The organism is Phenylobacterium sp. (assembly GCF_041919955.1).
Classification (GTDB): domain Bacteria; phylum Pseudomonadota; class Alphaproteobacteria; order Caulobacterales; family Caulobacteraceae; genus Phenylobacterium.
On sequence record NZ_JAYRSU010000022.1, the window covers coordinates 1 to 54,357 of the forward strand.

Consider the following 54,357-nt stretch of genomic DNA (forward strand, 5'->3'; position numbering starts at 1 on the left):
TCGCGCCGCCGGTCTTCGCCAGCGTCAGGGTGATCGCAGCCGTCAGCGTCGTCTTGCCATGGTCAACGTGACCAATCGTGCCGATGTTGCAGTGCGGCTTAGTGCGTTCGAACTTTTCCTTGGCCATCGGGATCCTGCCGGCGTTGAATTCAAAGAGTTGGAGCGGGTAGCGGGAATCGAACCCGCATCCTCAGCTTGGAAGGCTGCTGCACTACCATTGTGCTATACCCGCCGCTGAAGGATGCGCGGGGTCGCGCCAGTCTCCTCAATAGTTCAGCTCTGGCGCGTGGTGGGGGAAGTAGGACTCGAACCTACGAAGCGATACCGCAGCGGATTTACAGTCCGCCCCCTTTGCCACTCGGGACATTCCCCCAGCGCGCTCAGAGCCAGATCAGATGCCTGGACAAGGGGTCTGCGCCTGAGCGAAGAACCCGTCCGGCCCCCGATTTGGAGCGCGTCTTATAATGTCCTCCCCTCGCGAACGCAACGCGCACTCGAAAGGTTCGAGAAAACAGGGTCAAAGGCCCTTCAACCGCAAGCCAGACAACGCTTCGGACGATTGGCTGTGGGGCTGGCACGCGGTTGCGGCCGCACTCGACAATCGCAAAAGAGGCGCCGCCATACGCCTTCTGGCCACCCCGGATCGGGCCAGGGAGCTCGAATCGAGATTCGGCCGTCCCAAGGCGCTGGAGGTGGTCGAGGGCGCCGCGATCAGCCAGATCCTGCCCCAGGGCGCCGTGCACCAGGGCCTGGCCCTCCGCATCCCGCCGCTCGCCTCCGTCGCGCTCGAGGACTTCGAGGCGCGGCGAGGCGCTGTGCTGCTGATGCTCGATCAGGTGACCGATCCTCAAAACGTCGGGGCGATCCTGCGCTCGGCGGCGGCGTTCGGCGCGGCCGGCGTCATCCTGCAGGACCGCCATGCGCCCAAGCTGGTCGGCGCGCTGGCCAAGGCCGCCGTCGGGGCGGTGGACAAGATCCCGACCGCGCACGTGGTCAATCTTTCCCGCGCGTTGGAGAGCCTCGCCGACCTGGGCTGGCGCGCCGTCGGCCTCGACGGCCATACCGAGACCTATCTCGACCAGGCCCTGGACGGCGGACCGACCGTGCTCGTCCTCGGGTCCGAGGGCGAGGGCCTGCGCCGCCTGGTCGCCGAGCATTGCGACGAACTGGCCAAGATCCCGATGCCCGGCGGCTTCGAAAGCCTCAACGTCTCGGCCGCCGCCGCCGTCGCCCTCTATGAAGCGAGCCGCCCCCGAAGCTGACCGGCTGCGCGAATCTCTTCTCTCCCGCGCCTAACCCGTTGCGGCGACGCGCCGGCTGTCGCATTCAGGATTGGATGATCGAAACCCTCGTAGCGCCCGGCGCCCTCGCCGCCCTTTTCTCGGTCCTGATGATCGACCTGGTCCTCGCCGGCGACAACGCCGTGGCGGTGGGCCTGGCGGCGGCCGGCCTGCCCCCAGACCAGCGGCGGAAGGCGATTCTCTACGGTCTCATCGCCGCCGTCACCCTGCGGATCGCCTTCGCCCTGATCACGGCGCAGCTGCTGGGAATCGTCGGCCTGCTGTTCGCCGGCGGACTGCTGCTGCTCTGGGTCTGCTGGAAGATGTGGCGCGAGCTGCGCGAGCAAGCCGCGCAAGACGAGGAAGTCGCGGGGGCGGTGATGGACGCCGACCCGTCCACCGAGCCCTCGCCCGAAGCCGTCGCCAAGCAGCCGAAGACCTTCCGCGCGGCCTTCATCCAGATCTTCATCGCCGACCTGTCGATGTCGCTCGACAACGTCCTGGCCGTCGCCGGGGCGGCGCGCCAGCATCCGGCGATCATGGTTTTCGGCCTGCTGCTCTCCATCGCCCTGATGGGGATCGCGGCCAGCTTCATCGCCCGGCTGCTGCATCGTTATCGCTGGATCGGCTATGTCGGCCTGGCCATCGTCCTCTACGTCGCCCTGCACATGATGTGGGAGGGGCACCAGGACATCGTCCGCGACCTGGGCAAGGCGCCGGCCTACAACGCCGCCGTCCCCGATTTCATGGACATCAAGCCCAAGGCGCCGGCCCCTGCGCACTAGGTGCGGCGGCGCGCCGCATTTTCGTGGACGGTGAAATCGGCGATTCGCCCCGGCGCTCGGCGCCAGCGCCGCGAAATTAACCAACCTGCGGCGTCGTATGGGTCCTGATAGGGGTGAAGTGTCAAATCTTCACCATATCTCTCCCCCCACACGCGAACGTTGTTGCGTGAACCCTGGCCAGATCGTTAAAGAGCCATTATCCAAATGGACGTCTTGAGATCGGTCGCCCCCGGCTGTCGGTCGATGGGACCAGGAAACTGGGGTTTTACATGAATAAGCTACTGCTCGGAGCTGCTCTCGCTGCGTCCATGCTGGCCGCCGCGCCGGCCGCGAACGCCGCGATCAACGTCGTCCTGCCGCCGGCCGCCGCCGATGGCAGCATCACTGCTGAATTCGGCCAAAGCGGCATCGCTTTCGGCGCTTTCAACCACACCTTCAACTTCACCTTCCCGTCGGCTGGCACCGCCAGCACCGGCGTGACCTCGATCAAGGTGAGCGGCAAGCCGTCCACCAACATCGACTTCACCTCGGTGACCCTGAACGGCAAGGCCTTCGCCATCACCAACGGCGTGTTCGACCTCGCCACCCTGGACGACTGGGCCGTTCCGGCCGGCGTCCAGACCCTGGTCGTCCAAGGCACCAGCGGCGGCAACGGCTCGTACACCGTCGACCTGGCCTTCGCTCCGGTCCCGGAACCGGCGACCTGGGCGATGATGATCATCGGCTTCGGCGCTGCCGGCTCGATGGTTCGCGCCCGTCGCAAGCTCGTCCCGACCGTGGCCTAAGCCACAGCGGACAAGCTGAAAGATCGACGCCGCCGGCTCTCGCCGGCGGCGTTTTTCTTTGCCTGTCGATCAGCGAACGACGACGGCGAACGGCCGACGCCTAGACCGCTTCGGAGATTCGGCGCGTCGCCAGCGCGATCGCCGAGTCGTCGCGCCGATAGAACGTCCACTGCTTGATCCGCTTGGACGTCACCAGCCTGGCCTGCACCAGGATGCGCATGTGCTCGCTCAGCGTCGGCTGGGTGACGCCCAGCTTGTCGGCCAGGAACACCGCGCAGACCCCGTCCTCCACCAGGTCGCCGTCGACCTGCGGCGGGAAGTGCGCCACCGGGTCCTTCAGCCATTCCAGAATCAGCAGCCGGCGCTCGTTGGCCATGGCGCGCAGAAGATCGGCGAGGTCCATATTGGGACTTTGCCAATCAACTAAGTTATGTCAAGTCTGCCGCCCTTCCCCTGGAACGGCGGCCCGATGATGAGCACGACTCCCTTCGTCACCCTCGACGTCTTCACCGACACCCGCTTCGGCGGCAATCCGCTGGCGGTGTTCACCGACGCGCGCGGCCTGACCGACGCCCAGATGCAGTCGCTGGCCGCCGAGATGAACCTGTCGGAGACCACCTTCGTCCTGCCGCCGCAGGACAGCGCCAACACCGCCCGCGTGCGCATCTTCAACCGCACCGCCGAGATGCCTTTCGCCGGGCATCCGTCGGTCGGGACCGGCTGGGTGCTGTCGCAGATGGGTCGCGGAGAGGTCCTGCGCCTGGAGGTTCCCGCCGGCATCGTCGAGGTCCGCATCGAGAACGGCGGCGGCGTGATCGCCGCGCCTCAGCCGCTGACGGTCGGCGAGGCCCTGCCCGTCGAGACGATCGCCGCCTGCGCCGGGTTGACGCCGGCCGACATCGTCGTCTCCGCGCACCGGCCCGTCGAGGCGACCGTCGGGGTGAAGTTCGTCTTCGCCGAGGTGACGCCGGACGCGCTCGGACGCGCCGCCCCCGACCTCGCCGCCTTCCGCCAGGCCGCGCACGATCACCCCGAACACGGCGACCGCCTCTCGCTGCACCTCTACGCGCACGACGGCGCAGGCGCCCTGCGCGCCCGGATGTTCGCCCCCAACTCCGGCACTGTGGAGGATCCCGCCACTGGCAGCGCCAATGCGACCCTAGCGGCCCTGCTGCTGTCGCTGTCCGACAAGGACGAGGCCGCCTGGACCGTGACGCAGGGGGTCGAGATGGGCCGCCCCTCCCGCCTTCGCGTCGCCGCGCGGCGAACCGCCGAGGGCGTCCGCGCCACCGTCGGCGGAGGCTGCGTGCCTGTCCTCAGCGGTCAAGCGCAGCTGGCATGAGCGATCGCAAGCCGCTGGACGCCTTCGCGACCCTCGTCATGGTCGCGCTGTGTCTATGCTGGGGCTTCCAGCAGATCTCGGTGAAGCTGATCGCCGCCGACATCACGCCCGTGATGCAGATGGGCCTGCGCTCGGCGATCGCCGCGCTCGTGCTCGGGGCCTTCACTCTGCGACGCGAGGGCCCCGCCGCGTTCGCGGACGGCTCGCTCGGTGCGGGCCTCCTGGTCGGCGCCCTGTTCGCCGCCGAGTTTCTGTGCATCGCGCTGGGCCTGGTGCTGACCAGCGCCTCGCACATGGTGGTGTTCCTCTACAGCGCCCCGATCTTCGCGGCCCTTGGCCTGCACCTCGTGCGGCCGGACGAGCGCCTGCGCCCGCTGCAATGGGCCGGCGTGCTGCTGGCCTTCGGCGGCATCGCCGTCTCGTTCCTGGCGGGTGGCGGGTCGGTGACCCGCGCCATGCTGGCGGGTGACGCACTGGGCCTGCTGGCGGGCCTTGCCTGGGGCCTGACCACTGTGGCGATCCGAGGCTCCAGGCTCGCCGACGCCCCTGCCGTGCGCACGCTCTTTTATCAGGTCGCTTTCGCGGGCGTGGCCCTCATCGCCTATGCGGCCGCGCGCGGGCAGACCGCCGTCCACTTCACACCGACGGTGGTGGGCCATCTGGCCTTCCAGATCGTGGTGATCACCCTGATCAGCTACGTGATCTGGTTCTGGCTGCTGCGGACCTACCTGGCCTCGCGCCTGTCGATCCTGTCGTTCCTGACCCCGCTGTTCGGGGTCGGCTTCGGCGTCGCGGTCCTGCATGAGCGGCTCGAGCCGTCGTTCGTCGCCGGCGCCCTGCTGGTGCTGGGCGGTATCGTCCTGGTCAGCGGATCGGACCTGTTCAGGCGGCGCTCGGCCGCCTGAACTCGGTCATCAGGCCGTTTCCGGCCCGCCGAAACGCGCCAGCCATTCGGCGACCTGCTCGTTCTCGACCTTCTTGAACAGCACCTCGGGCGCGGCGACCTTGCGGCCGGCCGGCAGGATGTCGAGCACCGCCGGTCCCTCGCCCGTCGGCCAGACCCCGGGGAAGCCCTCGCCCACCGCGAGCGCGATCTTCTCGGCCGCGAACGGGATGAAGGGTTCAGACACCTTGGCGAACAGGCCGACCAGGTTCAGCCCTGTGCGCACCACCACCGCCGCGCGCTCGGCGTCGGTCTTGATCGCCGTCCAGGGCGCCGCTTCGGTAAGATACTGGTTGCCCAGCACCCAAAGCTGCCGAAGGGCCGTGGTCGACTTGCGGAATTCCCGCGCCTCCATCAGCTCGGTCAGCTCGGCCAGCTTGGCGCTCACGTCGGCGTAGAGCCTCGCCTCCAGTTCGCCTGGCTCGCCGCCGGCCGGGACCACGCCCTCGAAGCGGCTCTCGGTGAACTTCAGGATTCGATTGACGAAATTGCCCAGCACATCGGCCAGATCGGCGTTCACCTGCGCCTGAAACTGCTCCCAGGTGAAGGTCGAATCCGAGGTCTCCGGCGTGTTGGCCGTCACCCACCAGCGCCAATAGTCGGCCGGCAGCAGTTCCAGCGCATGATCCATGAAGACCCCGCGCTTCTGCGAGGTGGAGAACTTGCCGCCGTAATAGTCGAGCCAATTGAAGCCCTTGAGCTGGTCGACCAGCTTCCAGGGCGCATTGGTCGCCGGCGTCCAGGTCCCGTCCGTCAGCTTCTCGTTTATCCCGATCAGGGTGCAGGGGAAGCCGACCGTATGGAACGGCACATTGTCCTTGCCCATGAACTCGACATAGGTCACGTCGGCCGCCTCGGGCCCACGCCACCAGCGTTCCCACTCAGCATCGGCGGCCGGACCGCGGCCGTCCTCGGCCGCGCGGGCGTCGGCCCATTCCCAGGTCGCGCCGATATATTCGATGGGCGCATCGAACCAGACGTAGAACACCTTGCCGGCCAAGCCCTCGATGTCGGGCAGTTGGCCTTCGGGGTTGGGCCCCCATTCGAAGGCGTTGACCGGCACGCCCCATTCCAAGTCGCGGGTGACGCCGCGGTCCTGCAACCCTTCGTCCAGCCACTTCAGGGCGATGGAAGTGACCAGCAGCGGCCACTGGCCCTTCTTGCTGTCGATCCAGGCCCGCAGACGGTCGGCGAACAGGCTCTGGCGCAGGAAGAGATGCTTGGAATCCCGGATCTCGATGTCTTCCGAGCCGGAAATCGCCGAGCGCGGATTGATCAGGTCGGCCGGGTCCAGAACCCGGGTGCAGTTCTCGCACTGATCGCCGCGCGCGGCGTTGTAGCCGCAGTGCGGGCAGGTGCCGATGACGTAGCGGTCAGGCAGGAAGCGCTTGTCAGCGTTGGAGTAGACCTGCTGGGTGACGCGCTCCTCGATGAAGCCGCTTTCCCAGAGTTGCTGGGCGAATCGCTGCGTCAGCCGGTGATTTTGCGGCGACGACGAGCGGCCGAAGTGATCCCACGAAAGGCCGAACCTGCGGCCAAGGTCGTGCTGCACCTCGTGCTGCTGGGCGCAGAAGGTGGCCGGATCCTGTCCCGCCTCGGCGGCCGCCAGCTCGGTTGGCGTACCGTGTTCATCGGTGGCGCAGATGTAGAGCGTCTCGACGCCTCGCGAGCGCTGGAAGCGGGCGTAGACGTCGGCCGGCAGCATGGAGCCCGCGAGCGTCCCCAGGTGCTTGATCCCGTTGATGTAGGGCAAGGCCGAGGTGATGAGGATGCGGGACATGGTGTCTCTCGAAATGAGGAGGAGCGCGCGCTTATAGGGCGCCCATATGGTTCGCCAAAGCGCAAGGACCAACCCCGGCGCTGAAAACCCTCGCCTTTTCGATGGCCAAGCTTCAGAGTGCGCCCAGGGGAAGCGGCGCTTCGTCAATGAAAACAACAGGCTGCTTCCGAGACAAAGGGAGAGACGCATGTTGAAGGGCGTAAACTGGATCGCCGTCGCTATCGCCTTTGTGGCGCTCGAGGCGCTGGGCTTTGTCTGGTACGGCCCGCTGTTCGGCGCGAAATGGATGGCGGAGATGGGAAGTCCGCAAGATCCCAAAAGCCCTCAGGTCGCGCTCGGCCTGGGCGCGGTGATCACCGTGGTCATCGTCCTGGGCCTGTCCTGGCTCCTGCGCCGACTTGGCGCCGCCTCGCTCCGGACCTGCGTCATGGGCGCTCTCGCGGCCTGGTTCTTCTTCAACTTCACGACCATGGCCATCGACTACCTCTACGTCGGGCACACGGGCGCCTTCGTGGCGATCAACATGGGCTACCAGCTCGTCTCGTACCTGATCGCCGGCGCCGTGCTCGGCCTTATGCCGCCTAAGGCAGCGGTCCCATGAAGACGAACAGGGCCCCGGCTGCGATCAGGCCGAAGCCCACCATGTGATTGAGCGTGAAGCGCTCGCCGAGAAAGGTGATCGAGAAGACCGCGAACACGGCGAGCGTTATCACCTCCTGCATGGTCTTGAGCTCGGCCGGCGAATAGGCCGCCCGTCCGATCCGGTTGGCCGGCACGGCCAGGCAGTATTCGAAGAATGCGATGCCCCAGCTGACCAGCACGATCAGCCATAGCGGCCGATGCTCGACCTTCAGATGGCCGTACCAGGCGAAGGTCATGAAGATGTTCGAGGCGATCAGCATGAAGATCGGGGCGATCGTCGCCACGTTGAAGGACAAGCGGGCTCTCCTTGCGCATTAGCGCTTAAAATCTGACGCCTTGGCCCTATAAGCTGCCAGCGTAGCGAGCGGGAGACTGGAATGCTGAACAGGGCGCTGGGGACGGTGGCGGCGGTCGCCTTGAGCATGACGCTGGCGGCCTGTGGTCAGGGCGGCGCGGCCAAGGAACAGACGCTGAAGATCTACAACTGGTCGGACTATATCGATCCGGCGATCCTGGCCGACTTCACTAAGGAAACCGGCATCAAGGTGCAGTACGACACCTTTGATTCCAACGAGGTGCTCGAGACCAAGGTCCTACAGGGGGCGACTGGCTACGACATCGTCGCACCCTCGAACCACAACGTTCCGCGCTACATCGCCGCCGGCGCCATCGCCGCGCTGGACAAGGCCAAGCTGCCGAACAACAAGAACCTGTGGCCCGAGGTCATGGCTCACATGGAGCCCTTCGATCCCGGCCAGAAGTACACCGTGCCCTATATGTGGGGCACCATCGGCATCGGTTATAACGCCAAGGAAGTAGCCAAGCGCCTGCCCGGCGTGAAGATCGATTCCTGGAAGGTGGTCTTCGACCCCGCCAACCTGGCAAAGCTCAAGGACTGCGGCGTCTACTATCTCGACGCGTCTGAGGACATGTACGCCGTGGCCCTGAACTATCTGGGCAAGGATCCGAACTCCAAGAATATCGCCGACTACCAGGCCGCCACCGACATGATGGTCAAGGCCCGGCCCTACGTCGCCAAGTTCCACTCCTCGGCCTATGTCGAGGGTCTCGCCAACGGCGACATCTGCGTGGCGGTCGGCTATTCGGGCGATGTGCTCCAGGCCAAGACCCGCGCCGTCGAGGCCAAGAACGGCGTCGATGTGGCCTACGTCATTCCACAGGAAGGCACCCAGGTCTGGTTCGACGTCTTTGCGATTCCCGCTGACGCCCCGAACCCCGGCGCGGCCTACAAGTTCCTCGACTACATGCTGCGGCCCGAGGTGATCGCCAAGGCGTCCAACTTCACCCAGTACGCCAACGCCAATATCGCGGCGACGCCCCTGGTCGAACCGGCGGTGCGCAACGATCCGAACGTCTATCCGACGCCGGAAGTGTTCAAGCGCCTCTTCGTCACCACCACCAAGGACCAGGCGCTGCTTCGCGAGGTGACCCGCATGTGGACCAAGGTGCAGACGGGGCAATGACCGAGCGCTCCCGCCCGCGCCTGAACATCGGTGCGGTTCGTTCGACCTTCGCGCCCTGGTCCGATCCGTCGGCCCAGCCGCTGGTGCGGTTCGACAAGGTGGTGAAGCGCTTCGACGGCGAAACCGCCGTCGCCGGCGTCTGCCTGGACATCTATCCCGGCGAGTTCTTCGCGCTGCTGGGCCCGTCCGGCTGCGGCAAGACCACGCTCATGCGGATGCTGGCCGGCTTCGAGGCTCCGGACGAAGGGCGCGTGCTGCTGGCCGGCCATGACCTGGCGGGCAAGCCGCCGCACGAGCGGCCCGTGAACATGATGTTCCAGTCCTACGCGCTGTTCCCGCATCTGACGGTCGAGAAGAACATCGCCTTCGGCCTGAAGCAGCAGGGCATGGACAAGGCTGCGATTGCGCGGCGCGTCGAGGAAATGCTGACCCTGGTCCGCCTCGAGGGCCTGGCCCGCCGCAAGCCCCACCAGCTCTCGGGCGGCCAGCGCCAGCGCGTGGCCCTGGCCCGCGCCATCGCCCCGTCGCCGAAGATGCTGCTGCTCGATGAGCCCCTCGCCGCGCTCGACAAGAAGCTGCGGGAAGAGACGCAGTGGGAGCTGATGGCCCTGCAGCAGCAGCTGGGCATGACCTTCCTGATCGTCACCCACGACCAGGAAGAGGCCATGGTCACCGCCGACCGCATCGCCGTCATGCGCGCCGGCCAGATCGTGCAGATCGGCCGCCCCGCCGACGTCTACGAAGCGCCCAACTCGCGCTACGTCGCCGACTTCATCGGCGACGTGAACATCTTCGAGGGCAAGGCCCAGCATGCCGACGGGTCGACCGTCCGCATGGCCAGCCCCGACGCGCCCCAAGGCTTCGATGTGATCGAGGACGATATTATCGAGATCGGCGCCACCGCCTGGCTGGCCGTGCGGCCCGAGAAGATCCAGGTGCACCTCGACGAGCCGCCGCCCGGCCCCAACCGCATGGCCGGCAAGGTCGCCGACATCGGCTACCTCGGCGACTGGACCACCTATCTGGTCGAGCTTGAGAGCGGCCGCACCATCCGCGCCGCCCGCGCCAACGCCGCCCGATTCGTGGACCGGCCCGTCGACTGGGACGACAAGGTCTGGCTGACCTTCGCCCGCGACGCCGGCGTGGTGCTGACCCAGTGAGCGGCCGGCGCGACCGCTCAGGGCTGGCCGCCCTGGCGCCGTTCCTGTGGCTCGGCGTCTTTTTCCTGTTCCCGTTCCTCCTGGTGGCCAAGCTGTCGCTGTCGGACACGGCCCTGGCGATCCCGCCCTATACGCCGCGGATCGACTGGTCCCAGGGCTGGACCGGCGTCGAGGCGTTTCTGCGGGGCCTCGACTTCGAGACCTATGCGCGCCTGCCGACCGACCGGCTCTATGTCGTCGCCTATCTGTCGAGCCTCAAGTTCGCCGCGGTCGCAACCCTGATCCTGCTGCTGCTCGGCTATCCGCTGGCCTACGCGATGTCGCGCTGTACGCCGGCGGTGCGACAGGCGCTGCTGATGGCGGTGATCCTGCCCTTCTGGACCAGCTTTCTGATCCGCGTCTACGCCTTGATCGGCATCCTCAAGCCTGAGGGCCTGCTCAACGTCGCCCTGAACGCCTTGGGCCTGCCCAGCGTCGCCCTGCTCAACACCGACACCGCCGTCTATATCGGTCTGGTCTATGCCTACCTGCCCTTCATGGTCCTGCCGCTCTACGCCGTACTGGAGCGCCAGCAGCACGACCTTTTGGAGGCCGCCGCCGACCTGGGCTGCACGCCGCTTCAGGCGTTCTGGCGCGTCACCTTCCCGATCTCTCTGCCGGGCGTGGCGGCGGGCTCCCTGCTCTGCTTCATCCCCATGGTCGGCGAGTTCGTCATTCCTGACCTGCTCGGCGGCTCGGGCACCCTGATGCTGGGCAAGACCATCTGGACGGAGTTCTTCGCCAACCGCGACTGGCCGGCGGCATCGGCCGTGGCCATCGTCCTGCTGTTCACCCTGGTCATCCCGATCGTCTTCTATCAGCGCCAGCAGGCCAAGCTGATGGAGGCCGGGCGATGAAGCGCGGCCTGACCGGATTCAACATCGCGGCTCTGGTGGTCGGGTTCGGATTTCTCTACCTGCCGATCGTTCTGCTGGTCATCTATTCGTTCAACGCCAGTCGTCTGGTCACGGTCTGGGGCGGCTTCTCGACCCGCTGGTACGGCTCGCTATTCCGCAACGAGCAGCTTCTGGACGCGATCTGGGTGACATTCCGGGTCGGCCTGATCTCGGCCACCATCGCCACGATCCTCGGAACCCTCGCCGCAGTCGCCCTGGTCCGCGCCGGCCGGTTCAAGGGGAGGACGGTCTTCTCCGGCATGATCTTCGCGCCGTTGGTGATGCCCGAGGTGATCCTCGGCCTCTCGCTGCTGCTGCTGTTCGTCTCCATCGGCCTGCCGCGCGGCTTCTGGACCGTGACCGTCAGCCACGCGACGGTGACCATGTGCTACGCGGCCGTCGTCATCCAGGCGCGGCTGGCCGCCTTCGACCGCCAGTTGGAGGAAGCGGCCCAGGATCTCGGCTGCCCACCGATCAGGGCCTTCTTCCTGGTCACCCTGCCCAATATCGCCCCCGCCGTGGCGGCGGCATGGATGCTGGCCTTCACGCTCTCGCTGGACGATCTGGTCATCGCCAGCTTCACCTCCGGCCCAGGAGCCACCACCCTGCCGATGCGCATCTACAGCCAGGTCCGACTGGGGGTGAGCCCGGAGATCAACGCCGTCTCGACCCTGCTGATCGGCCTGGTCGCAACGGGTGTCATCGCCGCCTACCTGCTCCAGATGCGCCGGCGGAAAATCGAAGACTAGAGAGGCGCCGTGCGGTCGAACCAGGGCCGCGCCTTTTCGATCTGCCCGGCAAGACGATAGAGCAGCGCCTCCTCTCCCATCCGGCCGACGAACTGGACGCCGATCGGCAGACCGCCGCGTGCGCTCCAGGCCAGCGGCAGGGTCATGGCCGGTTGCCCGGTGTTGTTGAAAGCCTGGGTGTTGGGCATGAAGGCGAACAGGCGCTGGACGTACTCGGCCGGGTTCTCGGTCAAATGTCCCACCGGGATCGCCGGGCTGCCCAGGGTCGAGAGCAGCAGCACGTCGTAGCGCTGGAAGAGGCCCGCCACCGCGCGTCCGTAGGCATGTATCGCAGCCAGGCCCCGCACGTAGGCCGAACCCGAGACCTGCTTGCCGCGCTGGCACATGAGCCAGGTCAGCAGTTCTACATCGCCCTCAGACACCGGGCGGCCGCGCCGCTCGCCCTCGGCGTCGAGCGTGGCGGCGATGCTGGCGGCGATCACGTCGCCCGCGCCCTGCTGCATGGCGGCCAGATCCCCGGGCACGTTTACCTCCTCGACCATGTGCCCCATGCCCTCGCACAGCCGCGCCGCGTCCAGCACCGCCCCGGCGCATTCCGGATCGAGGGCGTCGGACGCCAGGGCTGCGGTGGTAAAGCCGATGGAGAGCTTGCCGGGATCGCGGCCGACCTCATCGGCGAAGGGACGCTCGGGCCTGGCCAGGAAGTAGGGATCGCCGGGCTGAGGCTCACACACCACGTCGAGCAGCACCGCGCTATCGCGCACTGAACGCGTCACGGCATGCTGGATCGAGGCCCCGCCCCACCCCTCGCCGGTCGGCGCAAATGACACCCGCCCTCTTGAAGGCTTCATGCCGAACAGCCCGCAGGCCGAGGCCGGCGTGCGGATCGAGCCGCCGCCGTCGCTGGCGTGGGCTGCGGGCACGATGCCGGCCGCCACCGCCGCCGCAGCCCCGCCTGACGAGCCGCCCGGCGTGCGCCCCACGTCCCACGGGTTGCGGCAGACGCCCAGCAGCGCCGGCTCGGTCACCGGCATCAACCCGAACTCCGGCGTATTGGTCTTGCCGAAGATAACCAGCCCCGCCTCCTTATAGGCGGTGGTGATCGCGCTGTCGGACGTCGCCAGGGTGTCCTTGAACACCGCCGAGCCGGCGGTGGTCGGCGATCCGGCCAATTGCGCGCCGAGGTCCTTGAGCAGGAATGGTACGCCGGCAAGCGGCCCGCTCCAGATCGGCCGCTTGACGTCCTGGCGGCCCCATTCGGTCAGGTCCATGGTGACCGCATTGATCTTTGGATTAACCGCCGCCATTCGCGCCACCGCTGTCTCCAGCAGTTCGGCGGCGCTGACCTCGCCGTTCGCGACCAGCCCGGCCAGGCCCACAGCGTCATACTTGCGGTAGTCCTCGAAGTTCATCGGCGTTCCTCCTGATCAGCGTTCACCTGATCACAGCAGGGCCGCCCTTCCAACCGTGAGGCTCAGTCCTCGGCGATCAAGCTGTGCTTTCGGGTGTCGCGCATCCGCAGATAGGTGATCAGTGAGACGCCGATCATCGCCGTGACGTACCAGTAGAAGCCGCTCTCCATGCCCTGCTGCTTGAACCATAGGGCCACGTACTCCGCCGTGCCGCCGAAGATGGTGTTGGCTAGGGCGTAGGGCAGCGCCACGCCCAACGCTCGAATGTGGGCGGGAAAGAGCTCGGCCTTCACCACCGCGTTTATCGAGGTGTAGCCCGTCACGATGATCAGGGCGCCCAGCACGATGGCGAAGGCCGCGAACGGGTCCGATGTCTTGGCCAGCGTGGTGAAGATGATCCAGGTGAAGGCCACGCCCAGCACCCCGAAGCCGACCATCAGGGGCTTGCGCCCGACGCGGTCCGACAGCGCGCCCGCCGCGGGCTGGATCAGCATGTAGACGAACAGCGCCGCGGCGCTGATCGCCGTCGCCGTCTCGCGGCTGAAGCCAGAGGTGTTGACCAGGAACTTCTGCATGTAGGTCGAGTAGGCGTAGAAGGCGAGCGTGCCGCCGGCCGTTAGCGCAATGACCACCAGCGCCTGGCGCGGATAGTGCCGGAACAGGGCCAGGCCGCTGGAGCGCGGCGCGCCTTCGGCTTGCGCGTTCTTGAACGACTCGGTCTCGGCCAAGCCCCGGCGCAGATAGAAGACCACCACGGCCAGCGCTCCGCCGATCAGGAACGGGATGCGCCAGCCCCAGGCTTCCAGGTCTGGCTCGGGCAGGATCGCCTGCAGGATCAGCAGCACCAGCAGCGCCAGCAACTGGCCCGAGATCAGCGTCACGTACTGGAAGCTGGAGAAGAAGCCGCGCCGCTCGCGCCCGGCCATCTCGCTCAGATAGGTGGCGCTGGCCCCATACTCCCCGCCGACGCTGAGCCCCTGCATCAGCCGCGCCAGCACCAGGAGCGCCGGGGCCGCCCAGCCAATCTGATCGTAACCCGGCGAAAGGGCGATCAGCAGCGAGCCGCCGCACATCAGCGACACTGACAGGGTCAGGCCCGCTTTGCGCCCCTTCCGGTCGGAGTAGATCCCCATGATCCAGGCGCCGATGGGCCGCATGAGGAAGCCCACCGCGAACACAGCCGCAGCGTTCAGCAGCTGGGCCGTGCGGTCGCCCTGCGGGAAGAAGATCGGCGCGAAATAGAGCGTGAAGGCCGAATAGACGTACCAGTCGTACCACTCGACCAGATTGCCGGTCGAACCGCCGATGATCGAACGCAGTCGATGACTTACGGCGCTGTCGGCCATGCCGGATCCCTCCCTGACTCGGTCGGCAGACTAGGATTTCCAGGCTGCTGCGTCATGAAAAGAAGGAGCCAAAACGGCGGCCGCCCGGAGCTGCCGACACAGCTGCAAATCCCGCCTCAAGCATTAAGAAAAATTCTAATTTCCCCTAATAATTCATCACTTTAGACGCCATCGGTTGTATCTCGTTGCAACTGCATTTAGCCCCCGATACCTCCGTTATCGAAACGCTAACCAACATGCGGATCGCCGGAGATCCGCCTATGGAGGGGTCAATGACTAACCTGTTTAAAATCGCTCTCAGTGGAGCCGCCGCCGTCGCGCTACTGACCGGTGCGGGCTCCGCTTCGGCTGCGAGCCTGCTAGTGGGCGGCTATACGCTGGAAGAAGGTTCGTTCGGCACCGGCCTCGGCGTCCACTCGATCGGAACGCAGAGCGGCAACACCATCTATGGTGAAGTGAACAACGACGGTTCGTCCGTGGAGTTCAGCAGCAACGGCCTGCTCAGCCTGACCGGCAACGGTGAGGCCACGGTCACCAACAGCACGACGATCAACGACCTGACCGTGACCTTCGAGAAATCGTGGGACAACATCACGTTCTATCTGCAGGCCGAAAAGGGCAAGAACGCCCAGGATTCGCAATTTACCCTGCTGGTGAATGGCGCGGCGCTCTTCACCGGCCCGGCTTGCTCGTTCTGCGTGGCGACGGGCGGCGGCAGCAAGTTCACCATCTCGGGACAAGGCATCAACAGCCTGGCCTTCACCTTCAATCCGGGCATCGACACCGCCAAGCAGTTCCGGGTCGAGGGTCTCAGCTCCGCCGTTCCCGAGCCGGCCACCTGGGCGATGATGATCGGCGGCTTCGGCCTGGCGGGCGTCGCGCTCCGTCGCCGTCGGATGATCGCCGCCGTCGCCTAGACCCACCAAGCGCAGCGACGAGAAAGAGGGCCGTGCGGATCCGAGCCGCACGGCCCTCGCCTTATCCGCCGCGTGAATGGCTTGGCAGCGAGCCTGCGTCGTGGCATCCGTCGCTCCGAGCGGCGCATGCGCCGCCGCGCCGGCTTAGCTCAGTTGGTAGAGCAGCGGTTTTGTAAACCGAAGGTCACGGGTTCAAGTCCTGTAGCCGGCACCACGTCCCCGCCCTCTTCGCAACGGCCCCGCTGAGGCGTATGGACGGGCGCATGGACGCCAAGCCGATTACGGTTTTCATCGACGCCGACGCCTGTCCCGTCAAGGACGAGGTCTATAAGGTGGCCCAGCGCTACGGCCTCAAGACCTTCGTGGTGTCCAACGCCTTCATGCAAATACCGGTCTCGCCGCTGATCGCGCGGATGATCGTCGATGCCGGTCCCGACGCAGCCGACGATTGGATCGCCGAGCAGGTCGCACCCGGCGATGTTGTCGTGACCAACGACATTCCCTTGGCCGAACGGGTGCTGAACGGCGGCGGCCATCCCATCTCGGCCCACGGCAAGCCCTTCACGCCCGACTCGATCGGCTCCGCACTCGCTCAGCGCGCGCTGATGGAGCACATTCGCTCGACCGGCGAGATCACCGGCGGGCCGCGCCCGTTCGATCGCAACGACCGCTCCCGCTTCCTCCAGGCTCTCGACGAGACGATCCAGAAGGAACGACGTCGCCGCGCCCTGCAACCACGTCTATGACCAGCCTGTTCGCCAGCAACGAGGGGATCTCGACCATGCGCAACGCCACCCTGATGACCGTCTTGGGGGCCTGCGCCCTCCTCGCCGCCTGCGGCAAGGGCGGCGAGACCGGGAAGACCGCCGAGGCGCCGGTCGCCGCGCCCTCCAGCGACGCCGCACTGCCGGAACCTACGGCGGAAGAGAAGAAGGCGCTGCTGGCCAGCCTGCCGGCCCCCTACAACACCGGCGATCTCGAAAACGGCAAGGCCAAGTTCGCCATGTGCCGGTCCTGCCACACGATCGTCCAGGGCGGCGCGAACCTGACCGGCCCCAACCTCTACGGCATCTTCGGCCGCAAGGCCGGCTCGGTCGCCGACTACAAGTATTCCGACGCCGTGAAGGCCGCCGGCTTCACCTGGGACGCCGAGCATCTCGACAAGTGGCTGGCGCAACCGCGCGACTTCCTGCCCGGCACCAAGATGACCTTCGCAGGCCTGAAGGCCGAAAAGGATCGGGTAGACCTGATCGCCTTTCTCAAGGTCGAAACCGGCTACAAGGCTCCGTAGGACGCTAACTCTCCAAACAGTCAACCTTGACGAGAATTGGCTTCGGCCGCAGGATCATGCGGTCGAGGCTGCGCTTGCATCTGTCAGCCGAGATCCTGCGCCGGCCCGTGCGACACCCCCTTGTCGCCGACGGCGCCACCCCGACAACTCGCCTCCCCCTCGGGGGAGGCTTTTTCGTTGTCGTCAGCGGCCTATTATTCGGCGGCGTTGGCGGCGCGCGCCTGCTCGGCTTCCTCGAACGCCTCGATGCGGCGCGCCGTGGCCTGGGGCGATTTTGTGAAGCGCGCCAGCATGTTGTAGAAGACCGGCACGATGAACAGCGTCAGCAGGGTCGAGAAGATCGCCCCGAAGAAGATGACCACGCCGATGGTCTTGCGGCTTTCGCCGCCGGCCCCGCCCCACATGATCAGCGGCACCGCGCCGGCCGCCGCGGCGATCGAGGTCATGATGATCGGGCGCAACCGCAGCGAGGCGCTTTCGATCACCGCCTCGCGCACCGACAGCCCCTCGTCCCGCAACTGATTGGCGAATTCGACGATCAGGATGCCGTTCTTGGCCGCAATCCCGATGAGGATGATCAGACCGATCTGGCTATAGGTGTTCACGGTCGAGCCTGCCACCAGCAGGCCGAACAGGCCGCCCAGCGCGGCCACCGGCACGGTCAGCATGATCACCGCCGGGTGGATCCAGCTCTCGAACTGCGCGGCCAGCACCAGGAACACCAGCAGCAAGGCCATGGCGAAGGCCAGACCCACCGCGCTGCCCGCTTCCAGATAGTCGCGGGCCATGCCGCCCCACTTGATCTGCGGACCGGGCGGCAGCTTGGCCACCTCCGCCTCGAAGAACTTCACCGCCTCGCCGATCGGATAGCCGGGGTTCAGCTGCGCCGATAGCGTCACCGAACGCAGCCGGTCGACGCGCGAGCGGTCGGGCGTGTCGCCCCGCACCTCGGTCGTGGTCACGGTCGAGAGCGGCACCAGTTGGCCGGAATTGGCTCTCACATAGAGGTTGCCGATATCCTGCTCGGTCTGGCGCTTGTCGCGGTCGGTCTGCAGGAGGACGTCGTACTCCTGGCCGTTCTTGATGTAGGTCGTCACCCGCCGGGTGCCGAAGTTGCTCTCCAGAGCCCGGCCGACCGCCTGAGCCGAAACGCCCAGGGTCGCGGCCTTATCGCGGTCGATGCTGACCAGCACCCGCGGGCTCGTCGGTTCGTAATCCAGGCGCGCGCGCGCCAGGCCCGGATTGGCTTCCGCCGCCGCCAGCAGCGGCTTGATCCACTGGGCGATCTGCCCGTAGTCGTCGCCGACCGCGATCACGTCCACGCCGCCGCCCCCGCCTCCGCCGCCGCCCCGCGAGAAGGCCGGCCGCACCGAGGCGATCGCGCGCACCGAGGTGATCGACGACAGCTCGCGGTTCAGTTGGGCCGCCAGCTCGTTGGAGGTGACGCCGGTGTCCGGCGCCACGTTGGCGTTGCCGAAGCCGCCGTTGAACTGCGTATTGCCAAAGCGCGGGACGCCGACGATGTAACGGGTGATCAGGCCGTCCTTGCGCAGCTCCTGCAGCCGCGCCTCGACCTGATTGGCCGCCTTCATCGTGTAGTCGAAGCCCGCGCCCTCCGGCCCGATCATGCTGAGATCGATGCGGCCGCGATCCTCGTCGGGCACCAGTTCACGCGGCAGCGCTGCGAACAGCCCGCCGGCGCCGAGCGCCAGCACCGCCACCATCACGCCGGTGGCGATGGTGGCGCTGCGCTTGCCCAGCAGAGCGTCCAGCGAGGCGTGATAAGACGACTTGAGCTTGTCCATGGCCGCGTCCACGTGGCGGGCGATGAAGCCCTCCCCGTGCGCGGGCCGCAGCAGCTTGGAGGCCAGCATAGGCGACAGGCTGAGCGCCAGCAGGGCCGAGAACGCCACCGCGGCGGCCACGGCCACGGCCAGCTCGACGAACAGCCGGCCGATATAGCCCGGCAGGAACATCAGCGGCGCGAAGACCGAGATCAGGACGATGGTGGTGGCGACCACCGCGAAGAACACCTGCCGCGCGCCGCGCTGGGCCGCGACGATCGGCGGCTCGCCATCGTCGATCCGCCGCTGGATGTTCTCGACCACCACGATGGCGTCGTCGACGACCAGACCGATGGCCAGCACGAGAGCCAGCAGGGTCAGCAGGTTCAGCGAAAACCCGAGCGGCGCCAGCACGATGAAGGTCGACAGAATACAGATCGGGGCGACGATCGACGGGATGAGCGCCGCCCGCCATGTCCCCAGGAACAGGAAGTTCACCAGCGCCACCAGCGCCAGCGAGATCCCCATGGTGATCCAGACTTCCTCGATCGCGTGCTTGGTGAAGACGGTGTAGTCGACCGCCACCTCCAGCGACGTGCCCTTCGGCAGCGCCTTGTTCAGCTCAGGCAGCACATCGTGGACGCCCTGGGATATCTCCAGATCGTTGGCCTGCGACTGGCGGGTGATGCCGATGCCGACCTGGTCGCGGCCGTTGGAGCGGAAGGATCGACGGCGCTCGTCGGGCCCCTCCTCGACGCGGGCGATGTCGCCCAGGCGGGTCACATAGGGCTGTGTGGCGTTGCCGGTTGCGACCGCGGCCGCCCCGCCCGACGGAACGACCGGCAGGTTCGCGAATTCGGCGGGGGTCGAGTAACCGCGCCCGACCCGGATCGTGAAGTCCTTGTCCGGCGCTTCGAGCGAGCCGGCCGGCAGTTCCAGGTTCTGGCTGTTCAGCGCGTTCTCGACGTCGTCCACGGTGACGCCGCGCGCGGCCATCTTGTCCGGGTCGAGCCAGATGCGCATCGAATAGAGCTGGCTGCCGGCGACATACACCTGCGCCACGCCCGGGATCGTCGAGATCCGCTCCACAAGGTAGCGGTCGGCGTAGTCCGACAGCTGCAGCCGGTTCAGCGTCGATGACGAGAACGAGATGAACATGATGGCCGAACCGTCGGCCGTCGCCTTGGCGATCTGCGGCGGGTCGGCCTGCAGCGGCAGGTTCGCGGCCACGCGGCTGACCGCGTCGCGCACGTCGTTGGCGGCATCGTCCAGGTTACGATCCAGCCGGAACGAGATGTTGATGTTCGAGCGCCCATCGCGAGACGAGGAATTGACCCGGTCGATTCCCTGGATGCCGGAGATCTGCCGCTCGATGACCTCGGTGATGCGTTCCTCGACCACCTCGGCCGACGCCCCGCGATAGGTCGTGGAGATCGACACCACGGGCGGATCGACGCTGGGCAGTTCGCGCACGGTCAGGGAGGCGAACGCCGCCAGGCCGACCACGCAGAGAATGATCGCCGCGACCGCGGCGAAGACGGGCCGACGGACCGAAAGGTCGGACAGCATCATGCGCCGGGCCGCGCGGCGCGCGCTCCCGGCTGCGGCCCGGCCATGGCTTCACGCGAGCCAGGGGTGATCGGCTTCACCGGCTGGCCCGGCTGGATCTTGTTCAGGCCGTCGGCGACGATCTGCTCGCCGGCGCGCAGGCCGTCCTTGATCTCGACCATGCCATCCTGGCGCGCCCCGGTCAGCACCGGGCGCTGTTCGGCGATGGTGTTATCGCCCTGCTTCGTCAGGACGAAAACGAAGTTCGAAGCGCCCTGGACCGAGACGGCCGCCTCGGGGGCCGCCACCACCGGGCGCTGGCCGCGGGCGATGCCGACCCGCAGCATCATGCCCGGCTTCAGGCGACGGTCGGGATTGGGGAATTCAGCGCGCGCGGTGATCGCACGGGTCTTCTCGTCGATGCGGGTGTCCAGTTTCTGGATGCGCCCGGTGATCTTCTCGCCCGGATAGGCGTCGATGCTCGCGACGATGGGCTGGCCCTCGCGGACCGAGGCCAGGTAACGGTCCGGCACCTCGAAATCCACGCGGATGGCGCTGACATCGTCCAGGGTGACGATCGGCGCGCCGGGATTGATCAGAGCGCCCGGCGCAATGTCGGTCAGACCGACGACTCCGGCGAACGGGGCGCGGATGGTGCGGTCGCCTTCACGGGCCCGCGCGGCGTCCACGTCCGCCTTGGCCGCCAGATAGGTCGCCTCGCGCTGGTCCAGCGCCGATTTGGACGCAAAACCCTGCGCGGCGAGCTGCTTCCAGCGATCGTAGTCGCGCTGGGCCTGCACCAGCTTGGCCTGCGCCTGCACCAGCGCGGCGTTCTGCTCGGTCGCCTTCAGCTCGACCAGCACCGCCCCCTTGGGCACGTATTGCCCGTCGCTGAAGCGCACCTTGTCCACCAGCTGCGTGGCCGCCGCGCTCAGGATCACCGACTGGCGTCCCTTGGCCAAGCCGATCACGTCGATGGTGTCGGTGAAGATCTTCTGCTGCGCGCCCACCAGGACCACCGGGGTCGGGCCGCCCATGCCGCCGCGGCCGCCGCCGCCGCCCGGACGGCCGCCACCGGGGCCGCCCTGGGCCATCGCGGCTCCTCCGCCGCCCGGGCCGCCGGGCCCCTGCTTCTTGCCAAGGGTCAGCTTCCAGGCGCCTGCGGCCACCATCAGGCCCAGAATTACAAGGGCGCCCACGAGGAAGAAGTGGCGGCGTATCAAACTGCAGGAACTCCTGGCCGCATCGAAGTCGAGGCGGGATGGTCGTGAATCGAGACGCGTCTTATGGCGACGACTTAGGCGCCGTCCAGTGACAGAACGATGGCTTAGCGTGTCCGCTTTGAAATAGAGGCGCTTACAGACGCCCCGAGATATTCCTTGGGCAGCGAAAATACGTGCGCAACGGTAATCGCAAAGAAAACGGGCGCCGCTAATCCGGCGCCCGCCTTGTCCGTTCCTCTAACTGAGCTGGCTAAGCGTCATATCCCGGCAGGGCGCGGTCCAGTTGGCGCAGTGCGCCGGGCCAGGCCAGTTGCCCGCCCAGGCCGCGCGCGACCTGCATCTTGACCTCGTCCTGCGCCTCCTGCGGGGCGAACAGGACATTGTCGCGTCCGACGCTCAGGGCCATGACCTGCTGCTTACAGGCTCGCTCCAGATAGAACATGTTGATCCAGCACTCGGCCGCTGTGGCGCCGACCGCCAGGGTGCCGTGGTTGCGCAACAGCATCATCTTCTTGTCGCCGATGTCGGCGACCAGCCGCTCGCGCTCGTCCAGGTTCAGGGCGATGCCCTCGTAGTCGTGATAGGCCAGCATGGTTCGCACGATCAGCGCGTGCTGCGACAGCGGCAGCAGACCTTCCTTCTGCGCGGACACCGCCACGCCCTGATCCGAATGCAGGTGCATGACGAAATGAGCGTCGTCGCGCGCGGCGTGGATCGCCGAGTGGATTGTGAAGCCCGCCGGATTGATGAAGTACGGGGTCTCCTGGAGGATGTTGCCGTCCAGGTCGATCTTGACCAGCGACGAGGCCGTCATCTCGCCGAAGTACATGCCGTAGGGATTGATCAGGAACTGGTGTTCGGGGCCCGGCAGACGGGCGGAGATGTGGGTGTAGATGGCGTCGTCCCAGCCATGGAGCGCCACCAGCCGGTACAATGCGGCCAGATCGACCCGCGCCTGCCATTCCTCGGCGCTGACCTTGCCCTTTAGCGAGGCGACCCCCGCGAGCGAACCATCGGCCATGACGGCCTCCCTCTCATTGTTCGATCTTTATGATCGTTGTTCACCAGGGTCGCGCCGGGGACCGCGAGCGTCAAGCGGCGCCCGCTCTACTGTGAACGCTTGGCCGCCGCCTCCTGTCGGGCTCGCTTCAGCGCCTCGGGGTCGAGTTCCTCCGCCGCCGGTTGAGGCGCGGCGCGCTCCGTCTCGGCTTGGCGGTCGGCTGCGGCGCGCTCGTCGTCCGCGGCGGGGGGCTTCTGGGTCGACATGCTCGCCTCCTCGTTGGTCGGGGGATCAAGTCGCCAGCGCGTGGCGATGTTCCGCCTCAGGCGGTGGTCTTCACCCGCGCCACCGCATCGAGCCACCGCGCATAGGCCGCCTCGCGTTCGTGCAGGTTCAGGGCCGGCTCCAGCCGCTCGGTGGTCGGCCGGGCGGCGATGGCGGCCTCGAGGTCCGGATAAACGCCGGCTCCCAGCCCCGCGAACAACGCAGCCCCCAGAGCCGTCGTCTCCAGGTAACTCGCCCGGCCCACCGCCACGCCGGTCAGGTCGGCCAAGCGCTGGCTGAACCAGGCGCTGCGCGACATGCCGCCGTCGATGCGTAGCTCCACGTCGCGGCCGAAGGCGCCCGGCGCATCGGCGCGCATCGCTTCGATCAGGTCGCGCGTCTGCAGGGCGCAGGCGTCGAACGCCGCTTGGGCGATCTCGGCCAGGCCGGTGTCGCGGGTCATGCCGAACAGGGCGCCGCGGGCGCCCGCGTCCCACCACGGCGCACCCAGGCCGGTGAAGGCGGGCACCAGCACCACCCCGTGATCCTCACGCGCGCTCTGGGCCAGCTTTTCGACCCCGGCTCCGCCGCCGGGCACGCCGAGTCCCTCGTTCACCCACTGCAGCGCGGCGCCGGCGATGAAGATCGAGCCTTCAAGCGCATAGGTCGCGCGGCCGTTCAGCCGCGCAGCGACCGTGGTCAGCAGCCGCGAGCGCGACGGCGCCAGGTGCTCGCCGGTGTTGACCAGCATGAAGCAGCCGGTGCCGTAGGTGGCTTTCATCTCGCCGGCCCGCACGCAGCCCTGCCCCATAAGCGCGGCCTGCTGATCGCCGGCGACCCCGCGGATCGGTGTCGAGGCTCCCAGCACGTTCGTCCGCCCATAGTCATCGGCGCAGTCGAGCACCCGGGGCAGCAGCGACGCTGGAATGTCCAGCATTTCAAGCATTTCCGAAGACCAGTTCTGGGTCTTCAGGTCGAACAACATGGTGCGCGACGCGTTGGTCGCATCGGTCGCGTGCACCGCGCCGCCGGTCAGTTTCCAGATCACCCAGGCGTCCATGGTCCCGGCAAGCAGTTCGCCTGCCTGGGCCCGGCTTCGCGCGCCTTCGACCTCGCCCAGCATCCAGGCGATCTTCGTGCCGGAAAAATAGGGATCGAGCAGCAGACCGGTAATGCTGGTCACCAGCGGCTCCTTGCCCGCCGCTCGCAGCCGCTCGCAGGTCGGGGCGGTCCGGCGGTCCTGCCAGACGATGGCGCGGTGGATCGGCTTGCCGGTAACCTTGTCCCAGATCACCACCGTCTCGCGCTGGTTGGTGATGCCGATGGCGGCGACCTCCTCCGCCTGGCGACCGGCCTTGGCGATCGCCTCGCGCAGCACCGCGACGCTGGCCTCGTAGATTTCCTCTGCGTCGTGCTCGACCCAGCCGTCGGCCGGATAGAACTGCTCCAGCGGCCGGCTGGCCTCGGCCAGGGGCGCGCCCTTGGCGTCGAATAGAATCGCCCGGGTCGAGGTGGTGCCCTGGTCGAGCGCCAGGATCAGAGGTTCAGCCATCTTCCGCCCCCTTAAATCTCAAGGGCCGCGCGAGTCGCAGCGGCATGGTTCGCCGGTTGTAACCATGTTTTCATGCGCTCGGAGCAGATTCGCCGCGAACCTTGGGAAACGCGCTTGAGCCTGGCCGCCAAGACCGACGATCTCCTGAACCTGGCGCGCAGCCGTGCGCCGGCGGATCGCGAGCGGCTGCTGCTCTCAATCGTCGACCTGTGCGACGCCGGCGACGCTGCGGCGGGCCTGATGACGTCCCAGCCCATCCAGGCCCTGCTCAATTCGATCTTCATGAGCCTTGTGGTCGAGGCCGAGCGCGACATCCGCCGCCGTCTCTCCGAAAAACTCTCCTCTGCGCAATGGGCGCCTGCAGCCCTCATCAACGTCCTGGCGCTCGACGACATCGAGATCGCCCGCCCCGTGATCGCCGGCAGCCCGGTGCTCAAGGACCATGACCTCGTGCGCCTGCTGGTCGAGGCTACGATCGAGCACCAGATCGAGGTGGCGCGCCGCCCGAACATCGGCCCGCCCGTGGTGGCCGCCATCCTCCAGCAGAGCGAACCGGCGGTGCTGACAGCCCTGGCGGGCAATGTCAGCGCCGCGCTCAGCGAGCACGACATGCAGCGGCTCGTAAAAGCCGCCGAACGCACCGCGGCCCTGCGCTCTCCTCTCTCGCGCCACCCTGCCCTTTCCGACGACCTGGCGCGCCGGCTCTATCTTTGGGTCGGCCAGGCCCTGCGCCAGTCGCTGGTCGCCCGCTTCCGCCTAGACCCGACCGAACTCGACGCCGCGCTCGCCGCCTCGGTGCGCGAGGCCCACGCGGGCGCCTCGCTCGAGGAAGACGATCCCGTCCTCGCCCGCGACGGCGAGCGCGAGGAGATGGAGCGTCGCCTGATCGCCAAGCTCAACGGCGCCGGCCAGCTGCGCGCGGGCTACCTGATGCGCGCGCTCAAGGAGGGTCGCCTGACGCTGTTCCTCGCCGGCCTGGCGACGCTCGGCCGGTTCGAAGAGACCCAGGTCCGCCGCGCCGTCGATTCCGACCGTCCCGAACTCCTGGCCCTGGCCTGCGCCGCCGTGGGCATCGACCGCAGCGCCTTTCCGACCATCCTGACCAAGGTGCGCGAACTGAACGGCGGCAAGCCGGGCGGCGGGTCCGAGGGCGCGCGCCGCGCCAGCGGCGCCTTCGGCCCGTTCGAGCCCCATATCGCCGGCGCCGCCTTCCGGCAGACCGTGAACCCCGGTTGACGGATCGCCCGTTTCCCTGACTTCTGCGGGGAATGTTCAAGCCTGAGCCATTCGTGACCCGCCTGGCCTTCGCGGCCAGCGACCGCCCCGAGGCGCAAGAGGCCAAGGAGGCCCTGATCGCGCGCTACGGCCAGGCCTCCGACGAGGACGCCCAGGTGATCGTGGCCCTCGGTGGCGACGGCTTCATGCTGGAAACCCTGCACGAGAACCTGAAGAGCGGCCGGCCGATCTACGGCATGAACCGCGGCTCGGTCGGCTTCCTGATGAACGAGTACAGCGAAGAGGCCCTGCTGGACCGGATCAATGCCGCCGAGCGGGCGGTCATCCATCCGCTGTCCATGAAGGCGATGGACGCGGCAGGCGTCCAGCACAGCGCCTTGGCGATCAACGAGGTCTCGCTGCTGCGTCAGACGCGCCAGACCGCCAAGTTGCGCATTTCCATCGATGGCAAGGTTCGGCTGGGCGAGCTCTCCTGCGACGGCGCGCTTGTCGCCACCCCGGCCGGCTCGACCGCCTACAACCTCTCGGCCCACGGCCCGATCATCCCCCTCGACGCCAAGGTGCTGGCCCTGACGCCGATCAGCGCCTTCCGGCCCCGCCGCTGGCGCGGAGCGCTGCTGGCCCACACAGCCAAGGTCACCTTTGAAATCCTGGAGGCCGACAAGCGGCCGGTCAGCGCCGTGGCCGACAACTTCGAAGTCCGCGACGTGATCGAGGTGCAGATCGCCGAAAACCGCGACGTGGCCCTTCACATGCTTTTCGACGCGGGCCGCAGCCTTGAGGAAAGAGTTCTCGCGGAACAATTTTCCGTTTGATTACAGCTGGTTCTAAGCATCATCCGTTGTTAACGCATGGCTTTTAAGGTTTCCGGGCAGTCCTAGGAGGCGCGTTGTGAGCCAGCAGAATCCGGTCATCCAGCCCCCCAATCTTCGTCTGAAGGTCGGCGGTCGGTTCGGCGCTATCGATCCCGCGGCCATCGCCAAGGCCGAGGCGGCGCTGAAGAGCCTGTCCGGCAACTTCGCCCAGTGGCTTTCCGACGAAGTCGTCAAACTCGACGCCGCGCGCCAGCGCGTGCGCGACGAAGGCGTGACCGCCGAAACCATGGAGACTCTCTACCTGCGCGCTCACGACCTCAAGGGCCTGGGCGCGACCTACGAGTTCCCGCTGATCACGCGCATCGGCGCTTCCCTGTGCCGGCTGATCGATGACAAGGAAAAGCGTCTGTCGGTCTCGCTGCCGTTGGTCGACGCCCATATCGACGCGATCAAGGCCGCCGTCCGCGACGACATCAAGACCGACGACCATCCGGTCGGGCGTATCTTGATCGAAGAACTTGAACGCAAGGTCGCCGCAGCGGCCTGAGGCCGCTACATCACCCGCTCCAGCGGTTCCTCCACGACGCCGTAGCCGGCGTCCGGCGGCAGGACCAGCACCTTGCCGCGCTCACGATCCTGTATCTGCGGCTCGACCGTGACCAGCCGGCGCGCCTGCGCCCGCGTCACGCAGTCATCCGCCCCGCTCGCCTCGGCCAGCAGTTGCAGGTTCATGCGGGTCGGGAAGATCACCTTCCGCTCGCCCGCCTCCGCCATCCGCAACGCCTCGGCCGGCGCGATCCACTCGGCGTCCACCGTTTCCCGCCCGTCGCACGCCGCCAGTTGATCGTCCGGCGCGGTCGCCGCATAGAACCAGGTGTCGAAACGCTTGGGCGTCAGCGGCGGGGTGATCCACCGCGCGAAAACCGTCAGGGCCTCCAGGTCGATCATCACCCCCAGCTCGCGAACCACGTCGAGGAAGGCCAGTTCGCCGGCATCGACCTTCAGACGCACGTCCAGGCTGGCGCTCTCGCCCGAGATCGGGGAACCGTCCGCGCCCCGCCCCAGCAGGATGCCGGCCTCCTCGAACGCCTCACGGATCGCCGCGATGCGCAGCACCCGCTGCTCGGCGTCGAAGCGCGACCACCCGATGGCGCGGTCTTCCCAGGCCGGATCATGGTCGCCGGCGTGGCTCTTGCCGCCCGGAAACACCAGCGCGCCCGAGGCGAAGTCGATCTGGTGATGCCGCTTGACCATCAGCACCTCGAAGGCGGGGTCGTCGCGCAGCAGCAGTATGGTGGCGGCGGGCTTGATGTCAGAGGCGCTCATGGCGCCAGCTTGGGAGCCGGCGCCAGCTCGCGCAAGTGTGACGTCGGGTCAGGCCCGCGCGGCGCTATGCGCCTGCCGCGCTTCGCTGGAAAGTCGGTCCATCTTGTCGAGCAGGTAGTCGACGTCGTCGCGGCCTGCGACCACCGTCTGGGTCAGGAACCGCTGCAGCATCCGCTCCTGAAACCGCTCGCGGTCGCGCGCGCCGCCATCGAACTCCATCGAGTGATAGGTGTCCACTCCGGCCCGGAACGCTGCGTACAGCCGCGCCGGCAACCCAGCCCGATCGTAGATCGCCTTCAGCCCCAGCGGTCCGGCGTCGTGGATCATCAACCAGGTCCGGTGGTGCGGCACGCTGGCCAGTTCCGCCAGCCCCCACTCCAGGAAGGTCATGTGGCCGTGCGCCAGGGCGCGCAGCAGCAGCGAGGGGGTCAGACGCTGGTTGCGGTGCAGGTGGCTGACGAAGCCCTTTACGTCCGGCGTGCGGCCGGCTTCATCGACCAGGTCGACCGTGGCCCGCTCGGCCGCTGCGGTGGCGATCTCCAGCGCCAATTCGGCCGAGATCTGGTGATGGTTCAGCAGATGGTCGCGCACAGTGTCGCTGACCAGCGTCACCAGCTTCTCAGTGACCGATAACGGCAGCGCCTTGCGATAGGCCAACGCGGCCAGCACCCGTTCCGAGGCGTCGAAGCGCTGGACCACGATCTGCAGGGTCTGTTCGGCGACGTCGGCGTTGTCGTTGGCGCACAGCGCTTCGACGGCCCGCTCCGAGCCCTGCTCGACGATGGCGTGCGACACCTGTTCGGAAACCCGCGGCCGCTTGGCGATCACCACCTGGCGCACCGCACCGCCCGTCCGCACGATCTCGACCAGGTCCGCGTCGGTAAAGGCTGGCGAGGCGCTCAGGATCGGCAGGCAGACGCTCTCGACGTCCCGCGCCAGGCGCAGGGCGACGTCGCGCGGCACGAGCGGCGAATTCTTCAAGGTGACGGACAGCGCCTCGCGGACCCGCTCGGCGACATCGTGGACCATGACCCGCAGGATCTCGTGCGCCCGCTCGCGGTCCTCGTCGCTGAGCTTGGCTCCGTCGAGCGTGCGGCAAATCTTCTGCGCGGCCGCAGCCCGCTCGTCGGGCGTCGCGCCCCTGACCAGCGTGCGGATATCGTCGTCCGTCAGCGCCGCCCGCGTCGTCGCCATGTCCCTTGCCCCTAGGTCGGGACCGAAGGCCCCGCCAATGGATAATCGATAGTTAAGCTTAATGAACGGTTGCGCGCGGATCGGGGGATTTACGCTGCGCCGTAACCTGTCGCCAACCCTGCCTCGGTAGGGTTGACGCTTGCCGCCAAGGGATGGGTCCATGCTGCTCGAGATCGACAAAACCGACGCCCTGGCCGGGCGGGCGGTCACTCAGCAGGCCCTCGACACCCAGACCTCGTTGCTGCCCTACGCCCTGGCCGCCTTCGCAGTCAGCTTGCCCTTCTACGTCTGGACGGGATCCATGGCCGCGAACGCGGTCTGGATGACCGGCACCTTCGCGATCTTCGCCGCCGCCTGGGGCCTGTTCTACGTCGTGGTGAACTGGCTGAAGCGCCCGGACGTAGTCGTCAACCTTCAACGGCGGGCCTGGCTGCACATCCTCTCAGGCCTGATCTGGTCGGCGGCCATCGCCCAGATCGCCGCCTTCGCCGACGGAGCCGGCCCCGGCCGCGGGCCCCTTCTGGTGATGTCCGTCGCCGCGGCGGTGCTGGTGATCTTCTTCACCTCCCCCTGGCTCCCCAGCCTGCTGATCGTCGGCTCCGCCACCGCCGCCGGCCCGCTCTTCTTCCTCTACCGCTCCCCGGACGACCGGCCCCTGGCCAATGTGGCCTGGGGCGCGATCGCGCTGGCCCTGGCCCTGGCCCTGATCGTCAATCGCCTCCTGCGCCGTCAGTTCGCCCTCGCCGCCGAGCGCGAACACCTCATCGCCGAGCGCGCCGGCCAGATGGACCAGGCCCAGCGCCTGGCCCAGTCGAAGTCCGACCTGCTGGCCACGCTCAGCCACGAAATCCGCAACGGCCTGACCGGCGTCGCCCACGTGCTCGCCGCGGCCGCCGGCCGCAACGGCCGCGCCGCGCCTTCGCGCGAGCAACTGCAAGCCGCACTGGACGCAGCCAACGACCTGCTGGCCGTGCTTAACACCACGCTCGACTCCGAAACCGCCGAGGCCGGCCGTCTGGAGGTCGACCGCGATCCGTTCGACGCCGTCGCCCTGATCCGCGACCTGGTGATCCTCAACCGCCCCAACGCGGCGACGAAGGGGCTGGAGCTCTCGCTGCACGTCAGCCCGGACCTGACCGCGCTCGACCGTGGCGCGACCGTCGCCGACGCCCATCGCGTACGCCAGATCCTCGCCAACCTGCTGGGCAACGCTCTTAAGTTCACGGTGCGCGGCCGGGTCGAGGCGCGGGTCGAGCTCACCGCCGCGGGCCTCCTGGCCATCGAGATCGCCGACACCGGCCCGGGCCTCGCCCGGGAAGAGCTGGAACAGGCCTTCGAACCCTTCAACCGCATCGCGCGGACCAGCGCCGGCACTTCCGGCGCCGGCCTGGGCCTGTCCCTCTCGCGCCGCTTGGCCCGGCTGATGGGTGGAGAGCTGTCGGCCCACAGCGCCGTCGGCGTCGGCTCGTGCTTCCGGCTGGAGCTTCCCTTTGACGACATGGCCCTGCCCGAACGCTCGGCCGAAGCGGTCGCCGACGCGCCGACGCTGGTGACTGCGGCGGCCGAGCCGCTGCGCCAGCTCCGGGTGCTCATCGCCGAAGACGACGCCCTCAACGCGGCCATGCTGCGCGCCGTGATCGAACAGCTCGGCCACCAGGTGGTCCACGCCGTCGACGGCCGCCGCGCCGTCGACTTGGCGCGGGTCTGTGAGTTCGATCTGCTGATGATCGACGGCCGCATGCCCAACCTCGACGGCCCGGCCGCCATCGCCGCGATCCGCAAGCTGGACGGCGAAAGCGCCGTGGTGCCGATCGTCGCCGTGATCGGCGGCGACGCCGACGAAGCCCAGGAATGCGTCGACTCCGGCGCGGACGCAGTACTTCGCAAGCCTGTCAGCGTGAACGCCGTGGCCCGGGCCATCGCCGAGGCTGTCGCCGCCGAGCGCGAGGACGACCGCCCCCTGCGCGCCTTCGCGTGATGCGGCGCCTGACGCCCCGGCGCCCTTGAGGCGTTGCCGACCTCTCGCCAAGATGCCCGCAATCATAATCGCGGGAGGAACGGCGGATGTTGCTGCAGGGACTGAAGGTCGTCGAGTTCGCCTCCTACATCGCCGCCCCCGGCGCGGCCGGCGTCCTGGCCGACTGGGGCGCGGAGGTGATCAAGGTCGAGCGGCCCGAGGGCGACCCCATGCGGTACGTCTTCGGCGACGCCAAGGGCGAAATTTCCGGCAATCCGACCTTCGGTCTCGACAATCGCGGCAAGCGGGCGATCGTGCTCGACATCTCCAAGCCGCAGGGGCGCGACGCCCTCGCCCGGCTGGCCGCCCAGGCCGACGTCTTCCTGACCAATGTCCGCCCCGCGGCCCTCAAGCGCGCCGGTCTCGACGAAGCGACGCTGCGCGCGGCCAATCCCCGCCTGGTCTACGCCATGGTCACCGGCTATGGCCTGGAAGGCCCCGATGCGGCCAAGCCGGGCTTCGACGTCACCGCCTTCTGGTCGCGCGCGGGCGTCGCCCACATGCACGCGCCGAAGGGATCGGACCCGTTCATCCTACGCACCGGCGTCGGCGACCACACCACCTCGCTGGCCACGGTCTCGGCGATCCTCGCCGCGCTCTACGAGCGCGAACGCACCGGCCACGGCCGCGTCGTCCAGACCTCGCTGCTGGCGACAGGCATCTACTCGGTCGGCTCCGACCTGGCCGTCCAGCTCGCTTTCGGCAAGCTCGCCTCGAACCGCCCGCGCACCGCGCCGTTCGACCCGCTGGCCAACTTCTACCGCAGCCGCGACGGTCGCTGGTTCGTGCTCAACCCGCGCGGCGCCAGCAACGACTGGCAGGTGCTGTGCGAGATCTTCGAGCGCCCCGACCTCCCCAAGGACGAACGCTTCGCAACGGGCCGCGTGCGACGCATCCACAGCGCCGAACTAGTGGCCGAACTTGATCTCGCCTTCAACGCTCTGGACTTCGACGAGATCGCCCGCCGCCTCGACGCCGCCGACCAGGTCTGGGCGCCTGTGCAGTCGCCCGCCGAGGTCGCCGCCGATCCCCAGGCTGCGGCGGCCGGCGCCTTCGTCGAGATCGACGACGGCAAGGGCGGCGCCTACCGCTCTCCCGCCGCTCCGGCGCTCTTCCCCGGCATAGAGTCCGGCCGCCGCCCGGCTGCACCGCAGCTCGGCGAACATACCCGCCAGGTGCTGGCCGAGGCCGGATATTCGCCGCAGGAGATCGAGGCTCTTGTCGCCGACGGCGCCGCGGCCTAGCTCCGCACGCGCTTGGCGAAGCCGATCATGCTCTCGGCGGCTGCCTCAGGAACAGCCGCTGAAGGCCGTGGATCAGACCGACCGGAAAGGTGGTCTCGTGATGCGTGCCCTCGATGACGTCGCCCCGCAGCTCCAGGCCGCGATAGTTGCGGGAGCGCAACTGCTCTACGAAGGCCTGCTGGTCGCCGACCATGTCCACCTCGGCGCCATATTGTGGCCGCTCCAGCCCGCCGACCGTGAAATAGATCTTCGCCGGCAGCGCCTTGTGCGTTCTGGCGTACTCGGCCTCGGCGCGGAACAGCTCGCGCTTGGCGTACCACAGAGACGGACTGGTCAGGATGTAGGCGTCGAAAAGGGTCGGCTCGTTCAACGCCACCCAGGCCCCGAACAGTCCGCCATAGGACTGTCCGGCCAGCACCCGACGCGCCGGATCGACACGGTAGCGCTCCTCGACCAGAGGCATGGCCTCGGTCTTCAGGAACTGGAGGTAGCGGGCCGCCCCGCCGCTGGTCCCCGGATACTTCGGATGCGGCCACGGGGTCAGGTCCTCCCGCCGGTTGACCGCCGGATCCGTCCCCTCCGCATACGACACCCCGACCAGGATCGCTTCCTCCAGGCGCTTCTGGTTGTAAGGCACGCGGGTCACGCCCGATGTCACTTGGAACGTGTAGGGGCCATCGGTCAGATAGATCACCGGGTAGCGGCGTTGCGCGCTCTCCGACAGATCGTAGGACGCCGGGAGCTTCACATAGATGTCGTAGGTCCGCCCCAGCGTCTTCGATGCGATGGCGTGGACTGCGCTGCGCTCGACCTCGAAAGGCCGCTCGACCGGCGCGGCGCGTTCGGGCGCCTGGCCCCGCGCCGCCTGCAGCGCCGCCGCCGTCCCCAGCCCGCCCAGCAACACACCCAATCCGGCGGCGATCATCAAACGCACACGACGTCTCCTCGAACCTTGCCCCTCCACGCGCGGGATTCGAGCCGCAGCGCCATCGGCGGCCGATCACTTTGACTTGCGGGGCGCCTAGCTCGCCTTGTCGCGGGCCTCGGACAGGACCCGCAGCATCTCGCTGGTGAACAGCGATCCGGTCGCCCGCAGGCTGGAGCTGGCGTCGTCGTCCGCCTTGCTGCCGCGCAGGATCAGGTCGACCACCGCGTCCTGACTGGCCTGCAGCGCCTGCTGGCGGGCCGAGGCGTACTGGATGAACCCGGGCTCCTCGACGGGGCGTGCGGCCGGCGCGGCGCCGCCCAACCCGCCAGTCCGGGTCAGGTTGGCGTAGACTTCCGAGACCGTCGCGGGCCGGCCGTCACGATAGAAGATCGAACGGTTGGCGCTCGCCGCCTCAGGGAACAGCCCTGCGGCGCTGGCGCCTGGCTGGCTGCGGACCGCCTCGATCAACCGGGCCGACCCTTGAGGGCCCAGGAAGTGGGCCGCATAGAGCTCGCCTGCCGTCGGGGTGCGGCCCACCCGCCCCCGCAAATAGGAGGCATGGTCCGAGGTCAGCTCCCCGGCCATCAGGGAGGCGGCGTGGGGATCCATCCGCAGGTCCATCACCGCCTTGCGCGCCTCGGCGCCCGCCACGCGATAACGCCCGTCCGCCCCCCTGGTGATCAGCTCCGCATAGCGGGCGTAGCCATACTTCGCGCCATGTTGCTTCAGGGTCGAAAGCCAGGTCTGCTCGACGAACTGGAAGAGTCCGGCGGCGGACGACGAGGCCGCCTTGGCCTTGGGATTGTAGCCGCTCTCGCGATGCGCCGTGCGCATCAGGAACGTGAAGTCGACGCCGGTGGCGTTGGAAGCGCGCTGAATCGCGGCTTCCACAGCTCCCCTGATTCCCTGGATCGACATGGGTCAGGTGTCGCCGCTTATGGTTAACGCGCCGCTAACCATGTTCCCCCGACCGACGCAGGATGGTCACCGGCCCGCCATGGTTGCGCTTCCCCAAGGTCAAGCTCCAGCCACGATCGCGGCGCGACCCTTTGTTTCAGCGACGAAAGAAACAAAGGGAGGTCGCCATGGTCATCCGTCAATTCCTGCCGCTCGCCGCCGGGCACGCCGCGCCGCGCGCCCGGCGTTCGCCGGCCGTCACCGCGGCGATCACGCTCTCGGTGCTGATCCACGGCGGGCTCGCCGCTTATCTCGCCGTGAAGACCTGGACCCCGCCCGACGCCTCCCAGATCGCCGAACCGCCGATCCCGAAGGTCTGGATCGTCACGCCGCAAATCGTCGACCCGCCGGTCACGCCGCCCAAGGCCAGGCCAGCGGCCGTCACCCCGCGGGTCCCCGTCCCGCCCGACACGAGCATTCCGGCGCCGACCCCGATACCGATACCGCCCTCGCCTGCGCAGCCGCCGCTGGTTCCACCGACCGCGATTGCGCCGCCGTCCCCGCCGACGCCCGCCCCGGTCATCGTCTCGCCCAACTGGCTCAAGCGCCCGGGCGCCGGCGAGTTCGCCCGCTTCTACCCGGACTCGGCCCAGCGCCGCGGGATCGACGGGGCGGCGACCATCGTCTGCCAGGTCAGCGCGGCCGGCCTGCTCAGCAGTTGCTCGGTGGCGCGTGAAACGCCGGCGGACGAAGGCTTCGGCCGCGCCGCCCTGAAGCTCGCCCCGTTCTTCCGGATGAGCCCGATGACGCGGGACGGCCAGCCGGTCGAGGGGGGGACGGTGCAGATCCCGATCCGCTTCAACCTCGGCTGACGGACGGACAAGAAAGAGAGCCCGGCGCGGAAGGCGCCGGGCCCATTTCCGTCGTGCTCAGCGCTCAGGCCGGCACGGCCAGGCTCGACCGGCGACGGCTGCGAAGGACGCCGCCCACCAGGCCGAAGCCCGTGATCATCATCGCCCATGTCGCTGGCTCAGGCACGCCGCCGAAGCCGCGGCTGTTGAGCGCGCCGACCAGTGACGTCGAGGCGACCGTCCCGCTGGCGACGAAGGCCAGCCGCAGCGAATTGATCGTAGCGCCCGCGCCGAGGCCGAAAGCGTCAAGGTCGAGAGCCACGGCGTTCAGCGAAAACCCGCCTGCATTGAAGCCGGTGCCGCTGGTCGGATAGGTGTGGGTCACGCCGTTGATGGTGACTGTGAACGAGTCCGGGACCCCCAGCTCGAACAGCACCAGGTCGTTGCCCGCGCCATTGACGACCACATTGTCGGTGAAACCCAGGTCCACATAGGCGCCCGGACTGAACGAGAAGGCGTACGTGCCCGGATCAGTGTCGGTCAGCACCGAGGCTAGCGAGCCGCCGACAACCGTATACGAGCCGGACGAGCCCAGCAGGCTGTCGGCGAAGGCGTTGTTGTCGAAGTTGTAGCCCCCGACAGACACGGCGGCCTGCGCCGACGTCGCCAAGGCTGCAGCGCAAAGTGCGCCGGTAAGCGTGACAAGAGCTTTCATTGGAATCTCCTGAACAGCCAGCGCCGCATGGATGCGGTTCGGCTACAGGATACTCCTCGACGAACGCCGTTCCACGAATTGTTAACGACAATTCACCTTTTCATCTCAAGGGTGCAGATCAGTAGCTCTTGGGCAGGCCCAGCACACGTTCTGCTAGGTAGTTCATGACCATCTCGCGGCTGATCGGGGCGATGCGTGCGATCATCGCCTCGCGGAAATAGCGCTCGACGTGGAACTCCTTGGCGTAGCCCATGCCGCCATGGGCCAGGACCGCCGCCTCGCAGGCATGGAAGCCGGCTTCCCCGCCCAGGTATTTGGCCGCGTTGGCCTCTGCCCCGCACTCCCGCCCGGCGTCGAACAGCGCGGCGGCCTTGAACGCCATCAGGTTCGCCGCCTCCAACTCGGCCCAGGACTTCGCGAGCGGGTGGGCCACGCCCTGGTTCTGGCCGATCGGGCGGCCGAACACGATCCGCTCCTTGGCGTAGGTCGCCGCCCGCGCCAGGGCTGCGCGCCCCAGCCCCACGGCCTCGGCTGCGAACAGCACCCGCTCGGGATTCAGGCCGTCGAGCAGATAGTAGAATCCCCGCCCCTCTTCCCCGATCAGGTCTCCGGCCGGGACCTCCAGGTTGTCGATGAAGACGCTGTTGGATTCGACGGCCTTGCGGCCCATCTTCGGGATCACTGTCGCGCTGATCTTCGAGCGGTCGAAGTCGGTATAGAAGAGGCTGAGGCCTTCAGTGGCCTTGCGGACCTGATCCTTCGGCGTGGTGCGCGCGATAATCAGCATCTTGTTGGCTCGCTGAGCCATGGTGGTCCACACCTTGCGGCCCGAGATCACATAGCCGTCGTTCGTCCGCACCGCCCGGGTGGTCAGGCTTGTGGTGTCGAGGCCGGAGTCCGGCTCGGTGATGCCGATGCAGATCTTGTCCTCGCCGGACATCAGGCGCGGTATCGCCCGGTTCCTGAGTTCCTCGCTGCCATACCTGACGATAGGCATCGGCCCGAAGATGTTCAGGTGCATGGCGCTGGCCCCCGAAAAGCCCGCCCCCGACTGCGTCACGGCCTGCATGACCAGCGCCGCCTCGGTCAGGCCCAGCCCCGCCCCGCCGAGCTCGGTCGGCATGGCCGTGCCCAGCCAGCCGCCCGCCGCCATGGCCGCGACGAATTCCTCTGGGAAGTCACCAGTCTCGTCGGTTTTCCGCCAGTAGTCCGCATCGAACTGGGCGCAGAGCCGCGAAACGCTCTCGACGATGGCTTCCTGTTCGTCGTTCAGCCAGAAGCCGCTCATCGCATTCCTCGCTAATTGGCGTCGAACCGCGCCGGACTCAGTCGCTCGGCATAGGGGCCGGCCTCCCCCTCCGTCACGCAAGCGACGATCAGCCTGGCCACCAGCGGCGCCAGCAGCCAACCGTTGCGCCGCGCGCCTGCAGCCAGCAGCACGCCGTGGTGGCGTCCGCGCCCGACCAGCGGCAAGCCGTCCGGCGTGGCGGCCCGCACCCCCGTCTCCGCTGCAAACCGGGCCTCGGCAAGCTGCGGGAACAACCGCGCGCCCGCCGCCTGCAGCGGCGCGACCTGCTCGGGCTCCACGGCCCGATCCTCGACCCCGGCCTGCATGGTTGCCCCGACCGTCAGCCCGCCCGGCGCGCCGGTGACGTAGGCGCCTGGCCCGCGCACCACCACGCCGCGATAGTCGACGTCGCGGGTGCGCAGGATGTGTCCCTTGATCGGCGACAGCTGCGACAGCTCCGGCGCCACCACCGCAAGGTCGCGCCCGCCGCCGGTGGCGATCACCAGTCGCTCGCCGCCCTCGAAGCCGGTGGCCGCCGCCGACCGGAACTCGACGCCAGCCGCCTCGGCGGCCCTCCGCAGGGCCGCAAGGGTCGGCCCGGCTTCGATCCGCCAGTCCTCGCGCACCAGCAGGCCGCGGCCCCACTCCGGCGCGAGGCCCGGCGCCAGGCCGTCCAGCGCCCGACGCTCCAGCTCGGCCGGATGCAGACCCAGACCGTGCAGCCGCCCGTCCACGCCCGACAGATAGGCGGGATCGCCCGTCGCCACCGCGCCGGACCGGTCGACGACGACGCCGATACGCGCCTCCAAGGCCGGCCACAGGTCCCGGGCCGCCAGCAGCAGGTCGAAGTGCGGCGCGGCCGCGGCGTCCAGCACCGCCTCGAAGACCGGCGCCAGCATGCCGGCCGCCACGCCCGAGGCGTTGTCGCCCGGTCCGGCCGGATCATAGACGGTGACCTGCGCCCCGGCGTCCGCCAGAGCCAGCGCGGTGGTCAGGCCGAGCGCGCCGGCCCCGGCCACGGTGATCTTCGCGCCTTTGGTCATAGCCCTAACGAAAGGGCTTCGGCCTCAAAATCAAGGGGCCTGCGGCGCCGGTTCCGTCTCCCGGCGCGGGGAGGCGGACTCATTGGCGCCGGAACAGAACCTCCAGCCCCTGGATCACGTCCTCCATCAGCGTCGAGTCCTCGGCCGCGCCATCGGCGAGGGTGAGCGAGGCCGCCCCATGGCCGCAGGCCCAGACCGCCAGCGCCACCTTGTGGATCAGGTCCGGGTCGACGCCCTGCTGGCTTGGCGCCTTGCCGATCAGTTCCTCCAGCATGGCGAAGGCGCTGTCGCGAGCCCCCGCCACCTCAGGGTCGGTCATCAGCGTCGCGTCGAACATCAGTTCGTAGAGTGCAGGTTGCGCTCGGGCGAAGGCGAAATAAGCCAGGGCCGTGGTACGGATCGGCGTCTCGGTCGAGGCTTGCTCGGCCGCCTCGCGCAGGCTCTCCTCCAGTTCGCGGAAGCCGTTGGCCGCCAGTCCGGCCAGCAGCGCCGCCTTGGAGGCGTAGTGGTGATAGACCGAGCCCGCCGCGATCCCGGCTCGCGCCGCCAAAGCCCGTAGGTTCAGCTCGCTGCGCCCCCCGCTCTCCAACAGGGCGCGCGCCTCCTCAAGCAGTTGGATGCGCAGATTGCCTACATGATAAGGTCGCCGGCGCGGCGCCCCGCCCTGCACCCACGGCATCAGACTACCCCCTCGCGCCCGCCGGCCCCGAGGTCGCAGACCAGCCGCGGCAGGAAGACCGTCGGCCAGATCACCAGCGCGAGATTCGGCAGGAACCAGGCCGGGTCGAACTCGCCGAGCAGCGTCCAGTAGGCCACCGCCATCAGACCGGCCACCATCGTCAGGATCAGCGAGATCAGCGCCAGGGGCTTCCACAGCCGGTCGCCCCGACGCGCCGCGCGCACCGCCGCCAGGCCCGTCAGTGAAAAGGCCAGGTCGATGGGGAGGAAGGACCAGTTCCAGGCCGCTACCCGCGGCTCGTCGTACCCCGCGTACATCAGCGATGGCGGCAGGGCGATGAGGCCCGCCACGCTTGCCCCGGCCACAAGCCAATAGGCCAGGAACGCGAGATCGGTGATCGTCAGGGCCGCCGATAGGCTGCGAGTCATGGCGCTCCTCCCAGGTGAACGATGTTCACCAGCTTGTCGTCGCTTGTCGATAGCATCGGCGCCCGAAATCAGGCGGCGCGCGCGCTCGCCGCCGTGTCCAGCGCCCGCTCGAGCACCTCGAACAGGCGCGCGATCTCCAGCGGCTTGGGCAGGAAATCGTCCATGCCGGCCTCGGCGTATTCGGCGACCTGATGAGCCATGGCGTTGGCGGTCAGGGCGACGATGGGCGTGCGCGGCCTTCCCTCGGCCGCCTCGCAGGCGCGGATCATCCGGGCCGCCGTCGGCCCGTCCATTCGCGGCATCTGCACGTCCATCAGCACCAGGTCCCAAGGCTCGCGCGCCCAGGCCTCCAGCGCCTCAGCCCCGTCGCCGACGATCACCGGCGCAACCCCAACCTGCTCGAGCAGGGTCCGCAGCACCAGCTGATTGACAGGGTTGTCCTCCGCGGCCAGCACCCGCAGCGTGACAGGCGCTTCCGCCTGCGCCAGGCCGTCCCTCGGATGGACCGCCGCGGCCGGCGCCCGGGGACTCGCAACCCGCTCCAGCGGCAGCGTCACCACGAAGGTCGCTCCCTCGCCCGGCGTGCTGGCGACCTCGACCGTTCCGCCCATCATCCCCGTCAGTTCGCGGCAGATGGCCAGACCCAGCCCCGTGCCGCCGAACCGCCGCGTCGTGGAGGCGTCGGCCTGCTCGAACTTCGAGAACAGCGCTGCCTGCCGGTCCGCCGGAATGCCGATCCCGGTGTCACTCACCGCCAGCCGCAGCGCCCCGTCGCGCCGGGCGGCCTCCACCCGCACCGCGCCCCGTTCGGTGAACTTCAGGGCGTTGGAGAGCAGGTTGTAGAGGATCTGCCGGATCCGCGTGGAATCTCCGCGATAGACGCCACGCGCGGCCGGATCGATGGCCAAGGAAAAGTCCAGCCCCTTCGCCTTGGCGATCGCCGCGAAGGCCGCATGGGCGCCGCGCGCCAGCGCCTCGATGTCGAACTCGGCTTCTTCCAGTTCCAGCTTGCCGGCTTCGATCTTCGACAGGTCCAGCACGTCGTTGAGGATCGCCAGCAGGGTCTCGCCCGACTGCCGGATGACGTCCAGCCGCTCTCGCTGCTGACCGGCCAGGGCGGCGTCAGCTCCCATCGCCTGGGCCATGCCCAGCACCCCGTTCAGCGGCGTACGGATTTCGTGGCTCATGGTGGCCAGGAAGGCGGACTTGGCCCGGTTGGCCGCCTCGGCCTCCTCCTTGGCCTGCACCAGCGCCTTCTCGGCGGCCTTTCGCTCGGTGATGTTCTGCAGCGCTCCGACCAGGCGGAGCGGCCGTCCTTTGGCGTCCGTGAACAACCGGGTGGCGCCCATCGCCCAGACCTCGCGGTCGTCGCCGCGCACGACGCGATACTCCGGCTTCGGCCCTTCCACGCCCGCCAGATAGGCCTCCCAGGACGCCTCCACCGCCGGGCGGTCGCGCGGATCGATGGTGCGGAACAGGTCGCCTTCCAGTTCCTCGAAGGTCTTCGGCTCGGTGAAGAAGGTGTCCTCGGCGCCGACCTTGATCAGTTCGCGGCGCACATAATCCATCTCGAAGACGTGGACGTCGGCGATCTCCATCGCCAGCTTCAACCGCTCTTCCGAGCGCTCGGTCGCCTCCAGCGCCTCGACCATGTCGGTGATCTCATGGCTGGCCAGGATCATCCCGCCCACAGCGCCGTCCGCCGTGCGCCAAGGCGCGAGTTCGGCGCGATACCAGCGCACCGAGCCGTCGTCCTGCGGGATCGGAAAGCGCTCGGCCTTGATGCACTCGCCGGCCAGCACCCGCTCGTAGGTTTCGCGCCAGGGCGAGAACTCCCGCGGCGCCAGATCATAGACCGAGCGGCCCTCGATCTCCTGGCCGTCCAGCTCCAGCGTCGTCACCCAACGCGGGCTGGCGCGCAGGACCTGCAGGTCGCGGTCGGTCAGCACCACCGCGACCGGCATCGCCTCGATCATCGCCGCCAGGGTTGCCCGCACCGCGTCGCGCTCCCGGCGGCTTTCTTCCCGGGCGCGCCGGGCCTGGGCCCGTTCCCAGTCGTCGGCCACGAACTGCGCCAGATCGTCCAGGCGCGCGGCCAGCTTGGCGTCGAAGGCCAGCGGCTCGCATCCGCCCACCGCCAGCACGCCCGGCGTCGTGCCGTCCCCCAGCCGGATCGGCGCGCCGACGTAGAACCTCAGATGCGGGGGCCCCGTCACGACCTTCAGGTCGGCGAACCTGGCGTCGAGCCGCGCATCCTCGACCCAAAGAAGCTCGCCGCACTTCAGCACGGTCTCGGCGCCGGGGTCGCGGATCTTGCGGACTTCCAGTTCGACTTCGCGGCTGCGCCACACCTCGCCGTCGCGCATCAGGATGACCTGGGCGTCCAGCGCCCCGAACAGGGCCTTCGCCAGCCGCGTGGCGCGGTCGCAAACGGCCTGGGAAATCTCCAGACCGAACGGACGCCGCTCGTCCGCTCCGCTAACCATCCGCCCTGCTCCGCCCTTATGACCGGCGGAATTGTGGGCGCCTCAGGGTTAAGGCCGCATTGAACCGGTCAGGCGCGCGCCGTCGCCGCCGGCCAGGACCAGCCGGCGAATTCCCGCGGATGGATGAACTCGGGCCTGAACCAGGGCCGCTCGCGCGCGTCGAAGATCGAGGCCAGCCACTCGGCGACCTTGGCCACGCGCCCGGCCTTCACCGCATCGCGATGGTGGCACAGCCACAGGGTCGAGGTGGCCAGCGGCGGAATGTCCAGCATCACCAGGTCCGGCGCCAGCGGCGCGATCGCCGTCGGGATCGCCCCGATTCCCGCGCCTTGCTGAATGGCGTGCAGCATCAGCGTCGACGAGTTCACGATCATCGACGGGGCCGAAAGTTCAATGAAGGCCGAGGTTTTTGCGCCCCATTGACCGCGTTTTGCGACCTGGGCGGAGTGATAGATGAACCTGTGGCCCACCGCCGCCTCGATCCGCGTGGGCGCCCCATACGTTTGCAGATAGTCCTTAGAAGCGAACAGCGCGTAATGCAGGCTGGCCAAAGGGGTAGCGGCCAGTTCCGGCGCGCCGCCTGCGTCCGTGAGTTGCACCGAAAGGTCGACGTGCGCGTCCACCGGGTTCTCGGGATAGAATCCGCAGTCCAGACCCAGCCTGATCCCGGGGTTCTCGCGCACGAACTCGGCGACCTCCGGCCCGATGACATAGCCGCCGATCCCTTCCGGGGCGGCGATGGTCACTTCACCCTCATGAGGTGTCTCGTTATCGAGAGACAACCGCTCGATATCGAGCGACGCCCGCTGCATGGTCAACGCCCGGTCGTAGACCAGCTCCCCTGCGCGGGTCAGCGTAACCCCACGCAGGCCACGATCGAACAGCCGCCCGCCGAGGCGAAGTTCAAGGTCCTCTATTCGTCGCGTGACCGTAGGTTGTGTGGTGCGCAACCGGCGGGCCGCGGCCCCGAAGCTCCCGGTCTGAGCTGCGGCGACGAAGGTTTTGATGTCGTCCCAGTCGGCGTGCCCGCCGTCACCATTGTCCATTCGGCACCTTAAGGCCGTGGTGCCCCCATACGAACTTCGAGGCTGCACATCGAAGAACTGACGCTCTACCAAATCTCATCTTCGCACAAGAAGGCGTCGAGACGATGATCATTCGCGATTTCGCCGAACGCTGTAATCAAGAACTGGGCAGGCTCGGCCTCACCCTCGCCACCGACGAGGAGATCGCCCTGGGCCGCGCCCTCGCGGCGCGGACCGTCAGTCCCGACATCGCCACCGTCGCCACCCTCATTCGGGTCCAGAGACATACGGCGGCCTCGTCGTTCGTCTTCCGGGACCAAGGGGGGGAGCTGGCCGGGGTGATCGCCGTCATCCCATTGACGCCCGCCGCCGGACCGAGCCTGGCCGCGGGCGTCCTCGACGGCGTCGATCCCCCCGGCCAGTTCGTCGCCGCCCCAGGCGATCCGGTCATCGCCTTCTACGGCTGGGGCATGGCCGGGGCGAACTGGCGCGGTCGCGCCACTGTCCTGGCCGGCGCGGTCGCGCTGCACCGCGAAATCTTCCCGACCATCCCGCTCTACGGCCGCGCCGCCACGCCTGGCGGCGAACGCGCCCTGCTCAAGCGGATCGGCGCGGTTCCCGTGCCCGGCCCGGGCGGCCTCGTCGTCGCCACGCCCTGGACCGCCCAGAGGAGCGCGGCCTGATGAACGCCACCGTCCGCATGCCGCTGGAAGCCCGTCCGGCCGGCGAGGTCGACGAGGGCGCGCTCGAGATCGTCGTCTGCCGCACCGTTCACGACATCATGCAGGCCATGGCCGTCCGCACCCTGGTCTATCTCGGCGAGCAGGCCTGTCCTTACGACGAGGAATACGACGGCAACGACTTCGCCGGCTCCACGCACCTGGTCCTGCGCCGCGAGGGCGAGCCGATCGGAACGCTGCGCATCCGCTGGTTCGCCGACTTCGCCAAGGTCGAGCGCGTGGCCGTGCGGCGCGAGCACCGCGGCGGGCGCGCCACCCTGATGCTGATCCTGGCCGCCAAGCGGCTGGCCGAGAAGAAGAACTACCGCCAGATCCTCGGCTACGGCCAGGTCCGGCTGATCCCCTTCTGGGAGCAGTACTTCAACGCCCATATCCGTCCGGGCCGCGAGAACTTCGTCTTCTCCGACCACGACTATGTCGAGATGGTCGTCGACGGCTCGCCGCCGCCGGACGCCCTGACGCTCGACAGCGACCCCATGGTCCTGTTGCGCCCGGAAGGCGCCTGGGACGAGGCCGGCGTCCTCGACCGCTCCACCGCGCGGGCCGCGACCAACCTCGGCGAGGCCTCGCGTTGAGGGTTCCTCCGCCTGCCGCCCTGGTCTGTCTGGACCTCCAGCGCGGACGCCTGGCCGACGCCGCGGGCGACGGCGCCGTCGCCGCCTGCCAGTTCGTCCTGGCCCAGGCCCGCGCCCGCCGCTGGCCGGTCCTTCACGTCCATCGCCGCGAGGCTAGCCCCGAGACTGCACGTCCGATCCTCGGTCTCGAACCGCTGGCGAGCGAGCCGGTCTATGTGCGCTCCGGCCCGTCCGCGTTTTCGAACCAGGCCTTCGCCCAGACCGCCCAGGCGCTTGGCGGGCCGCTGGCCCTTGTCGGCTTCTCCCTGCGCGACACGGTGCTGGCCACCGCCATCGCCGCCGCCGACCGAAACCTGCCGGTCGAGATCCTGGTGGACGCCGTCGCCGCCGACGCCGGCGACCGCTTGGCCCCGACCTACGCATCCCTCGCGCCGCACTGCCGGCTGATCGATTCCGACGATTTGCTCCAGGAGGAAGCCGCCCTCGTCGAGGCGGCCAACACGCCATGACCGTGATCAAGCTCTCCACCGCGGCCGAGCGTCGCCTCGTTCCGGCGCCGCCGGACCCGTCCAAGCCGATGGACGCCGACACCCGCCAACTGCTCTACATGGCCGGCCTGCTCGGCCCCCGCGACCGCGCAGCCCTGTCCCAGATCATCCAGCGCGCCGGCGAGATCTGCGACACCCACGGCGAGGAGACTGCGCTCGCCGTCCTCGACCAAATCGCCGCCATTCTCAGTGGCCGACCGTCCGACGCCTGAACGCGCGGGAGACGAGATTCTACGATTGAGAATCACGCTAAGGGCGAAAATTAACTTTCTGTTGCGGCACAACGTCCACTTCACGATATAGGTGTGGCGGCACGTGTTACGACCATGCCAGATAGTTGAAAGCGCTGTCGTAGCGCGCCGTGATTGAGGACGTTTTCAGTGAACGAGCATTCTGAAGACCAAGGCCCGGACCCCATCGACGTCGCCGTCGGTCATCGTATCCGCGTGCGTCGCAAGTGGCTCGGCATCTCGCAGTCGACCCTAGCCGATCATCTCGGCGTCAGCTTCCAGCAAGTCCAGAAATACGAGCGCGGCGCCAACCGCGTTTCGGCTTCCATGCTGGTGCGCATCGCCCAGAAGCTCGACACGACCGTCGGCGAACTGGTCGGTGAAACCGCTACCCCGCTGACCGACGAAAGCCTGTTCGAAAAGCTCGCCGTGCCGGGCGCCGTACAGCTCCTCGAGGCCTTCGCCAGCGTCCAGCAACCGTCGATGCGCACCGCCATCCTGAACCTGACCCGCTCGCTTATCGACGAGTCCGAAGAAGGCTCCGCCGCGATCCGCCGCGCGCGCTGACTACACGCTGCGCCGCCTCGCCATGAAAGCGAGGTGGTGCAGCACGATCCCCGACGTCGCCGCGACATTGAGGGAGTCGAACGCCCCTGCCATCGGAATGCTGACCGTGCGCGACCGCGCCAGCAGGTCTTGCGACAGCCCAGGGCCCTCCGCCCCCAACATCACCGCCGTCCGCGCCGCCCGATCGGTCTGCGCCAGGGTCTGGCCGCCGCGCGGGCTCAGCGCCAGCGCTTCGAAGCCGTGCTGGGCCAGCAGCCCGGGCAGATCCTCGCCCAGCGCCAAGCGTGCGAAAGGCGTGATCAGCGCCGCCCCCACAGAGACCCGGATCGCCTTGCGATAGAGCGGATCGCAGCAGCCGGAATCGAGGATGACCGCGTCGGCCCCGAACGCCGCGGCGTTGCGGAAGATCCCGCCCATGTTGTCGTGGTTGGCGATGCCGCTCAGCACAAGCACCAGGGCCTCCGCCGGCAGGGCGCCCAGCAGTTGCGAGGCCGACAGGTCGGTTAGCCGTCGCCCCAGCCCCAGCAGGCCACGGTGGATCGGAAAGCCGACGATGGCGTCCATCGCCCCCTGCCCGGCCGCATAGACCGGCGTTCCGTCAGGCAGCGCCTCGATCACGTCGGCCAGCGCCGTCAACCGCTTCTCCGCGACCAGCAGCGACACCGGCGCGCAGAGCCGCGAGCGCGACAGCACCCGCAGCACCACCTCGCCTTCGGCCACGAACAGGCCCTGACGGCCGATCAGGTCGCGCTCGCGCACGTCCCGATAGGCCGCCGTCCGCGGATCGTCCGCGGCCTCGATAAAGATGATCTTGCCTACCAGATCTTCACCCGCTGATCGGGGGCCAGGTACAGCTCCTGGCCGGGCTTGACGTCGAACGCCGGATACCAGGGATCCTGGTTGCGCACGGTCAGCGCTCGATACTCGCCCGGCGAATGCACCCCCGACAGCACGTTGCGGCGCAGGGAAGCTTCGCGGAACTTGGCCCGGTAGTTCTGCGCCCAGCCGAAATAGAACCGCTGGTCGGCTGTGAACCCGTCCAGCATCGGCGGCTCCTTGCCGTCCAGCGACATGCGATAGGCGTCGTAAGCCACCGCCAGCCCGGCCAGATCGGCGATGTTCTCGCCCAGCACCTGCTCGCCGTTGAGGTGCAGCCCCGGCAGCGGCTCATAGGCGCTGTACTGGTCGGCCAGGGCTTTGCCGCGGGCTTTGAACTGGGCCATGTCGGCGTCGGTCCACCAGTTCTTCAGGTCGCCCTTCACGTCGAACAGCGCGCCGGTGTCGTCGAAACCATGCCCGACCTCGTGGCCGATCACCCCCCCGATGGCGCCATAGTTCACCGCCGGATCCGCATTGGGATCGAAGAAGGTCGGCTCCAGGATCGCGGCTGGGAACACGATCATGTTCTGCATCGGCAGGTTCAGGGCGTTGACGGTCTGCGGCGTCATCCACCACTCGTCGTGGTCCACCGGTCCCTTCAGCTTGGCTATGTTGCGGCGATACTCGAACAGCTCGCTGCGGTCCCAGTTGCCGTAGGCGTCGCCGGCCGTGATTGTCAGACCCGAATAGTCTCGCCACTTGTCGGGATAGCCGACCCCGACTCGGAACACCGCCAGCTTGGCCTTCGCCTTGGCCTTCGTCTCGGGCGTCATCCAGTCCAGCCTGTCGATGCGCTTGTCGAAGGCGGCGAGGATGTTCTTCACCATCTCCTGCACCTGGGCCTTGGCCTCCGGCGTGAAGTAGCGCTCGACGTAGATCTTGCCGACCGCCTCGCCCAGCGCCGTGCTGGTGTTGTCGACGCCGCGCTTCCAGCGCTCGCGCTGCTGGGGCGTGCCGGCCAGGACGGCGCCGTTGAAGGCGAAGTGCTCGTCGACGAACGCCTTGGAGAGATAGGGCGCGCCGCGTTCGATGGCGTGAAAGGCCAGATAGTCCTTCCAGACCGCGACCGGCTGTCCGGCCACCAGCTTCGAGATCCCTGCGATCGCGCTGGGCTGCCAGGCGCCGAAGGTCTCCTGGTCCGACAGACCCGCGCCCGCCAGCCAGGCTGGCCAGTCGATGCCCGGCGCCTTGCTGGAAAGATCGGCGCGGGTCCAGACGTTGTTGGCCTTGGCCACGTCGCCGGTCGCCTCTACCGTCCAGTGCGCCTTGGCGATGGCGGTCTCCAGCGCCAGGATCCGCGCAGCCTTCGCTTCCCCGTCGGTCTGACCGGCCAGGGTCAGCATCCGGGCGATATGGGAGACGTACTTGGCGCGGATGTCTTTGAAGCGGTCGCTCTGGTCGAGGTAGTAGGCGCGGTCCGGCAGCCCCAGCCCGCCCTGCATCAGATAAGGCCGGTACTTGGACGTGTCGTTCATGTCCTCGGCGACCCACAGCCCGAACAGGCGGTCGGTCGCGTAGTCGGTCGCGTTCAGCGCGTCCACATCGGCCCGCAGCGTCGCGCCGAGTTCACGCGAAAGGTCGGCGCGGGTCTTGATCGCCGCGATCCTCGCCAATTCCGGCTCCAGCGGCGTGGCGCCCGCCGCTTCGATCGCCGCCTCGTCCATGAAGCTGGCGTAGTAGTCGCCGATCTTGCGCGCCTCCGATCCGGCCGGCGCATTCGCCTTGGCCTGATCCTCGACGATCGCCCGCGTCCGCGCCGTGGCCATCTCGCCCAGCACGTTGAACGTGCTGTAGCTGCCGCGATCGGCCGGGATCTCGGTGGTCTTCATCCAGCCGCCGTTGGCGTAGCTGTAGAAGTTGTCTCCGGGCGCGACCGCGCGATCCATGCCTGCCGTGTCGAAGCCGAAGCCGCCGTACTTCGGCGCAGGCTTGGCCGGGGTCGGCGCAGCTTCGGGCGTCGCGGCGGCTCTTTCCGCCGCGGGCGGAGCGACCGTGGCGCAGGCCGACAGCAGGACCGGCGCGCACGCGCCCAGCAAGGCGATCTTCCAATTGGTCATAGAGCGTTCCCCAGCATAGGCGCCGACGCGCCTAGGTGTTTGGAATCCTTCATACACCTGCTGCGCGCCGGGGGACGGCCGCGCGCATTAAACTTACGTCATCTTGACCGGGCCAGCAGGGCCGCCGCCGCGCGCCGACCGCCCTCATAGCCGTCGCCCGCCGCATCGACGCCGATCCAGCCCGGCCGGGCGACGCCGCCCGCCAGGACCATGCCGAACAACCGCTGGCGCTGGAAGAAGACCTCCAGCTCGGCCAGCGTCCCTTCGCTCCAGTCCGGAACCGCCCGCACCAGCACTTCCAGGCCGCCGCCATCCAGCCCTTCCAGCAATCCCGCCTGGCAGGCCATGGCCCGCCCCGCCTCGCCCCGCTCATAGGCGAAGCCGACCAGGGACGAGCGCCCGAACGCCAGGCCGCGCGCGTGCGGATCGGGCACATAGCCGGTCCGGCCGATCACCGCCTGTACCGCGGCGCGCGTCGAAGCGCTCACGAAGGGGCTGTCGTTGACCACCCGCGAGACGGTTTTCTTCGACACCCCGGCCAGGCGCGCGACGTCGCTGATCGTCGGTCGCCCGCCGCCCGCCAGCTTGTTGTCGTGTTCGCCCGTCACTTGCGCCTCGTCCCTCCGATGCTCTTACCGCGCGCGCCGCGGACGGAACATCCCTGCACGGGACTGGTTCACTCCAGACACCAGGAGAGCCAAGATGAAATCGATGATCTTCGCGGGCGCGGCGGCCGTGCTTGCCCTCGCCGCCTGCGACAAGCGGCCCGAGCCTCAGGGCGAGACGACCGGCGCGGCCATGCCGGACACCTCCCAGCCGACGCCTGTCCCGGGTCCGGCCCAGACCGCCGCCCCCGACGCCGGCGACACCGGGGTGGTCCCTGCCGATGGCTCGCAACCGCCCATGCAATCTTCCCCGCCGCCGGAGAAGGCGCCGCCGACCAAATAACTAGGCGGCCCGCGCGCGTCGCAGAGAACTCAGGATCGACTGCGCCGCGCCGGCCGCCTGGCTGCGGATGTCGGGGACCGAGGTGATCTCCCAGAACGCCCCGCGGGTCAGCGGACCGACCGCATAGAGCCCCGCCTGAGGCTGGCCGCCGGTTCCGATCAGCCGCGATGCGGCGTCGACGTCCGCGCCCAGCCGACAGGGGTCGGGCCGGATCAGCCCGGCCGCCAGCAGCCGCCGCAGCAGCGGGTCCCCCGCCTGGTCGAGGTCGCCCAGAAAGCCGGTGCAGTTCACCACCGCCGATACCCCCAGCCGTCGCAGCGTGCGCGCGCCGCGCGGACGCCACATCACCTCGATACCGTCGCGGCCCGGTGCAAAGCTGGTGATCTCGCCTGCCCGCACCACCAGTTCGCGGCCGCGCATCAGAAGGCCGATACGCCGCGCCACGCTGGGCGCCAGGCGGTGGCGGTGCACCTCCCACCAGGGGCGCAGGTGGCGTAGGAACTGCGCCCGCTCGGCCTGGGTCCAGCCAAGCCAGATGCTCTGGACGTGCGGCCGCAGGCTGTCGATCGCCTCGCGCCAGCGGCCGTCTTCCGAGGCTGCGCGCACGGCGGCGAGCAGACGGCGAGGCGAGCCGGCAGAAGCCATCTCCGGCGCCGGACCTGAAACCGGCGCATGCGGCCGCGGCGTCAGGCCCCGACGCGAAATCGCCCAGAACCGCCGCCCGGGCCGCCACAGGCTGACCGCCGCGTCGATCATGGTCAGGCCGGCGCCGATCAGCAGCACGTCGCTCACGCTGTCGTCGAGCTGCGCCTTCGGGTCCCAGGGATCGCCGATATAACGCGACGACTTCAGCAGCTCGGGCCCCGCCGCCACAGGCGGCGCAGGCCGAAGCACCCCCAGCGCCAGCACCACCGCAGAGGCCTGGATCTCGCGGCCCAGGGCCAGCCGAACGCGCCATCCCTCGCCGGCCCGCGCCACCTCGACCGCCTCGTCCTGCTCCAGCAGCAGCCGGCCGGCCGAGGTCGTCTCCAGCGCCTGGCGCAACAGGTCCTGCAGATAGTCGCCATAGACTCCGCGGGTCACGAAGCCGCCGTGCGAGCTCCAGCCTTCGTGCCCCGCCAGCCATTTGGTGAAATGCTCGGGGTCGTCGGGATAGGCGCTCATGTTCGCCACCCGCACGTTCAGCAGGTGATCGGGGTTGGCCGTCGAATAGGCCGCGCCCCGGCCGAAGGCGCCCGAACGCTCGATCAGCCGCACCGTCGGCCCGTCCGGATCGGCGGCCAGGTGCAGGGCTGTCAGCAGCCCCGAGAACCCCGCCCCGATCACCGCCACTGTTGGTCTTTGACTCATGGCCGCACTCCACATGAGATAAATTCCTATCATTCTGATGGACTTTAAGAAGACAGAAAAACTGCATCCGAACGCAGATCGGATGGGACGGCCGCTGGAACTTGCGCTAAAAACTTGACGCAGGCGTCATCTTTGGCTGGAGACCAGGGACGCCGCGGACCGGAGGAGAAGTTTCATGAGCGACGGCAATATCGATCTGAGCAAGGACGCCCGGGCGCTGGCCTATTCGACCCCGCTCGACCAGATCAATCCGGCTCAGCCGGCGCTCTTCCAGTCCAACGAGATGTGGTGGAACTTCGAGCGCCTGCGCAAGGAAGATCCGGTCCACTACACCGCCGACAGCGAATACGGCCCCTACTGGTCGATCACCAAATACAACGACATCATGGCGGTCGACACGAACCATCAGGTGTTCTCGTCCGAGCCGGGCATCACCATCGCCGACCAGCAGGGCGACGAAGGCCCGCTGCCGATGTTCATCGCGATGGACCCGCCGAAGCACGACATCCAGCGCAAGACCGTCAGCCCGGCCGTCGCCCCGCACAATCTTCAGATCCTCGGCCCGCTGATCCGCGAGCGCGCCGCCGCGATCCTCGACAACCTGCCGATCGGCGAGGAGTTCGACTGGGTCGACAAGGTGTCGATGGAACTGACGGCCATGACCCTGGCCACGTTGTTCGGCATCGACCAGGCCGACCGCCGCAAGCTGACCTACTGGTCCGACGTGGTCACCGCCGTTCCGGGCCACGGTCTGATCGACACCCTCGAGCAGAAGATGCAGATCTTCGTCGAGTACCACGCCTACTTCACCGAGCGCTGGAACGAGCGGGTCAACTCCGAGCCGACCGGCGACCTGATCTCCATGCTCGCGCACGGCGCCGAGACCCGGGGCATGTCGCCGCGCGAGTACTTCGGCAACATCGTGCTGCTGACCGTCGGCGGCAACGACACCACCCGGAACACCATTTCGGGCTCGATCTACGCCCTGAACAAGAACCCGGACCAGTACAAGAAACTGCGCGAGACCCCCTCGCTGATCCCGTCGATGGTTTCCGAGACCATCCGTTGGCAGACGCCGCTGGCCCACATGCGCCGCCGCGCGACCCAGGACATCGAGTTCGGGGGCAAGCAGATCCGCGAAGGCGACAAGGTGGTCATGTGGTACGTCTCGGGCAACCGCGACGACGAGGTCATCGAGCGTCCGAACGACTACATCATCGACCGCGCCCGCCCGCGGAACCACATGTCCTTCGGCTTCGGCATCCACCGTTGCGTCGGCAACCGCCTGGCCGAGCTGCAGCTCCAGATCATCTGGGAAGAGATCATGAAGCGCTTCCCCGAGATCCACCTCGTGGACGAGCCCAAGCGCAGCTACTCGACCTTCGTGAAGGGCTACGAGTCGATGAAGGTCGTCATTCCGAAGCGCGCCTGACCGCTTTCGTCGATGCAGGATTGAAGAGCCTGGGCCCTCCGACCTAGGCTCTTTTTTCATGAAGACCCTGCCTTTCGATCCGACCGACGTCGGCGCCGTCGTCGACGCCATGTACGCCATGATCTCTGGCCCTGCCGGACCGCGCGACTGGGCCATGCAGCCCGAGATCTTCCACGCCGACTCCCGCCAGATCCGCACTTGGATGGGCGAGGACCGCCGGCCCCAGATGAAGATCATGGGTCCGGCCGACTACCAGGCCGACGTCGAACCGTTCTTCGCCGCCCATCCGTTCTACGAGGTCGAGATCGCCCGCCGGATCGACGTGTTCGGCAACATGGCCCAGGTCTGGAGCGCCTACGAGGCCCGCACCGAACTTGGCGACGCAGAGCCCGAACGCCGAGGAATCAACTCCATCCAGCTGTTCCGCGAGGCCGACGGCCGCTGGCGCATCATGTCGATGATCTGGGATAACGAACGGCCTGGACTTTCCCTGCCGTCATTCGGCTAGGCTCTCCTCTGCACTGAGGAGGCCGCCATGAGCCGCCCGTTCGACGTCGAGCCCCATGCAGAGCGCCTCGCCCGCGACGGCTACACGGTCATAGAGGATTTCGCCGACGCCACGGCGCTCCGGACCGCCCGCGCCGTCCTCGCTCCGCACCTCGGCAGCCATCACGGCCGCAACGCCTTCGAGGGCTTTTCCACCGAGCGCGTCTACACCCTCGTCGCACGTGGCAAGGTGTTCGAGGACCTGACCTCCGATCCCCGGCTGCTGGCCCTCCTGGACCGCTTCCTCCAGCCCGGCTACCTGCTGACCGCCAGCCAGGCCATCTGCATCTATCCGGGCGAGGCCGCCCAGGCGGTGCATTTCGACGACGGCTTCTATCGTCAGCCGCGGCCCCGGCCGGCCATCAGCCTCTCGCTGATCGGCGCGATCGACGCCTTCACCGACACCAACGGCGCCACCGACATCATCCCGGGCAGCCATCGCTGGAGCGACGCCGAGGTCGCCGCCCTGACGCCGAAAAAGGCCGAGAGCCTGCTACAGCCGGTGATCATGCCGGCCGGCGGAGCCATCGTCTTCCAGGGCACGCTCCTGCACCGTGGCGGCGCCAACCGCTCCGACGCTCCGCGCCTGGCCTTCACCAACCAGTATTGCGAGCCCTGGGGCCGCACCCAGGAGAACTTCTACCTCGGCGTCCCGCGCACGCGGGCAAAGGCCATGTCGCCCAGGCTGCAAGACCTGCTCGGCTACAACATCTGGCCGCCCTTCATGGGCCAGGTCACCGGCTCCCACCCGCTCAAGAGCCTCGACGACGACTGGGTCGCGCCGGTGGCGCGCTAGGCTCGGCAGCAAACGCTACCGTTGGCGGTTCGAGACGCCATGCACTACCATGCCGCGCAAATCACGCACGGGGGCGGCATTGATCAGATTGGCGGCGTTTGCGGCGGCCACCGCAGTTCTGCTGGCGACCGCGGCGCCAGCTCGGGCCGACGACGAAAAGGACTTGGCGCGCCTTCTGCTTGCGGCCACGTCCGACTTCCAGAAGCGCGAGTGCAAGATGTCGGACTGGGAGCGGATTATCGCTCACCCCCGCTTCAGCGCGCTGCCCAGCCGGATCCGGTCGTCATCCTACCTGATCCCGGTGCTTTGCGGCGTCGGCGGCAAGCGAACCCCGGACCTCATCGGCGCGGCGACGGCAGAGCCGGACGCTTCGGCCCTGGCGTGGAGCATACGCTTCCTGCAGTCTGCGGCGACCGACCAGCGCGCCGACGCGCTTCAGGCCCTGGAAACCACCGCCGAGAAGTCCGGCGACCAAACCGCCGAAATCCACAACGATGAGCTCGTCTTCGATTTCTGGCGCAGACTGAAAGACGACAAGGTCGCCCGTCGGCGCATGGCGAGCGCTCTTGACCGGCTCGATTGGCAGCCGGCCGGGCGGACGTTCATTCCCGACCCGATCTGGCTCGCCCAGGCGCGCGCGCTCCTGGACGCAGGCGACAAGGCCGGCGCAGAGCGGTTCCTGCGAAAGCTCAGCCATCCGGAGTCGATGGTGCAAGTGCGCATCGACCGACGCTTTGAAACCATCGTCGAGGCTCAACCCGACGCCTTCGACGTGAAATTCGCAGCTTTAGCCACCCTCGCCGCCAACCAGGCGGAACTGCAAAAGAACCCGGCGGACGCCGAAGCCCTCCAGGCCGTCGCCTACGACCTGCGGATGCTGGGACGCTTCGGCGAAGCGCTGGACGTTCTCGACGCCGGCCTCAAGGCGCCAGTTCTCAAGAACAGCAGAGGCGACGACGGACGGAATTGGGTCGCCAACGAGCGCGCCTACGCGCTCGCCGATCTCGGCCGCTACGACGAGGCGGTCAAAGCCATGAGCGAGGCCAGCGGCGAGAATGAACGCGGCGGCGTCAATGTCAGCCAGACGATCAACCTCGCCTCCGTACTCAATGAGGTCGGCCGGTATCAGGAAGCGCTTGACGCACTTGCCCCCCTTTCCCGCCGCAAGGACCGCGTGAGCCCATATGGCCAGATGTGGATCGCTTTCAATCGCGTCTGCGCCCATGCCGGCCTGGGGCAGATCGCACAGGCGAAGGCCGAGATGGCCTACGTCGAGCAGCATGCGGAAGCCAACC

Annotated in this window: 54 protein-coding genes, 3 tRNA genes and 1 pseudogene (1 of these 58 only partly in view); 30 read left to right on the top strand and 28 right to left on the bottom strand. The window is 68.1% G+C overall.

What is annotated here, in order from left to right:
• From ACE3T2_RS16760 to ACE3T2_RS16770, 3 genes are all read right to left on the bottom strand, one after another.
• Window positions 1-127 (bottom strand): GTP-binding protein (locus ACE3T2_RS16760; RefSeq protein WP_374659549.1); only part of this gene is annotated, 127 nt, incomplete at its 3' end.
• Window positions 128-158: 31 nt separating this feature from the next.
• A tRNA-Gly gene (locus ACE3T2_RS16765) sits at window positions 159-232 on the bottom strand.
• Window positions 233-287: 55 nt separating this feature from the next.
• Window positions 288-373: transfer RNA gene (locus ACE3T2_RS16770), tRNA-Tyr, on the bottom strand.
• A gap of 91 nt (window positions 374-464) precedes the next feature.
• Here ACE3T2_RS16770 and rlmB point away from each other — a divergent pair.
• The 3 genes from rlmB (at window position 465) to ACE3T2_RS16785 (ending at window position 2,850) form a co-directional block, all read left to right on the top strand.
• Window positions 465-1,262: a 23S rRNA (guanosine(2251)-2'-O)-methyltransferase RlmB gene (gene rlmB / locus ACE3T2_RS16775; protein ID WP_374659398.1), complete on the top strand. Its 798-nt coding sequence runs from the start codon at window positions 465-467 to the stop codon at window positions 1,260-1,262.
• A gap of 74 nt (window positions 1,263-1,336) precedes the next feature.
• Window positions 1,337-2,065 carry a TerC family protein gene (locus tag ACE3T2_RS16780; RefSeq protein ID WP_374659400.1) on the top strand — a complete coding sequence of 243 codons (729 nt, stop codon included), beginning with the start codon at window positions 1,337-1,339 and terminating at the stop codon, window positions 2,063-2,065.
• Between the two features lie 269 nt (window positions 2,066-2,334).
• Window positions 2,335-2,850, top strand: coding sequence for an FxDxF family PEP-CTERM protein (locus ACE3T2_RS16785; RefSeq protein ID WP_374659402.1), 516 nt, complete (start codon window positions 2,335-2,337; stop codon window positions 2,848-2,850).
• Between the two features lie 100 nt (window positions 2,851-2,950).
• Here ACE3T2_RS16785 and ACE3T2_RS16790 read toward each other — a convergent pair whose 3' ends face one another.
• A complete protein-coding gene (locus ACE3T2_RS16790) occupies window positions 2,951-3,253 on the bottom strand; it encodes an ArsR/SmtB family transcription factor (RefSeq protein WP_374659404.1) in 303 nt (100 codons plus the stop codon).
• A gap of 69 nt (window positions 3,254-3,322) precedes the next feature.
• On the opposite strand from ACE3T2_RS16790, the gene ACE3T2_RS16795 reads away from it, so the two are divergent.
• Window positions 3,323-4,192: a PhzF family phenazine biosynthesis protein gene (locus ACE3T2_RS16795; RefSeq protein ID WP_374659406.1), complete on the top strand. Its 870-nt coding sequence runs from the start codon at window positions 3,323-3,325 to the stop codon at window positions 4,190-4,192.
• Window positions 4,189-5,097: a DMT family transporter gene (locus ACE3T2_RS16800; protein WP_374659408.1), complete on the top strand. Its 909-nt coding sequence runs from the start codon at window positions 4,189-4,191 to the stop codon at window positions 5,095-5,097. Before ACE3T2_RS16795 ends, ACE3T2_RS16800 begins: the two co-directional genes overlap by 4 nt.
• A gap of 9 nt (window positions 5,098-5,106) precedes the next feature.
• Here ACE3T2_RS16800 and metG read toward each other — a convergent pair whose 3' ends face one another.
• Entirely contained in the window at window positions 5,107-6,915 is a 1,809-nt protein-coding gene (metG, locus tag ACE3T2_RS16805; RefSeq protein ID WP_374659410.1) for a methionine--tRNA ligase, read from the bottom strand.
• 187 nt (window positions 6,916-7,102) lie between these two features.
• Between metG and ACE3T2_RS16810 the strand changes: the two genes are divergently transcribed.
• On the top strand, window positions 7,103-7,516 hold the full coding sequence (locus ACE3T2_RS16810; protein ID WP_374659412.1) for a DUF1761 domain-containing protein: 414 nt from the start codon (window positions 7,103-7,105) through the stop codon (window positions 7,514-7,516).
• Here ACE3T2_RS16810 and ACE3T2_RS16815 read toward each other — a convergent pair.
• Complete coding sequence (locus ACE3T2_RS16815; protein WP_374659551.1) at window positions 7,497-7,817, bottom strand: DMT family protein; 321 nt, start codon at window positions 7,815-7,817, stop codon at window positions 7,497-7,499. The two genes, ACE3T2_RS16810 and ACE3T2_RS16815, sit on opposite strands and share 20 nt — an antisense overlap.
• A gap of 117 nt (window positions 7,818-7,934) precedes the next feature.
• On the opposite strand from ACE3T2_RS16815, the gene ACE3T2_RS16820 reads away from it, so the two are divergent.
• Genes ACE3T2_RS16820 through ACE3T2_RS16835 form a run of 4 tightly spaced genes read left to right on the top strand, consistent with a single transcriptional unit; the run spans window position 7,935 to window position 11,885 of the window.
• A complete protein-coding gene (locus ACE3T2_RS16820; protein ID WP_374659414.1) occupies window positions 7,935-9,041 on the top strand; it encodes a polyamine ABC transporter substrate-binding protein in 1,107 nt (368 codons plus the stop codon).
• Entirely contained in the window at window positions 9,038-10,201 is a 1,164-nt protein-coding gene (locus ACE3T2_RS16825; RefSeq protein ID WP_374659416.1) for an ABC transporter ATP-binding protein, read from the top strand. The genes ACE3T2_RS16820 and ACE3T2_RS16825 overlap by 4 nt, the downstream gene beginning before the upstream one ends.
• Entirely contained in the window at window positions 10,198-11,097 is a 900-nt protein-coding gene (locus ACE3T2_RS16830; RefSeq protein ID WP_374659418.1) for an ABC transporter permease, read from the top strand. Before ACE3T2_RS16825 ends, ACE3T2_RS16830 begins: the two co-directional genes overlap by 4 nt.
• On the top strand, window positions 11,094-11,885 hold the full coding sequence (locus ACE3T2_RS16835; protein WP_374659420.1) for an ABC transporter permease: 792 nt from the start codon (window positions 11,094-11,096) through the stop codon (window positions 11,883-11,885). The genes ACE3T2_RS16830 and ACE3T2_RS16835 overlap by 4 nt, the downstream gene beginning before the upstream one ends.
• Here the strand turns inward: ACE3T2_RS16835 and ACE3T2_RS16840 are convergent.
• Both ACE3T2_RS16840 and ACE3T2_RS16845 read right to left on the bottom strand, forming a co-directional pair.
• Window positions 11,882-13,297 (bottom strand): amidase, encoded by a 1,416-nt coding sequence (locus ACE3T2_RS16840; RefSeq protein ID WP_374659422.1) that lies wholly within the window; start codon window positions 13,295-13,297, stop codon window positions 11,882-11,884. The two genes, ACE3T2_RS16835 and ACE3T2_RS16840, sit on opposite strands and share 4 nt — an antisense overlap.
• 62 nt (window positions 13,298-13,359) lie before the next feature.
• The gene (locus ACE3T2_RS16845) at window positions 13,360-14,643 is read right to left on the bottom strand and encodes an MFS transporter (RefSeq protein ID WP_374659424.1); all 1,284 of its coding nucleotides are present in this window, start codon (window positions 14,641-14,643) and stop codon (window positions 13,360-13,362) included.
• 800 nt (window positions 14,644-15,443) lie between these two features.
• Here ACE3T2_RS16845 and ACE3T2_RS16850 point away from each other — a divergent pair.
• From ACE3T2_RS16850 to ACE3T2_RS16865, 4 genes and pseudogenes are all read left to right on the top strand, one after another.
• Window positions 15,444-15,560 (top strand): annotated as a pseudogene (locus ACE3T2_RS16850) (PEPxxWA-CTERM sorting domain-containing protein); the annotation flags it as partial.
• A 138-nt stretch (window positions 15,561-15,698) separates the two neighbouring features.
• Window positions 15,699-15,774, top strand: a tRNA-Thr gene (locus tag ACE3T2_RS16855).
• Between the two features lie 49 nt (window positions 15,775-15,823).
• A complete protein-coding gene (locus ACE3T2_RS16860; protein ID WP_374659426.1) occupies window positions 15,824-16,306 on the top strand; it encodes a YaiI/YqxD family protein in 483 nt (160 codons plus the stop codon).
• 35 nt (window positions 16,307-16,341) lie between these two features.
• Complete coding sequence (locus ACE3T2_RS16865) at window positions 16,342-16,851, top strand: cytochrome c family protein (RefSeq protein ID WP_374659553.1); 510 nt, start codon at window positions 16,342-16,344, stop codon at window positions 16,849-16,851.
• A 194-nt stretch (window positions 16,852-17,045) separates the two neighbouring features.
• Here ACE3T2_RS16865 and ACE3T2_RS16870 read toward each other — a convergent pair whose 3' ends face one another.
• From ACE3T2_RS16870 to glpK, 5 genes are all read right to left on the bottom strand, one after another.
• Window positions 17,046-20,204, bottom strand: a complete 3,159-nt coding sequence (locus ACE3T2_RS16870) for an efflux RND transporter permease subunit (RefSeq protein ID WP_374659555.1) — start codon at window positions 20,202-20,204, stop codon at window positions 17,046-17,048.
• The gene (locus ACE3T2_RS16875) at window positions 20,204-21,406 is read right to left on the bottom strand and encodes an efflux RND transporter periplasmic adaptor subunit (RefSeq protein WP_374659428.1); all 1,203 of its coding nucleotides are present in this window, start codon (window positions 21,404-21,406) and stop codon (window positions 20,204-20,206) included. The genes ACE3T2_RS16870 and ACE3T2_RS16875 overlap by 1 nt, the downstream gene beginning before the upstream one ends.
• Before the next feature lie 250 nt (window positions 21,407-21,656).
• Window positions 21,657-22,427: a class II aldolase/adducin family protein gene (locus tag ACE3T2_RS16880; RefSeq protein WP_374659430.1), complete on the bottom strand. Its 771-nt coding sequence runs from the start codon at window positions 22,425-22,427 to the stop codon at window positions 21,657-21,659.
• 86 nt (window positions 22,428-22,513) lie between these two features.
• Complete coding sequence (locus ACE3T2_RS16885; protein ID WP_374659432.1) at window positions 22,514-22,672, bottom strand: hypothetical protein; 159 nt, start codon at window positions 22,670-22,672, stop codon at window positions 22,514-22,516.
• Between the two features lie 56 nt (window positions 22,673-22,728).
• The gene (gene glpK, locus ACE3T2_RS16890; protein ID WP_374659434.1) at window positions 22,729-24,222 is read right to left on the bottom strand and encodes a glycerol kinase GlpK; all 1,494 of its coding nucleotides are present in this window, start codon (window positions 24,220-24,222) and stop codon (window positions 22,729-22,731) included.
• Window positions 24,223-24,336: 114 nt separating this feature from the next.
• On the opposite strand from glpK, the gene ACE3T2_RS16895 reads away from it, so the two are divergent.
• From ACE3T2_RS16895 to ACE3T2_RS16905, 3 genes are all read left to right on the top strand, one after another.
• Window positions 24,337-25,458: a DUF2336 domain-containing protein gene (locus ACE3T2_RS16895; RefSeq protein ID WP_374659436.1), complete on the top strand. Its 1,122-nt coding sequence runs from the start codon at window positions 24,337-24,339 to the stop codon at window positions 25,456-25,458.
• Window positions 25,459-25,490: 32 nt separating this feature from the next.
• On the top strand, window positions 25,491-26,273 hold the full coding sequence (locus ACE3T2_RS16900; protein WP_374659438.1) for an NAD kinase: 783 nt from the start codon (window positions 25,491-25,493) through the stop codon (window positions 26,271-26,273).
• 76 nt (window positions 26,274-26,349) lie between these two features.
• Window positions 26,350-26,820 carry an Hpt domain-containing protein gene (locus ACE3T2_RS16905; protein WP_374659440.1) on the top strand — a complete coding sequence of 157 codons (471 nt, stop codon included), beginning with the start codon at window positions 26,350-26,352 and terminating at the stop codon, window positions 26,818-26,820.
• 5 nt (window positions 26,821-26,825) lie between these two features.
• Here the strand turns inward: ACE3T2_RS16905 and ACE3T2_RS16910 are convergent, their stop codons facing one another.
• Window positions 26,826-27,599, bottom strand: a complete 774-nt coding sequence (locus ACE3T2_RS16910) for an NUDIX hydrolase (RefSeq protein ID WP_374659442.1) — start codon at window positions 27,597-27,599, stop codon at window positions 26,826-26,828.
• A 48-nt stretch (window positions 27,600-27,647) separates the two neighbouring features.
• Window positions 27,648-28,793 (bottom strand): DUF2336 domain-containing protein, encoded by a 1,146-nt coding sequence (locus ACE3T2_RS16915; protein WP_374659444.1) that lies wholly within the window; start codon window positions 28,791-28,793, stop codon window positions 27,648-27,650.
• A 160-nt stretch (window positions 28,794-28,953) separates the two neighbouring features.
• On the opposite strand from ACE3T2_RS16915, the gene ACE3T2_RS16920 reads away from it, so the two are divergent.
• Together ACE3T2_RS16920 and ACE3T2_RS16925 are read left to right on the top strand one after the other, a co-directional pair.
• On the top strand, window positions 28,954-30,771 hold the full coding sequence (locus ACE3T2_RS16920) for an ATP-binding protein (RefSeq protein WP_374659446.1): 1,818 nt from the start codon (window positions 28,954-28,956) through the stop codon (window positions 30,769-30,771).
• An 86-nt stretch (window positions 30,772-30,857) separates the two neighbouring features.
• Window positions 30,858-32,054, top strand: coding sequence for a CaiB/BaiF CoA transferase family protein (locus tag ACE3T2_RS16925; RefSeq protein WP_374659448.1), 1,197 nt, complete (start codon window positions 30,858-30,860; stop codon window positions 32,052-32,054).
• 25 nt (window positions 32,055-32,079) lie between these two features.
• Here ACE3T2_RS16925 and ACE3T2_RS16930 read toward each other — a convergent pair whose 3' ends face one another.
• Both ACE3T2_RS16930 and ACE3T2_RS16935 read right to left on the bottom strand, forming a co-directional pair.
• Window positions 32,080-32,979, bottom strand: coding sequence for an alpha/beta hydrolase (locus tag ACE3T2_RS16930; RefSeq protein ID WP_374659557.1), 900 nt, complete (start codon window positions 32,977-32,979; stop codon window positions 32,080-32,082).
• Between the two features lie 96 nt (window positions 32,980-33,075).
• A complete protein-coding gene (locus tag ACE3T2_RS16935; protein ID WP_374659450.1) occupies window positions 33,076-33,900 on the bottom strand; it encodes a transglycosylase SLT domain-containing protein in 825 nt (274 codons plus the stop codon).
• 167 nt (window positions 33,901-34,067) lie between these two features.
• Between ACE3T2_RS16935 and ACE3T2_RS16940 the strand changes: the two genes are divergently transcribed.
• Window positions 34,068-34,751, top strand: a complete 684-nt coding sequence (locus tag ACE3T2_RS16940) for an energy transducer TonB (protein ID WP_374659452.1) — start codon at window positions 34,068-34,070, stop codon at window positions 34,749-34,751.
• A gap of 64 nt (window positions 34,752-34,815) precedes the next feature.
• Here ACE3T2_RS16940 and ACE3T2_RS16945 read toward each other — a convergent pair whose 3' ends face one another.
• The 7 genes from ACE3T2_RS16945 to ACE3T2_RS16975 all read right to left on the bottom strand — a co-directional run bounded on the left by ACE3T2_RS16945 (window position 34,816) and on the right by ACE3T2_RS16975 (window position 42,415).
• Window positions 34,816-35,445 carry a PEPxxWA-CTERM sorting domain-containing protein gene (locus tag ACE3T2_RS16945; protein WP_374659454.1) on the bottom strand — a complete coding sequence of 210 codons (630 nt, stop codon included), beginning with the start codon at window positions 35,443-35,445 and terminating at the stop codon, window positions 34,816-34,818.
• 118 nt (window positions 35,446-35,563) lie between these two features.
• Window positions 35,564-36,733, bottom strand: a complete 1,170-nt coding sequence (locus ACE3T2_RS16950) for an acyl-CoA dehydrogenase family protein (RefSeq protein WP_374659456.1) — start codon at window positions 36,731-36,733, stop codon at window positions 35,564-35,566.
• A gap of 11 nt (window positions 36,734-36,744) precedes the next feature.
• Window positions 36,745-37,776, bottom strand: a complete 1,032-nt coding sequence (locus ACE3T2_RS16955) for an NAD(P)/FAD-dependent oxidoreductase (protein WP_374659458.1) — start codon at window positions 37,774-37,776, stop codon at window positions 36,745-36,747.
• 79 nt (window positions 37,777-37,855) lie between these two features.
• Window positions 37,856-38,455 (bottom strand): TetR-like C-terminal domain-containing protein, encoded by a 600-nt coding sequence (locus ACE3T2_RS16960; protein ID WP_374659460.1) that lies wholly within the window; start codon window positions 38,453-38,455, stop codon window positions 37,856-37,858.
• Window positions 38,455-38,883, bottom strand: a complete 429-nt coding sequence (locus tag ACE3T2_RS16965; protein ID WP_374659462.1) for a DUF5360 family protein — start codon at window positions 38,881-38,883, stop codon at window positions 38,455-38,457. The genes ACE3T2_RS16960 and ACE3T2_RS16965 overlap by 1 nt, the downstream gene beginning before the upstream one ends.
• 68 nt (window positions 38,884-38,951) lie before the next feature.
• Window positions 38,952-41,369, bottom strand: a complete 2,418-nt coding sequence (locus ACE3T2_RS16970) for an ATP-binding protein (RefSeq protein WP_374659464.1) — start codon at window positions 41,367-41,369, stop codon at window positions 38,952-38,954.
• Between the two features lie 68 nt (window positions 41,370-41,437).
• Window positions 41,438-42,415 (bottom strand): LysR family transcriptional regulator, encoded by a 978-nt coding sequence (locus ACE3T2_RS16975; RefSeq protein ID WP_374659466.1) that lies wholly within the window; start codon window positions 42,413-42,415, stop codon window positions 41,438-41,440.
• Between the two features lie 104 nt (window positions 42,416-42,519).
• Here ACE3T2_RS16975 and ACE3T2_RS16980 point away from each other — a divergent pair, with 104 nt between their 5' ends.
• The 5 genes from ACE3T2_RS16980 to ACE3T2_RS17000 all read left to right on the top strand — a co-directional run bounded on the left by ACE3T2_RS16980 (window position 42,520) and on the right by ACE3T2_RS17000 (window position 45,054).
• On the top strand, window positions 42,520-43,077 hold the full coding sequence (locus ACE3T2_RS16980; protein ID WP_374659468.1) for a hypothetical protein: 558 nt from the start codon (window positions 42,520-42,522) through the stop codon (window positions 43,075-43,077).
• Window positions 43,077-43,709: a GNAT family N-acetyltransferase gene (locus ACE3T2_RS16985; RefSeq protein WP_374659470.1), complete on the top strand. Its 633-nt coding sequence runs from the start codon at window positions 43,077-43,079 to the stop codon at window positions 43,707-43,709. The genes ACE3T2_RS16980 and ACE3T2_RS16985 overlap by 1 nt, the downstream gene beginning before the upstream one ends.
• Window positions 43,706-44,218 carry an isochorismatase family protein gene (locus tag ACE3T2_RS16990; protein WP_374659472.1) on the top strand — a complete coding sequence of 171 codons (513 nt, stop codon included), beginning with the start codon at window positions 43,706-43,708 and terminating at the stop codon, window positions 44,216-44,218. The genes ACE3T2_RS16985 and ACE3T2_RS16990 overlap by 4 nt, the downstream gene beginning before the upstream one ends.
• Window positions 44,215-44,469: a hypothetical protein gene (locus tag ACE3T2_RS16995; RefSeq protein WP_374659474.1), complete on the top strand. Its 255-nt coding sequence runs from the start codon at window positions 44,215-44,217 to the stop codon at window positions 44,467-44,469. The genes ACE3T2_RS16990 and ACE3T2_RS16995 overlap by 4 nt, the downstream gene beginning before the upstream one ends.
• Window positions 44,470-44,637: 168 nt before the next feature.
• A complete protein-coding gene (locus ACE3T2_RS17000; protein ID WP_374659476.1) occupies window positions 44,638-45,054 on the top strand; it encodes a helix-turn-helix domain-containing protein in 417 nt (138 codons plus the stop codon).
• Here the strand turns inward: ACE3T2_RS17000 and ACE3T2_RS17005 are convergent, their stop codons facing one another.
• The 3 genes from ACE3T2_RS17005 to ACE3T2_RS17015 form a co-directional block, all read right to left on the bottom strand.
• Window positions 45,055-45,813, bottom strand: coding sequence for a TrmH family RNA methyltransferase (locus ACE3T2_RS17005; RefSeq protein ID WP_374659478.1), 759 nt, complete (start codon window positions 45,811-45,813; stop codon window positions 45,055-45,057).
• Between the two features lie 56 nt (window positions 45,814-45,869).
• A complete protein-coding gene (locus tag ACE3T2_RS17010) occupies window positions 45,870-47,990 on the bottom strand; it encodes a M13 family metallopeptidase (protein WP_374659481.1) in 2,121 nt (706 codons plus the stop codon).
• 98 nt (window positions 47,991-48,088) lie between these two features.
• Complete coding sequence (locus tag ACE3T2_RS17015) at window positions 48,089-48,598, bottom strand: LacI family DNA-binding transcriptional regulator (protein ID WP_374659483.1); 510 nt, start codon at window positions 48,596-48,598, stop codon at window positions 48,089-48,091.
• A gap of 94 nt (window positions 48,599-48,692) precedes the next feature.
• Between ACE3T2_RS17015 and ACE3T2_RS17020 the strand changes: the two genes are divergently transcribed.
• The gene (locus tag ACE3T2_RS17020) at window positions 48,693-48,938 is read left to right on the top strand and encodes a hypothetical protein (protein ID WP_374659485.1); all 246 of its coding nucleotides are present in this window, start codon (window positions 48,693-48,695) and stop codon (window positions 48,936-48,938) included.
• Here the strand turns inward: ACE3T2_RS17020 and ACE3T2_RS17025 are convergent, their stop codons facing one another.
• Window positions 48,939-50,288: an FAD/NAD(P)-binding protein gene (locus ACE3T2_RS17025; RefSeq protein ID WP_374659487.1), complete on the bottom strand. Its 1,350-nt coding sequence runs from the start codon at window positions 50,286-50,288 to the stop codon at window positions 48,939-48,941.
• Between the two features lie 175 nt (window positions 50,289-50,463).
• Here ACE3T2_RS17025 and ACE3T2_RS17030 point away from each other — a divergent pair, with 175 nt between their 5' ends.
• From ACE3T2_RS17030 to ACE3T2_RS17045, 4 genes are all read left to right on the top strand, one after another.
• Entirely contained in the window at window positions 50,464-51,720 is a 1,257-nt protein-coding gene (locus ACE3T2_RS17030) for a cytochrome P450 (protein WP_374659489.1), read from the top strand.
• 58 nt (window positions 51,721-51,778) lie between these two features.
• Window positions 51,779-52,228, top strand: coding sequence for a hypothetical protein (locus tag ACE3T2_RS17035; protein ID WP_374659491.1), 450 nt, complete (start codon window positions 51,779-51,781; stop codon window positions 52,226-52,228).
• A gap of 27 nt (window positions 52,229-52,255) precedes the next feature.
• The gene (locus ACE3T2_RS17040) at window positions 52,256-53,062 is read left to right on the top strand and encodes a phytanoyl-CoA dioxygenase family protein (RefSeq protein WP_374659493.1); all 807 of its coding nucleotides are present in this window, start codon (window positions 52,256-52,258) and stop codon (window positions 53,060-53,062) included.
• 79 nt (window positions 53,063-53,141) lie between these two features.
• A protein-coding gene (locus ACE3T2_RS17045) for a hypothetical protein (RefSeq protein ID WP_374659495.1) crosses the window boundary here: on the top strand, window positions 53,142-54,357 show its 5' portion. Its footprint extends 269 nt past the window's final position; 1,216 of the gene's 1,485 nt are visible here — the first part of the coding sequence; its start codon is at window positions 53,142-53,144; its stop codon lies off the right edge, out of view.

Coding starts and splice junctions, on each gene's coding strand:
- ACE3T2_RS17040 (WP_374659493.1), top strand. CDS start 52,256: ATGAGCCGCCCGTTCGACGTCGAGCCCCATGCAGAGCGCCTCGCCCGC.
- metG (WP_374659410.1), bottom strand. CDS start 6,915: ATGTCCCGCATCCTCATCACCTCGGCCTTGCCCTACATCAACGGGATC.
- ACE3T2_RS16950 (WP_374659456.1), bottom strand. CDS start 36,733: ATGAGCGGCTTCTGGCTGAACGACGAACAGGAAGCCATCGTCGAGAGC.
- glpK (WP_374659434.1), bottom strand. CDS start 24,222: ATGGCTGAACCTCTGATCCTGGCGCTCGACCAGGGCACCACCTCGACC.
- ACE3T2_RS16970 (WP_374659464.1), bottom strand. CDS start 41,369: ATGGTTAGCGGAGCGGACGAGCGGCGTCCGTTCGGTCTGGAGATTTCC.
- ACE3T2_RS16910 (WP_374659442.1), bottom strand. CDS start 27,599: ATGAGCGCCTCTGACATCAAGCCCGCCGCCACCATACTGCTGCTGCGC.
- ACE3T2_RS16815 (WP_374659551.1), bottom strand. CDS start 7,817: ATGCTGATCGCCTCGAACATCTTCATGACCTTCGCCTGGTACGGCCAT.
- ACE3T2_RS17035 (WP_374659491.1), top strand. CDS start 51,779: ATGAAGACCCTGCCTTTCGATCCGACCGACGTCGGCGCCGTCGTCGAC.
- ACE3T2_RS16915 (WP_374659444.1), bottom strand. CDS start 28,793: ATGGCGACGACGCGGGCGGCGCTGACGGACGACGATATCCGCACGCTG.
- ACE3T2_RS16785 (WP_374659402.1), top strand. CDS start 2,335: ATGAATAAGCTACTGCTCGGAGCTGCTCTCGCTGCGTCCATGCTGGCC.
- rlmB (WP_374659398.1), top strand. CDS start 465: ATGTCCTCCCCTCGCGAACGCAACGCGCACTCGAAAGGTTCGAGAAAA.
- ACE3T2_RS16980 (WP_374659468.1), top strand. CDS start 42,520: ATGATCATTCGCGATTTCGCCGAACGCTGTAATCAAGAACTGGGCAGG.
- ACE3T2_RS16835 (WP_374659420.1), top strand. CDS start 11,094: ATGAAGCGCGGCCTGACCGGATTCAACATCGCGGCTCTGGTGGTCGGG.
- ACE3T2_RS16820 (WP_374659414.1), top strand. CDS start 7,935: ATGCTGAACAGGGCGCTGGGGACGGTGGCGGCGGTCGCCTTGAGCATG.
- ACE3T2_RS16920 (WP_374659446.1), top strand. CDS start 28,954: ATGCTGCTCGAGATCGACAAAACCGACGCCCTGGCCGGGCGGGCGGTC.
- ACE3T2_RS16795 (WP_374659406.1), top strand. CDS start 3,323: ATGAGCACGACTCCCTTCGTCACCCTCGACGTCTTCACCGACACCCGC.
- ACE3T2_RS16870 (WP_374659555.1), bottom strand. CDS start 20,204: ATGCTGTCCGACCTTTCGGTCCGTCGGCCCGTCTTCGCCGCGGTCGCG.
- ACE3T2_RS16935 (WP_374659450.1), bottom strand. CDS start 33,900: ATGTCGATCCAGGGAATCAGGGGAGCTGTGGAAGCCGCGATTCAGCGC.
- ACE3T2_RS16840 (WP_374659422.1), bottom strand. CDS start 13,297: ATGAACTTCGAGGACTACCGCAAGTATGACGCTGTGGGCCTGGCCGGG.
- ACE3T2_RS16960 (WP_374659460.1), bottom strand. CDS start 38,455: ATGCCGTGGGTGCAGGGCGGGGCGCCGCGCCGGCGACCTTATCATGTA.
- ACE3T2_RS16790 (WP_374659404.1), bottom strand. CDS start 3,253: ATGGACCTCGCCGATCTTCTGCGCGCCATGGCCAACGAGCGCCGGCTG.
- ACE3T2_RS16825 (WP_374659416.1), top strand. CDS start 9,038: ATGACCGAGCGCTCCCGCCCGCGCCTGAACATCGGTGCGGTTCGTTCG.
- ACE3T2_RS16880 (WP_374659430.1), bottom strand. CDS start 22,427: ATGGCCGATGGTTCGCTCGCGGGGGTCGCCTCGCTAAAGGGCAAGGTC.
- ACE3T2_RS17030 (WP_374659489.1), top strand. CDS start 50,464: ATGAGCGACGGCAATATCGATCTGAGCAAGGACGCCCGGGCGCTGGCC.
- ACE3T2_RS16985 (WP_374659470.1), top strand. CDS start 43,077: ATGAACGCCACCGTCCGCATGCCGCTGGAAGCCCGTCCGGCCGGCGAG.
- ACE3T2_RS16940 (WP_374659452.1), top strand. CDS start 34,068: ATGGTCATCCGTCAATTCCTGCCGCTCGCCGCCGGGCACGCCGCGCCG.
- ACE3T2_RS16860 (WP_374659426.1), top strand. CDS start 15,824: ATGGACGCCAAGCCGATTACGGTTTTCATCGACGCCGACGCCTGTCCC.
- ACE3T2_RS16800 (WP_374659408.1), top strand. CDS start 4,189: ATGAGCGATCGCAAGCCGCTGGACGCCTTCGCGACCCTCGTCATGGTC.
- ACE3T2_RS16945 (WP_374659454.1), bottom strand. CDS start 35,445: ATGAAAGCTCTTGTCACGCTTACCGGCGCACTTTGCGCTGCAGCCTTG.
- ACE3T2_RS16975 (WP_374659466.1), bottom strand. CDS start 42,415: ATGGACAATGGTGACGGCGGGCACGCCGACTGGGACGACATCAAAACC.
- ACE3T2_RS16930 (WP_374659557.1), bottom strand. CDS start 32,979: ATGATCGCCGCCGGATTGGGTGTGTTGCTGGGCGGGCTGGGGACGGCG.
- ACE3T2_RS16925 (WP_374659448.1), top strand. CDS start 30,858: ATGTTGCTGCAGGGACTGAAGGTCGTCGAGTTCGCCTCCTACATCGCC.
- ACE3T2_RS16845 (WP_374659424.1), bottom strand. CDS start 14,643: ATGGCCGACAGCGCCGTAAGTCATCGACTGCGTTCGATCATCGGCGGT.
- ACE3T2_RS17010 (WP_374659481.1), bottom strand. CDS start 47,990: ATGACCAATTGGAAGATCGCCTTGCTGGGCGCGTGCGCGCCGGTCCTG.
- ACE3T2_RS16995 (WP_374659474.1), top strand. CDS start 44,215: ATGACCGTGATCAAGCTCTCCACCGCGGCCGAGCGTCGCCTCGTTCCG.
- ACE3T2_RS16865 (WP_374659553.1), top strand. CDS start 16,342: ATGCGCAACGCCACCCTGATGACCGTCTTGGGGGCCTGCGCCCTCCTC.
- ACE3T2_RS17025 (WP_374659487.1), bottom strand. CDS start 50,288: ATGAGTCAAAGACCAACAGTGGCGGTGATCGGGGCGGGGTTCTCGGGG.
- ACE3T2_RS16810 (WP_374659412.1), top strand. CDS start 7,103: ATGTTGAAGGGCGTAAACTGGATCGCCGTCGCTATCGCCTTTGTGGCG.
- ACE3T2_RS16965 (WP_374659462.1), bottom strand. CDS start 38,883: ATGACTCGCAGCCTATCGGCGGCCCTGACGATCACCGATCTCGCGTTC.
- ACE3T2_RS16955 (WP_374659458.1), bottom strand. CDS start 37,776: ATGACCAAAGGCGCGAAGATCACCGTGGCCGGGGCCGGCGCGCTCGGC.
- ACE3T2_RS17020 (WP_374659485.1), top strand. CDS start 48,693: ATGAAATCGATGATCTTCGCGGGCGCGGCGGCCGTGCTTGCCCTCGCC.
- ACE3T2_RS16780 (WP_374659400.1), top strand. CDS start 1,337: ATGATCGAAACCCTCGTAGCGCCCGGCGCCCTCGCCGCCCTTTTCTCG.
- ACE3T2_RS16900 (WP_374659438.1), top strand. CDS start 25,491: ATGTTCAAGCCTGAGCCATTCGTGACCCGCCTGGCCTTCGCGGCCAGC.
- ACE3T2_RS16885 (WP_374659432.1), bottom strand. CDS start 22,672: ATGTCGACCCAGAAGCCCCCCGCCGCGGACGACGAGCGCGCCGCAGCC.